The 57,671-nt window shown below is 61.9% G+C and carries 46 protein-coding genes and 2 pseudogenes; 32 read left to right on the forward strand and 16 right to left on the reverse strand.

Going from position 1 to position 57,671, the window contains the following annotated elements:
• Positions 1-395 precede the first annotated feature (395 nt).
• On the forward strand, positions 396-2,348 hold the full coding sequence (locus BN1123_RS01260; RefSeq protein ID WP_042024965.1) for a ligand-gated channel protein: 1,953 nt from the start codon (positions 396-398) through the stop codon (positions 2,346-2,348).
• Positions 2,349-2,428: 80 nt separating this feature from the next.
• Here BN1123_RS01260 and BN1123_RS01265 read toward each other — a convergent pair whose 3' ends face one another.
• Positions 2,429-3,817 carry an ATP-binding protein gene (locus BN1123_RS01265; protein ID WP_042024966.1) on the reverse strand — a complete coding sequence of 463 codons (1,389 nt, stop codon included), beginning with the start codon at positions 3,815-3,817 and terminating at the stop codon, positions 2,429-2,431.
• A gap of 4 nt (positions 3,818-3,821) precedes the next feature.
• On the reverse strand, positions 3,822-4,544 hold the full coding sequence (locus tag BN1123_RS01270; protein ID WP_042024967.1) for a response regulator: 723 nt from the start codon (positions 4,542-4,544) through the stop codon (positions 3,822-3,824).
• Positions 4,545-4,743: 199 nt separating this feature from the next.
• Between BN1123_RS01270 and BN1123_RS01275 the strand changes: the two genes are divergently transcribed.
• Positions 4,744-5,094, forward strand: coding sequence for a hypothetical protein (locus BN1123_RS01275; RefSeq protein ID WP_026456756.1), 351 nt, complete (start codon positions 4,744-4,746; stop codon positions 5,092-5,094).
• A gap of 76 nt (positions 5,095-5,170) precedes the next feature.
• Here BN1123_RS01275 and BN1123_RS01280 read toward each other — a convergent pair whose 3' ends face one another.
• A complete protein-coding gene (locus BN1123_RS01280) occupies positions 5,171-6,079 on the reverse strand; it encodes a LysR family transcriptional regulator (RefSeq protein WP_042024968.1) in 909 nt (302 codons plus the stop codon).
• A 253-nt stretch (positions 6,080-6,332) separates the two neighbouring features.
• Here BN1123_RS01280 and BN1123_RS01285 point away from each other — a divergent pair, with 253 nt between their 5' ends.
• The 9 genes and pseudogenes from BN1123_RS01285 to BN1123_RS20645 form a co-directional block, all read left to right on the forward strand.
• Positions 6,333-6,665: a hypothetical protein gene (locus BN1123_RS01285; RefSeq protein ID WP_026456758.1), complete on the forward strand. Its 333-nt coding sequence runs from the start codon at positions 6,333-6,335 to the stop codon at positions 6,663-6,665.
• Positions 6,666-6,694: 29 nt separating this feature from the next.
• Entirely contained in the window at positions 6,695-7,381 is a 687-nt protein-coding gene (locus tag BN1123_RS01290; protein WP_042024970.1) for a pirin family protein, read from the forward strand.
• Positions 7,382-7,420: 39 nt separating this feature from the next.
• A complete protein-coding gene (locus BN1123_RS01295) occupies positions 7,421-7,813 on the forward strand; it encodes a DoxX family protein (protein ID WP_042024972.1) in 393 nt (130 codons plus the stop codon).
• Positions 7,814-8,045: 232 nt separating this feature from the next.
• Positions 8,046-11,399 carry an exodeoxyribonuclease V subunit gamma gene (gene recC / locus BN1123_RS01300; protein ID WP_042024973.1) on the forward strand — a complete coding sequence of 1,118 codons (3,354 nt, stop codon included), beginning with the start codon at positions 8,046-8,048 and terminating at the stop codon, positions 11,397-11,399.
• A gap of 2 nt (positions 11,400-11,401) precedes the next feature.
• Complete coding sequence (gene recB, locus BN1123_RS01305) at positions 11,402-15,007, forward strand: exodeoxyribonuclease V subunit beta (RefSeq protein WP_042024974.1); 3,606 nt, start codon at positions 11,402-11,404, stop codon at positions 15,005-15,007.
• Complete coding sequence (recD, locus tag BN1123_RS01310) at positions 15,004-17,058, forward strand: exodeoxyribonuclease V subunit alpha (protein ID WP_042024975.1); 2,055 nt, start codon at positions 15,004-15,006, stop codon at positions 17,056-17,058. Before recB ends, recD begins: the two co-directional genes overlap by 4 nt.
• Before the next feature lie 46 nt (positions 17,059-17,104).
• Positions 17,105-17,863 carry a hypothetical protein gene (locus BN1123_RS21205; protein WP_231555596.1) on the forward strand — a complete coding sequence of 253 codons (759 nt, stop codon included), beginning with the start codon at positions 17,105-17,107 and terminating at the stop codon, positions 17,861-17,863.
• A gap of 518 nt (positions 17,864-18,381) precedes the next feature.
• Positions 18,382-18,657 (forward strand): annotated as a pseudogene (locus BN1123_RS20640) (ISAs1 family transposase); the annotation flags it as partial.
• Between the two features lie 94 nt (positions 18,658-18,751).
• A pseudogene (locus tag BN1123_RS20645) lies at positions 18,752-19,176 on the forward strand (DUF6444 domain-containing protein); the annotation flags it as partial.
• Positions 19,177-19,406: 230 nt separating this feature from the next.
• On the opposite strand, the gene BN1123_RS01320 reads toward BN1123_RS20645, so the two are convergent.
• Positions 19,407-19,805 carry a VOC family protein gene (locus tag BN1123_RS01320; protein ID WP_042024978.1) on the reverse strand — a complete coding sequence of 133 codons (399 nt, stop codon included), beginning with the start codon at positions 19,803-19,805 and terminating at the stop codon, positions 19,407-19,409.
• Positions 19,806-19,880: 75 nt separating this feature from the next.
• On the opposite strand from BN1123_RS01320, the gene BN1123_RS01325 reads away from it, so the two are divergent.
• The 4 genes from BN1123_RS01325 to BN1123_RS01340 all read left to right on the forward strand — a co-directional run bounded on the left by BN1123_RS01325 (position 19,881) and on the right by BN1123_RS01340 (position 25,371).
• Complete coding sequence (locus tag BN1123_RS01325) at positions 19,881-20,747, forward strand: helix-turn-helix transcriptional regulator (protein WP_042025165.1); 867 nt, start codon at positions 19,881-19,883, stop codon at positions 20,745-20,747.
• Positions 20,748-20,925: 178 nt separating this feature from the next.
• Positions 20,926-21,924, forward strand: a complete 999-nt coding sequence (locus tag BN1123_RS01330) for a sensor domain-containing diguanylate cyclase (RefSeq protein WP_042024979.1) — start codon at positions 20,926-20,928, stop codon at positions 21,922-21,924.
• Between the two features lie 830 nt (positions 21,925-22,754).
• Positions 22,755-24,125 carry a C4-dicarboxylate transporter DcuC gene (dcuC, locus tag BN1123_RS01335; protein ID WP_042024980.1) on the forward strand — a complete coding sequence of 457 codons (1,371 nt, stop codon included), beginning with the start codon at positions 22,755-22,757 and terminating at the stop codon, positions 24,123-24,125.
• 481 nt (positions 24,126-24,606) lie between these two features.
• Complete coding sequence (locus BN1123_RS01340; RefSeq protein WP_026457035.1) at positions 24,607-25,371, forward strand: helix-turn-helix domain-containing protein; 765 nt, start codon at positions 24,607-24,609, stop codon at positions 25,369-25,371.
• 226 nt (positions 25,372-25,597) lie between these two features.
• Here the strand turns inward: BN1123_RS01340 and BN1123_RS01345 are convergent, their stop codons facing one another.
• Complete coding sequence (locus BN1123_RS01345) at positions 25,598-26,410, reverse strand: UTRA domain-containing protein (protein WP_042024981.1); 813 nt, start codon at positions 26,408-26,410, stop codon at positions 25,598-25,600.
• Between the two features lie 198 nt (positions 26,411-26,608).
• Between BN1123_RS01345 and BN1123_RS01350 the strand changes: the two genes are divergently transcribed.
• The 6 genes from BN1123_RS01350 to BN1123_RS01375 are packed head-to-tail and all read left to right on the forward strand — an operon-like array spanning position 26,609 to position 31,874.
• Complete coding sequence (locus BN1123_RS01350; RefSeq protein WP_005306158.1) at positions 26,609-27,655, forward strand: ABC transporter substrate-binding protein; 1,047 nt, start codon at positions 26,609-26,611, stop codon at positions 27,653-27,655.
• A 10-nt stretch (positions 27,656-27,665) separates the two neighbouring features.
• Positions 27,666-28,499, forward strand: coding sequence for an alkaline phosphatase family protein (locus BN1123_RS01355; protein WP_042024984.1), 834 nt, complete (start codon positions 27,666-27,668; stop codon positions 28,497-28,499).
• Entirely contained in the window at positions 28,499-29,398 is a 900-nt protein-coding gene (locus BN1123_RS01360) for an ABC transporter permease (RefSeq protein WP_042024986.1), read from the forward strand. Before BN1123_RS01355 ends, BN1123_RS01360 begins: the two co-directional genes overlap by 1 nt.
• Entirely contained in the window at positions 29,391-30,167 is a 777-nt protein-coding gene (locus tag BN1123_RS01365; RefSeq protein WP_042024987.1) for an ABC transporter permease, read from the forward strand. The genes BN1123_RS01360 and BN1123_RS01365 overlap by 8 nt, the downstream gene beginning before the upstream one ends.
• 6 nt (positions 30,168-30,173) lie before the next feature.
• Positions 30,174-31,181 (forward strand): ABC transporter ATP-binding protein, encoded by a 1,008-nt coding sequence (locus BN1123_RS01370; RefSeq protein ID WP_017787903.1) that lies wholly within the window; start codon positions 30,174-30,176, stop codon positions 31,179-31,181.
• 39 nt (positions 31,182-31,220) lie between these two features.
• Entirely contained in the window at positions 31,221-31,874 is a 654-nt protein-coding gene (locus tag BN1123_RS01375; protein WP_042024988.1) for an HAD family hydrolase, read from the forward strand.
• Positions 31,875-31,994: 120 nt separating this feature from the next.
• Here BN1123_RS01375 and BN1123_RS01380 read toward each other — a convergent pair whose 3' ends face one another.
• The gene (locus tag BN1123_RS01380) at positions 31,995-33,596 is read right to left on the reverse strand and encodes a sensor domain-containing diguanylate cyclase (RefSeq protein WP_042024990.1); all 1,602 of its coding nucleotides are present in this window, start codon (positions 33,594-33,596) and stop codon (positions 31,995-31,997) included.
• Between the two features lie 83 nt (positions 33,597-33,679).
• Here BN1123_RS01380 and BN1123_RS01385 point away from each other — a divergent pair, with 83 nt between their 5' ends.
• Both BN1123_RS01385 and BN1123_RS01390 read left to right on the forward strand, forming a co-directional pair.
• Positions 33,680-34,099, forward strand: coding sequence for a DUF2214 family protein (locus BN1123_RS01385; RefSeq protein WP_026456877.1), 420 nt, complete (start codon positions 33,680-33,682; stop codon positions 34,097-34,099).
• Between the two features lie 92 nt (positions 34,100-34,191).
• A complete protein-coding gene (locus BN1123_RS01390) occupies positions 34,192-35,094 on the forward strand; it encodes a DMT family transporter (protein ID WP_042024991.1) in 903 nt (300 codons plus the stop codon).
• An 80-nt stretch (positions 35,095-35,174) separates the two neighbouring features.
• Here BN1123_RS01390 and BN1123_RS01395 read toward each other — a convergent pair whose 3' ends face one another.
• Entirely contained in the window at positions 35,175-36,443 is a 1,269-nt protein-coding gene (locus tag BN1123_RS01395; RefSeq protein ID WP_042024993.1) for an O-acetylhomoserine aminocarboxypropyltransferase/cysteine synthase family protein, read from the reverse strand.
• Between the two features lie 107 nt (positions 36,444-36,550).
• Entirely contained in the window at positions 36,551-36,727 is a 177-nt protein-coding gene (locus tag BN1123_RS21210; protein WP_156130297.1) for a hypothetical protein, read from the reverse strand.
• Positions 36,728-36,827: 100 nt separating this feature from the next.
• On the opposite strand from BN1123_RS21210, the gene sgrR reads away from it, so the two are divergent.
• From sgrR to BN1123_RS01415, 4 genes are all read left to right on the forward strand, one after another.
• The gene (sgrR, locus tag BN1123_RS01400; RefSeq protein ID WP_042025166.1) at positions 36,828-38,540 is read left to right on the forward strand and encodes an HTH-type transcriptional regulator SgrR; all 1,713 of its coding nucleotides are present in this window, start codon (positions 36,828-36,830) and stop codon (positions 38,538-38,540) included.
• A 147-nt stretch (positions 38,541-38,687) separates the two neighbouring features.
• A complete protein-coding gene (gene katG / locus BN1123_RS01405; protein ID WP_042024994.1) occupies positions 38,688-40,865 on the forward strand; it encodes a catalase/peroxidase HPI in 2,178 nt (725 codons plus the stop codon).
• Positions 40,866-41,055: 190 nt separating this feature from the next.
• On the forward strand, positions 41,056-41,451 hold the full coding sequence (locus BN1123_RS01410; RefSeq protein ID WP_042024995.1) for an acyl-CoA thioesterase: 396 nt from the start codon (positions 41,056-41,058) through the stop codon (positions 41,449-41,451).
• Positions 41,452-41,483: 32 nt separating this feature from the next.
• On the forward strand, positions 41,484-42,197 hold the full coding sequence (locus BN1123_RS01415; RefSeq protein ID WP_042024996.1) for a hypothetical protein: 714 nt from the start codon (positions 41,484-41,486) through the stop codon (positions 42,195-42,197).
• Between the two features lie 51 nt (positions 42,198-42,248).
• Here the strand turns inward: BN1123_RS01415 and tyrS are convergent, their stop codons facing one another.
• Entirely contained in the window at positions 42,249-43,517 is a 1,269-nt protein-coding gene (gene tyrS / locus BN1123_RS01420; protein WP_042024997.1) for a tyrosine--tRNA ligase, read from the reverse strand.
• 151 nt (positions 43,518-43,668) lie between these two features.
• Between tyrS and BN1123_RS01425 the strand changes: the two genes are divergently transcribed.
• On the forward strand, positions 43,669-44,502 hold the full coding sequence (locus BN1123_RS01425) for a helix-turn-helix transcriptional regulator (protein WP_042024998.1): 834 nt from the start codon (positions 43,669-43,671) through the stop codon (positions 44,500-44,502).
• A gap of 9 nt (positions 44,503-44,511) precedes the next feature.
• Here the strand turns inward: BN1123_RS01425 and BN1123_RS01430 are convergent, their stop codons facing one another.
• Both BN1123_RS01430 and BN1123_RS01435 read right to left on the reverse strand, forming a co-directional pair.
• Complete coding sequence (locus BN1123_RS01430; protein ID WP_042025001.1) at positions 44,512-45,288, reverse strand: substrate-binding periplasmic protein; 777 nt, start codon at positions 45,286-45,288, stop codon at positions 44,512-44,514.
• Positions 45,289-45,437: 149 nt separating this feature from the next.
• Complete coding sequence (locus tag BN1123_RS01435; protein WP_042025002.1) at positions 45,438-46,511, reverse strand: hypothetical protein; 1,074 nt, start codon at positions 46,509-46,511, stop codon at positions 45,438-45,440.
• Positions 46,512-46,733: 222 nt separating this feature from the next.
• Here BN1123_RS01435 and BN1123_RS01440 point away from each other — a divergent pair, with 222 nt between their 5' ends.
• Positions 46,734-47,051, forward strand: coding sequence for a DUF1496 domain-containing protein (locus tag BN1123_RS01440; RefSeq protein ID WP_042025004.1), 318 nt, complete (start codon positions 46,734-46,736; stop codon positions 47,049-47,051).
• Between the two features lie 294 nt (positions 47,052-47,345).
• On the opposite strand, the gene BN1123_RS01445 is transcribed toward BN1123_RS01440, so the two are convergent.
• Complete coding sequence (locus tag BN1123_RS01445) at positions 47,346-48,791, reverse strand: catalase (protein ID WP_042025006.1); 1,446 nt, start codon at positions 48,789-48,791, stop codon at positions 47,346-47,348.
• Between the two features lie 161 nt (positions 48,792-48,952).
• On the opposite strand from BN1123_RS01445, the gene BN1123_RS01450 reads away from it, so the two are divergent.
• Both BN1123_RS01450 and BN1123_RS01455 read left to right on the forward strand, forming a co-directional pair.
• Positions 48,953-49,444, forward strand: a complete 492-nt coding sequence (locus BN1123_RS01450) for a GNAT family N-acetyltransferase (protein WP_042025007.1) — start codon at positions 48,953-48,955, stop codon at positions 49,442-49,444.
• A complete protein-coding gene (locus tag BN1123_RS01455; protein ID WP_042025008.1) occupies positions 49,445-50,308 on the forward strand; it encodes an AraC family transcriptional regulator in 864 nt (287 codons plus the stop codon).
• Between the two features lie 74 nt (positions 50,309-50,382).
• Here BN1123_RS01455 and BN1123_RS01460 read toward each other — a convergent pair whose 3' ends face one another.
• From BN1123_RS01460 to pepA, 4 genes are all read right to left on the reverse strand, one after another.
• Complete coding sequence (locus tag BN1123_RS01460; protein WP_026455989.1) at positions 50,383-50,970, reverse strand: superinfection exclusion B family protein; 588 nt, start codon at positions 50,968-50,970, stop codon at positions 50,383-50,385.
• Between the two features lie 118 nt (positions 50,971-51,088).
• Positions 51,089-53,953, reverse strand: a complete 2,865-nt coding sequence (locus BN1123_RS01465; protein ID WP_042025009.1) for a valine--tRNA ligase — start codon at positions 53,951-53,953, stop codon at positions 51,089-51,091.
• Between the two features lie 69 nt (positions 53,954-54,022).
• On the reverse strand, positions 54,023-54,478 hold the full coding sequence (locus BN1123_RS01470) for a DNA polymerase III subunit chi (protein WP_042025010.1): 456 nt from the start codon (positions 54,476-54,478) through the stop codon (positions 54,023-54,025).
• A gap of 174 nt (positions 54,479-54,652) precedes the next feature.
• The gene (gene pepA, locus BN1123_RS01475; RefSeq protein WP_026455991.1) at positions 54,653-56,161 is read right to left on the reverse strand and encodes a leucyl aminopeptidase; all 1,509 of its coding nucleotides are present in this window, start codon (positions 56,159-56,161) and stop codon (positions 54,653-54,655) included.
• A gap of 172 nt (positions 56,162-56,333) precedes the next feature.
• Between pepA and lptF the strand changes: the two genes are divergently transcribed.
• Entirely contained in the window at positions 56,334-57,446 is a 1,113-nt protein-coding gene (gene lptF / locus BN1123_RS01480) for an LPS export ABC transporter permease LptF (protein ID WP_042025011.1), read from the forward strand.
• Positions 57,447-57,671 lie beyond the last annotated feature (225 nt).

Genomic DNA, 57,671 nt, shown 5'->3' on the forward strand with positions numbered 1-57,671 from the left:
CTCACTGAGCGGGGTTTTTTATTGTCTGCTATTTAGCATATGTGCAGCAGTTCCAACTGCGCTCGCCATGGCAGCCTTGGCCGGTTTACTGGCCCATTCTTGACTCACCGGATACCCCGTGCCGCTTCCGGCTGTGATTCCCCAGTTCCCTCCAGAACGTCAATAATCCATATAAAACATAATGTTATGTTTAGCTACGTATTGAGCTCACAAAACATTAAATGATAATGATTATTGTTCGATCTTCGTGGCAATGATAGTTACAATTCGGCCTGATTGATAAGTTGTTCTTCATATGAACCTTATTTATCCCCTTCCTGGCAGGAGACCGGGATGGTGTAACGACTGAAGTAAGGGAATACGCCTCTTTCCTACTTAAACGTTCAGGCCAGAAGATGATAACAGTGAAACCGAACAAGCTTGCCTTGCTGATCTGCTCCACGCTCTCCATGCAGGGCCTTGCCGCCGAGTCCGAAGTGATGGTGGTGACGGCTTCCGGATTCCAGCAGAAAATTGAAGACTCTGCTGCATCCATCTCCGTCATTACCCGTGATCAGCTGGAAAAACGCGCCTATCGCGATGTTACCGATGCGTTGAAGGATGTGCCCGGGGTAGTGATCACAGGTGGGGGCAGCAGCAGCGATATCAGCATCCGCGGCATGGGCTCGAAATACACCCTGATGCTGGTCGATGGCAAGAAGGTAGACAGCCGCGGCACCCGCCCCAACAGCGACGGTCCCGGCATCGAGCAGGGCTGGTTGCCGCCGTTGCAGGCCATCGAGCGGATTGAAGTGGTGCGCGGACCCATGTCTTCCCGTTATGGTTCGGATGCCATGGGCGGCGTTATCAACGTCATCACCCGCAAGACCACAGGCATGGCGTGGCAAGGCTCGGTTCACGCCGATTCTACCTTCCAGGAGAACAAGGATGCGGGCAACATCTTCCAGACCGATGCCTACGCCGCCGGTGCCTTGATCGATAACGTGCTTGGCCTGCGCTTCAACGGTCAGCTGGCCCATCGCGGTGAAGACAAATTCGCCCAAGGCTTTGCCGAGCAGGAAACCCGCAGTGGCACCGCCGTGCTCAGTTTCAATCCCAACGAGCAGAACCGTTTCGATCTGGAGGCCAGTCGCAGCCTACAGGATCGGGATCGCACCCCGGGCAACTCCGTCGCTGACAATGCCAAGCCCAGCCTCAACCGCTATGAGCGTACCAACTATGCACTGACGCATACCGGCCAGTATGATTTCGGCTCTTCCAGCAGTTACCTGCAGCAGGAGATCAACACCAACCCGGGCCGCCAGATGGAGTTGACCAACACCATATTGGATACCCATACCCAGTTCATTCTGGGGGATCACTATCTGAGCGTCGGTGGCCAGTATCGCTATGAAGACCTGCAGGATCAGGGCAATACCCTGAAGGTGGCGAACCCGGCCAGTGAGCTGACCCGCTGGAGCTGGGCACTGTTTGTCGAGGACGAGTGGTCGCTGACCGAGACGTTTGCCCTGACCGGCGGTGTCCGGATGGATCGGGACCAAAACTACGGCACTCACTGGAGCCCGCGTCTCTATGGGGTATGGCACCTGGATGATGCCTGGACCCTGAAGGGGGGCGTCTCTACCGGCTATCGCTCGCCGGATCTGCGCATGTCTGCGGCCAACTGGGGTCAGGTCACGGGGGGCGGCACTCTGGACGGCATGCTGGTCGGTAATCCGGACCTGAAGCCGGAGACCAGCGTGAGCGAAGAGATCGGCCTGCTGTGGGATGGCGGCCAGGGCCTCAACGCAGGTGTGACCCTGTTCAACACCGACTTCAAGAACAAGATCTCCGAGGTGCGTCGCTGTTCCAGCAAGAATGATCCCGCCTGCACCCTCAATGGTCACAGCTACGACTTCATCAGCGATCGCATCAATGTCGACAAGGCGAACATGCGCGGCGTCGAGAGCATGATGGAGTGGGCGATCAACGAGGATTGGTCGGTCAGCTCCAGCTACACCTTCACCCAGTCCGAACAGAAGAGCGGCCCGCTGGCCGGTCATGCGCTGAACCAGATGCCCCGCCACATGTTCAACGGCAGCGTTGATTGGCAGACCACAGAGGATCTTGGCCTCTGGTCCAGGGTCAACTTCCGTGGCGAAACCTCTGAATACCTGAGCCGGGTCAAGATGGCGGAAGGCACGCCCTCCTACACCTTCTTCGACATGGGTCTGGTCTACAAGGCGAACAAGCACCTGAATGTGACCGCTGGCATCTACAACCTGTTCGACAAGACGGTGGATTACGGCAGCTATGGCACTGTGCTGGATGGCCGTCGTTACAACCTCGGCGTGACCTATAACTTCTGATCCCGAGTGCAACGCAACGGGGTCGCCCTGTGAGGGGCGACCCCGTTTTTTATCTCTGTTTTCTCAATGATGGGCAAATGTTAGAGCGGCAGGCTGATCCTGGCCTCCAGCCCTCCTTGCGAGCGATTGCGCAGCGTCAGCTCCCCACCGTGCTGATGTACCAGGGTGCGAGCGATGGAGAGGCCGAGCCCCACACTGCCCGATTCGGTGTTGCGCGCCTCGTCGAGGCGCACGAAGGGCTTGAACACGTCTTCCAGATGCTCCTCATCGATCCCGGGCCCGTTGTCGCAGACCCGGATCAGCAGCTCGTCCCGGGTGCGTTCCAGCGACACCTCGGCGCTGCCGGCATATTTGATGGCGTTGCCAATGAGGTTCTGCAGCACCCGGCGCAAGGTGTTGGCCCGGCAGGCGTAGACCTGCTTGCCTTCGGCCAGACAGGTGACCGGCTGACCGGTATCGGCATAGTCGTCGCACAGGCTCTCCAGCAGGCTGACCAGATCCAGCTCCCGGGTCGCCTCCTGCTGTCCCTCTTCCCGGGCAAAGCTCAGGGTTGCGGCCAGCATCTGCTCCATCTGTTGCAGGGTCTGCTGGATCCGCTCCTTGTCCTCTCCGTCGGCCAGAAATTCGGTACGCAGCCGCAGGCTGGTGATGGGGGTGCGCAGGTCGTGGGAGATAGCCGCCAGCATCCGGGTTCTGTCCTGTACGAAGCGAGCGAGTCGGGTGTGCATCCGGTTGAAGGCCTGGATCGATTCCCGTACCTCGATGGGCCCCTCTTCTTTGAGAGGATCGATGTCCTCACCGCGACCGAGGCGATCGGCATTGGCCGCCAGCTGTTTGAGGGGGCGGGTGGCACGGCGAAACAGCAGCACCATCAGGCCAATTACCAGGCTGGCGACCAGCATCAGGTTGAGGGTGGTCTGCCAGGACCAGCTGCCCGCTTCCTTGTCCACCAGGGAGCTGAACTGCAGCCAGCCCCCCTGGGGCAGCTCGATGGAGCCGTAGAGCCGCATGTCCCGTGGTGGCGGCCCCTTGCGATCCCGCATCATGCGGGCGTGGTGCTCCCACGCCTTGCTGCGCTGGGAATCCTGCTTCAGCTCGGCGCTGATCTCGACATCGAGCCCGGCCGGATAGCTGAGGCGGGAGCGAACCAGCTGCTCGAAGCGGGGGCTGCGATTGTCCGGCCGCAAGGGTTCATTCGAGAGACGTAGCAGCAGGGTTTCGCTGCGGCTCGCCTTGAGGATCTCGTCATAGAGCGAAGGGGGGGAGAGGGAGAGCAGGCGCACCACAGAGATGATCCGCTGCATGGCGTTGCGGCTGTTGACGAAGCCGAGCGCCTCCTCCCGATCCGTGCGATAGATCTGGATGCTGAGCAGCTGGATCAGGATCAGCCCGGTCAGCGCCACTAGGATGATCTGGCCGGTCAGTCCCTTGGGCCACAAACCCGAGCCGAGTCGCTTGAAGGCGGCCATCAACTTATACCTGCGTCACATCGGCGGAGAACATATAGCCTCCACCCCAGATGGTCTTGATGAGTTCGGGATTCTTGGGATCCCGCTCCAGCTTGCGGCGCAGCCGGCTCACCAGGGTGTCGATGGCGCGATCAAACGCCACCGCCTCGCGTCCGCGGGCAAGATCCAGCAGTTGATCCCGACTCAGTACCCGTTGCGGTCGCTCCAGAAACACCTTGAGCAGATCGAACTCGGCGGTGGAGAGGCTCAGCCCCACGCCATCCTCGTCGACCAGCTCCCGGCGGTTGATATCGAGCAGCCAGCGATCAAAGCGCAGATCCCGGGTCAGGGTCTCGGGCGAGGGTTGGGTGTCGGCCTGGGTGCGGCGCATCACCGCCTTGATCCGGGCCAGCAGTTCGCGCGGGTTGAACGGCTTGGCCAGATAGTCATCGGCCCCCATCTCCAGCCCTATGATGCGGTCAGTCTCTTCGCCCATGGCGGTGAGCATGATGATGGGCATGTTGGATTTCACCCTCAGTTCGCGGCAGAGGGTCAGGCCATCTTCACCCGGCATCATCAGATCCAGCACCAGCAGATCGAACTCGCGCTCCTCCAGCAGCCGCTTCATCTCCTTGCCATCCCGGGCGCAGCTGACCCGCAGGCCATGCTGTTCCAGAAAACGCTTGAGAAGATCGCGGATCTCGCTGTGATCGTCGACGACCAGAATGTGGGTGCTGCCTTGATTCATGACTGCCTCTCTTGCTTGGGGTTGGCTCGAGTATACGGAAATCCCTTGCAGGGTTTGTGTCAAAGTGTGCCAGATCAGCAAGATGCCACACTCTGCTACAAAAAAGGGTGATACTGGCAAAGTTCAGACACCAGAGGGGTGTTTACTTGAGGACAAGGCAAGAGTGCCGAACCCGATTCATCCCGAGAGGAGATAGACCATGAAAAAGCTGACCAAAACCCTGCTGACCGCTACCCTGATCCTCGGCCTGCCGCTGGGTGCCTATGCTGCCAGTGAAGCAACTCCGACCGCTCAACCGGGTCCCATGGTGGACTGCCCGATGGATGGCAGCGGCATGATGGGTGGCAAGCACCACGGTGGTCGTCACGACCGCATGGCCCGCATGCAGAACATGACCCCGGAGCAGATCCAGGCCAACCTGCAGCAACGTTATGATCGCATCGAGGATCCGGCCAAGAAGGCCGAGTTTATCAAGAACCTCGGCGAGCGTGCCAACGGCATGGCCAAGCATGCCGAAGCGATGAAACAGTTCGCCGAGGCGAACCAGTAAGCGCCATCACCGACAGCCAGTCGTAAAGAGGGGAGCCTGAGGCTCCCCTTTCTCGTTTTTGCCAGCGCTACTGCCCCTATTGCGTCTGGAACAGTTTGGGGATCTCCCGCACCAGCCAGCTCTTGGCCTTGCCCATGGTATCGCGGCGCCAGGCCAGCACCACCTGCAGCTGATGGCGATACTCGGGGCAGATCACCTTGAGTCGTCCCGCCTTGATGTCCTCCTCGATCCAGCTTTGCGGCATGGTGCCGACCCCAATCCCCGCCAGCAGGGCATCCCGCTTCTCGCTCATGGAGCTGACGGTGAGGCGCGGCTGCTTGTCGAGCAGACGGTAGGTAAGCACCGGTTTGCGCAGCGCCGTATCGGCCACCGCGATGGCGCGGTAACGGCGCAGGGTCTCGTCCGCCAGGGGCTCGGCTTCCAGGTGGAGCGGATGATCCGGGTGGGCGACATAGAGCATCACCTCCTCCCTGAGCAGCTGGTGCTTGATGCCGGTCATCATGATGTCGGGATTGAGGGAGGAGATGAGCAGATCGGCGCGACCATCCTCCAGACACTCCCAGCTGCCCGCCAGCACCTCGGCCCGCAGCCGCAGCCGGGTATCGGTCAGCTCGGCCAGCCGTTCCACCAGGGGATAGAGCGTCTGTACCGGCACCAGGGCATCGACGGCGATGGTGATGTCGGTCTCCCAGCCACGGGCCAGGGCCCGGGTCTCGCCCACCAGATGCTCGGCTGCTTCCAAGAGCACCCGGCCCCGTTCCAGCAGCATGCGACCGGCCGGGGTGAATTTGGTTCTGTGGCCGCTGCGGTCGAACAGCATGGCGTCCAGCTCGTCTTCCAGCTTCTGTACCGTGTAGCTGAGCGCCGAGGGCACCTTGCCCAGCTCGTCGGCCGCCGCCGCAAAGCTGCCGCGACGGTCGATGGCGTCCAGCACCCGGATCGCCTCCAGGGTCAGCGCCCGTTCCTTGTTCAGTTCCTTGGCCATAGCCTGCCTTCAATTTTTTTGAATATGTTTGCCAGTTTATCTCGCTAACAAGTTAGGCCAGGCAACTTTAATATTCAATCAACGCTTAGGCAGGAACGCCAAGTGACCAAATAAAAGGTAGTTCAGTGCTGTGACAGCCCCAAAGGGCACGTCAGACGTCGGTGAAAGAACAACATACTATTTGAATGACCTCTTGCATGGATGCATTGATTCGGGCCAAAGCGGCCTTGGCAATGACATATAAAACAAGAGAGTGAACATGAAAAACGTAATCAAGATGCTGGCCGTTGCAGGCCTGATGACCGCAGGTTTTGCCCAGGCTTCCGTGCCGGCTGACTTCAACGCCACCCCGGGCGTGCTGTTTGTAAACTGGCATGCGAGTGCGGCGATGGATGGCAAGGCCAACCCCATGCTGGAGGTGCGCGATCAGTCCGGTGATCTGCTGGCTTCCGTCCACGCCAGTCTGGTCGGCACCCAGCAGGTGAAGATCCCGAGCCGCACCCAGGGCAACCTGACCGTCAGCCTGGCCGGTGACAGCAGCGAGTACCGTATTCCGTTCGGCATCGGCGGTGGCAACCCCCGCTAAGGCGAACCTTCAGAGATGAGGAGCACATCATGATGCAATTGAGAGCCGCAGAGGCGCGGGGCAAGGCCAACTTTGGCTGGCTGGATGCGCGCCACAGTTTTTCGTTCGGGCACTACTATGACCCGGAGTGGATGGGCCACTCGGTCCTGCGGGTCATCAATCAGGATCTGGTGTCGCCGGGTGGCGGTTTCGCCACCCATCCTCACGCCAACATGGAGATCCTGACTTGTGTGCTGACCGGCACCATAGAGCACAAGGACAGCCTCGGCCACGCCGAGCAGATCCCGGCCGGGGATTTCCAGTTGATGAGTGCAGGCAGCGGGATCCGCCACAGTGAGTACAACCCCTCGCAGAGCGAGCCGCTCTCCCTGCTGCAAATCTGGATCGAGCCGAACGAATACGATACGCCCCCCGGCTATCAACAGAAGAAGATAGAGGCCAGGCCCGGCATGACGCTGGTGGCGTCACCGGATGGCGAGGATGGATCTTTCAGGATCCGCCAGCAGGCCCGGGTCTGGCGCGTGCAGCTTGAGCCCGGTGAATCCCTCACCTGGGAGCTGGCTGGTCGGCACGGTTACCTGCAGATGATTTCAGGGGAGTTGACCGCCAACGGTCTGGCTGCCCGACCCGGCGACGGGGTGCTCAGTCGTGATGAATCAAGTTGGGAGCTGGTGGCAACAAGTGCCACTCAGGCCCTGTTATTTGACCTACCCTGAAGTTGCCAGCTCTGATGCGGCGTGAACGAGGAGATTGAGATGGACAAGATGAAAGATGTGGCACTGCTGGTGGGTCGCGTACTGCTGGCGCTGATGTTTGTGATGGCGGGCTGGAGCAAGATCGGTGGTTACGCCGGTACCCAGGGCTATATGGAGGCCATGGGCGTGCCCGGTTTCCTGTTGCCGCTGGTGATCCTGCTGGAGCTGGGTGGTGGCCTCGCCATCATGCTGGGCCTGTTCACCCGCAGCCTCTCGGTGCTGATGGCCGGTTTCACCCTGATGGCCGCCTTCATCTTCCACTATCAACCGGCTGATCAGATACAGATGCTGATGTTCATGAAGAACATCTCGGTCGCCGGTGGTTTCCTGGCCCTGGCGGCGGCAGGTGCAGGCGCTTTCAGCCTGGATGCCCGCCTTGGCAAGAGTTGGTAATGCCCTGACAGTTCGAGTTTTCCAATGCTTTTTGGCCGGTGCAACGGCACCGGCTTTTTTATGCCCGCCACCTACGCCTTTTTGCCATTCGTGATGACGACGTGATCGGCGGCAACAAGTGCCTTTTGCATCTTCCCCCCCGATCCCCGACAATCCCAATTCTTGTTGAAGTGGCGGGGATCCTTGAGGTTTTCCCGCGATCACACCTCTTTTGCATTGGCGGGAATTGCTCATGTTTACCCTCTACCACTCCAATCAGCTGGATCTGCTCAAAGAGCTGCTGGTGAGTCGCATCCGGCAGGCGCCCCTCTCTCACCCCTTCGAGCGGGAACAGATCCTGGTGCAGAGCCCGGGTATGGCCCAGTGGCTCAAGCTGGAGCTGGCCAAGGCCTTCGGCATTGCCGCCAATATCGACTTTCCGCTGCCCGCCAGCTTTATCTGGGAGATGTTCACCCGGGTGCTGGCGGACGTACCTCGTCAGAGCCCCTACAACAAGGGATCCATGAGCTGGCAGCTGATGACCATCTTGCCCGCCCTGCTTGACCGCCCCGCCTTTGCGCCGCTGGCTGCCTATCTGGGGAGTGGGGATGACGCGGATCCTGCCAAGGCGCCGGAGCAGGTGCGGCTGTGGCAGCTTTGCCAGAAGGTGGCGGATCTGTTCGACCAGTATCTGGTCTATCGACCAGACTGGATCGCCCGCTGGGAGCAGGGGGAGGGATTGAGTCAGGAGCTGGCCGGGGTGAGCGGCCAGGATTGGCAGCCGGAGCTCTGGCGCGAGCTGGTGGCCCGTACCCTGGCGCTGGCCCCCAGCGGCTACCACCGCGCCAACCTCTACGAGGAGTTTATCCACGAGTTGGGGTGCACAGCTGAGCTGCCGGGCAGGCTGCCCCGGCGGGTGTTCGTGTTCGGTATCTCGGCGCTGCCGCCGCGCTACGTGGAGGCGCTGCTGGCTCTCGGCAGCCGGGATGAGGTGGAGGTGCACCTCTTCGTCACCAACCCTTGCCGCTACTACTGGGGGGATCTGCTCGATCGCAAGACCCTGGCGCGCCTTCAAAACAAGCTCAAGCCCGGCACCGATCTTGACACCCTGCAGGGCCCCGCCAACCCGCTGCTCGCCTCCATGGGCAAGCTGGGGCGCGACTACCTGCATCAGTTGATGGAGCTGGAGGTCCCGCAAATCGAGGCTTTCGTCGATATCGACGACACCAGCTTGCTGCGCGCCATCCAGAAGGATGTGCTGGAGCTGGCCGAACGGGGAGCTGGCGAGTTCGAACTGGATAGCAGCCATCACAAGAGCCCGATCGATCCTGCCGATGGCTCCCTGCAGATCCACGCCTGTCACGGCCCGATGCGCGAGCTTGAGGTGCTGCACGACCGGCTGCTGGCGCTGTTCGAGCAAGACCCCACCCTCACCCCGAAAGACGTGGTGGTGATGATGCCGGATGTGAACAGCTACGGCCCCTACATCCAGGCGGTGTTCGGGGCGAGAGGCCAGATCCCCTTCGCGGTGTCGGATCGGGCGGCGAGTCAGGAGAGCCCGCTGCTGCAGAGCTTCCTCGCCCTGCTCAGACTCCCCAACGCCCGCTTGGGGGCCGGCGAGCTGCTCGCCATCCTCGAGGTGCCCGCCGTGCTGCGTCGCTTCGAGCTCGATGACGACGAATTCAACCAGCTGCGGCGCTGGGTGCAGGAGACCGGCATCCGCTGGGGGCTGGATGACGGCTACCCCGAGCGCTTCGATCTGCCGCGCCTCTGTGGCAACAGCTGGCTGTTCGGCCTGCGCCGCATGCTGCTCGGCTTTGCCATGGGGGATGGCGAACCGGTGGCGGGGATCCTGCCCTACGCCGATATCGAGGGCCAGCAGGGGTTGGCGCTCGGCAAGCTCGCCTGGTTTGTCGACTCCCTGGCGGAATTTCTGCCCCGCCTGCAACAGGCGCAGGGGCTACCCGAGTGGATCGCCTGCCTCAACGAGCTGCTGGAGCGCTTCTATCAGGCCGACGAGGATGAAGAGCGCCAGCTGCAGCTTATTCGCAGCCAGCTGGCTGACTGGCTCGCCCAGCTCGGCGAGGCCCGCTTCGAGCAGCCCATCAGTGCCGACCTGCTGCAGGATTACCTCGGCAGCGTGCTGGGGGAGTCCCGCTCCAGCCAGCGCTTCCTCGCCGGTCAGGTCAACTTCTGCACCCTGATGCCGATGCGCTCCATCCCCTTCAGGCAGGTCTGCCTGCTCGGCATGAACGACGGCGTCTACCCGCGCACCCTGGCTCCCATGGGGTTTGACCTGATGGCGGTGGCGGGCCGGCGCGGGGATCGCTCCCGTCGCGATGACGACCGCTACCTCTTCCTCGAGGCGCTGCTCAGCGCCCAGCAGGGGCTCTATATCAGCTATCAGGGCTTCAGCGCCCAGGACAACAGCGAGAAGGTGCCCTCCGTGCTGCTGGCCGAACTCATCGACTATGTGCGTCAGGGCTTCGTGCTGGCGGGGGATGAGAGCCTCGATGACGAGACCTCAGGCCGGCGGCTGCTCGAACACCTGATCGTGGAGCACCCGCTCACCCCCTACAGCCGCAGCTACTTCTATCCAGAGGCGAATTCCGGCCTCTTCACCTATGCCGCCGACTGGCTGCCGGCCCTGAACCCAGAGCGCGGGGCCGCCAACTTCCAGAGCAGCGAGTTGCCGCTGCCTCCCGAATGGGGCAAGGAGCAGGGACTGGAGCTGGCGGAGCTGCTGCGCTTCTATCGCCAGCCCGCCAAGTATTTCCTCAACCGCCGCCTCAAGGTGTGGTTCGAGCTGGACGAGGCCGAGATCGAGGATAGCGAGCCGTTCGAGCTGGACGGCCTGCAACACTACCAGCTCAAGGCGTTGCTGCTCGATGCCCATCTGGCAGAGGGAAAGAGCCCGGAGCGAAGCGATAGCGTGAGCACGCGTCGCCAGCGCTTGCAGCTCTCCGGCCTGCTGCCCCAGGGCTGGTTCGGCAGCCTGCTGCTGGATGATCTGGACGCCGAGATGGGCAAGCTGGCGGAGAGACTGCGCCCCTGGGTTGCGGCCAATGAGGCGGACAAACAGGCGGTGGAGATCGATATCTCCCTGACCCAGGGCCAGCTGCAGGGGTGGATCGACACCCAGCAGGGGCGTTTGCTGGTGGTCAAACCGGGCAGCTTCAACGGCAAGGATCTGCTGCTGGGCTGGATCCAGCACCTCTGCCTCTCATTGAGCGATGCCCCCGGCGACACCCTGCTGTTTGACGCCAAGCAGAGCCTGCGACTGCCCAGGCTCCCGGCAGACGAAGCCCGCCCCAGACTGGCGGCCCTGGTCGCCCTCTGGACCCAGGGGATGAAGCGGCCGTTGCCGTTTTTCCCGAGCACCGCCTGGGAGTGGATCAAGGGGATCGAGAAGGATCCGGAGAAACCGGAGGCCGCCGACAAGGCGGCGCTCGCCCGCTTCAACGGCGGCTACATGGTGACGGGGGAGGGGCAGGACGTCTACGTCGCCCGCTGCTTCCCGGAACTCGATGACGAGGTGCTGGCCCAGTTGCAGGCGCTGGCCCGCGAACACCTGACCCCGCTACTGACCACCATGGAGATGATGTAATCATGGCTAACCCGCTCAATACGCTGCGTTTTCCCCTCCATGGCGAGCGGCTGATCGAGGCCTCCGCCGGTACCGGCAAGACCTACACCATCGCCGGCCTCTATCTGCGCCTGCTGCTGGGTCACGGCCCGCTCATCGAAGAGGGCGAAGATGCCGGTCAGCCCAGCGCCCACGAGCGGCCGCTCTCGGTGACCGAGATCCTGGTGGTGACCTTTACCGAGGCGGCCACCGCCGAGCTGCGCGGGCGGATCCGTGGCCGCATCCACGAGGCGCGCCTCGCCTTTATGCGTGGGCAAAGCAATGATGCCCTGCTGGCCCAGCTGCTGGCGGAGGTGGAGGATCACGAACTGGCGGCCCGCCGCCTGCTGGCCGCCGAGCGGCAGATGGACGAGGCGGCCGTCTTCACCATCCACGGCTTCTGCCAGCGGATGCTGAAACAGAACGCCTTCGAGTCGGGCGCCCTCTTCGAAACCGAATTTCTCACCGACGACAGCCAGCTCAGGCTGCAGGCGGTGAGCGACTACTGGCGCGCCGAGTTCTATCCGGTGGATAAAACCCTGGCAAGCGCGGTGCGTGCGCTCTGGCCAAGCCCCGCCGCCCTGCTGCGGGAGATGAACGGCTGGCTCGACAACAGCGAGCTGGAGATGCGCCCGCCGGCGGGGGACGAGACCCTGGCCGCCCGCCATCAGGCGGCCATGGCCCGTATCGCAGCGGTGAAAGCGGCCTGGCTGGCGCAGGTGGACGAGATCCGCCGCCAGACCGATGGCCATATCAGCCGCTACACCGGCAAGAACTACGAGGGGTGGCTCGCCAAGATAGCCGACTGGGCACAGGACGAGGCGAGCGGCTACGCCATTCCCAAGGAGCTGGAGCGCTTCGGCCAGACGGTGCTGGAGGAGAACCTCAAGAAGGGGGGCGCGGTGCCGACCCTGCCGCTGTTCAGCGAGATCGACGCGCTGCTGGCGAGCCGTCCCGGCATTCGCGACCTTATCCTGCAGCGGGCCGCCGTGGTGGTGCGCAGCCGGATGCAGGCGAGCAAGCGCCAGGCCCATCAGCTCTCGTTCGACGATCTGCTCAAAGACCTCGACGGGGCGCTCGACTCCCCCCTTGGCGAGCGGCTCTGTGAGCGCATTCGCGCCACCTACCGGGTCGCCATGATCGATGAATTCCAGGATACCGACCCCCAGCAGTACCGTATCTTCCACCGGCTTTACGGCGGCCACCAGGACACGGCGCTGTTGATGATCGGTGACCCCAAGCAGGCCATCTACGGCTTTCGCGGCGCCGACATCTTCACCTACATTCAGGCGCGGCGAAATGTAAGCGCCCACTACACTCTGGGGCGCAACTGGCGCTCCAGCGGCGCTCTGGTGGCGGCGGTCAACGGTCTGTTCGAGCGGGCCAAAGATCCCTTTATCTACGAGGCGGATATCCCCTTCCTGCCGGTGGAGGCGCAGGGCAAGAGCAAGGCACTGCTGCTGGATGGCGTCATTGCGCCTGTGCTGCACTGCTGGCAGCTCACCGGCCAGCCCACCTTCAACCGGGGGGATTACCAGAGCAAGATGGCCCGCGCCACGGCGGCGGAGATCCACCGACTGCTGACCCTGGCCCGCGAGGGCAAGGCGCTGATCGGCAGTGAGCCGGTGAAAGCCGGGGATATCGCCGTGCTGGTGCGCACTGGCGCCGAGGGCAAGCTGGTGCAGCAGGAGCTGGCACGGCTCGCCATCGCCTCGGTTTATCTGTCGAACCGCGAGAGCGTGCTGGAGCAGGTGGAGGCGCGGGAGATCCTGCTGATTTTGCACGCCTGCCAGAACCCGAGCGAGGAGAGAAGTTTGCGGGCGGCGCTCGCCACCGGATTGTTCGATCTCGACGCCAAGGCCCTCGACGAGCTTGCCTCGGACGAGCGGGCCTGGGAGAGCGCGGTGCAGGAGTTTATGGAGTACCGCAAGGTCTGGCATAGACGCGGCGTGCTGGCCATGCTGCGGGCCCTGCTGCACCGGCGCAATCTTGCCTCCTCCCTGCTGGCGAGCCCCTACGGGGAGCGGCGGCTGACCAACTTCCTCCATCTGGGGGAGCTGCTCCAGCAAGTGAGCAGCGAGCTGGACGGCGAGTACGCCCTGCTGCGCTGGCTGGGGGAGGCGGTGAACCGCCAGAGCGGCCAGGATGCGGAGCAGATACTTCGCCTGGAGTCCGAGCGCAAGCTGGTGCAGATCGTCACCATCCACAAATCCAAGGGGCTGGAGTACCCGCTGGTGTTCCTGCCCTTTATCTGCAGCCACCGCAGCGCCGACACCCCGCTCTATCACGAGGCCGATGAGGCTGGCAATCGCACCATTCTCGATCTCACCGGCGCCGAGGATTCTCTCGCAGAGGCCGACAAGGAGCGCCTCGCCGAAGATCTGCGGCTGCTCTACGTGGCGCTGACCCGGGGGGTCTACGCCACCTGGCTGGGGTTGGCGCCGGTGCGCTCCGGCAACGGCAAGTCGGAGAAGACCGACCTGCACCAGACCGCCATCGGCTATCTGCTGCAAAAGGGGGAGGAGGGGGACGCGGCGACCCTGGCCACCGCCCTCAGTGCGCTTGCCCAGGATCTGCCCGGGGTGGCCGTCGGTGAGCCCTCGCTCACCCGCCCGGTCCCGCTGCCGGCCGAAGAGGAGCAACTGGGCGAGCCCCAGGTGCGCCGCTTTGGCGGCACCCTTGAGCGGGACTGGTGGATCAGCTCCTACTCCGGGCTGGCGGCGCAGGGCCACGGTCACAGCAAGGGTGTCTTGGCCAACCCCGGCTTCGATGACGAGGTAGTGACCGAGGCGGCCGTGCTGGCGGCCGAAGAGCCAGTGCAGGCGCCCCAGCCCTCCATCTTCACCTTCCCGAAGGGGGCGCGCCCCGGCACCCTGCTGCACAGCCTGTTCGAGACCATCGACTTTCAAAGTGTCGCAGGCGAGCCGCTGGCACAGCATATCGCTACCCTGCTGGCGCAGGACGGCTTCGACGAGAGCTGGGCCCAAGTGCTGCAGCAGCAGGTGGAGGCGGTGCTGGAGACCCCGCTTGAAACCGGCTTTGGCGAGCCGGTACGGCTGCGGGATCTGGCCCCCGAGCGCAAGCAGGTGGAGCTGGAGTTCTTCCTGCCCATGGGGCGGGTGACGGCACAGGCGCTGACCGCCCTCTGCCAGCAGTACGACCTGCTGTCGCGGGGCAACAAGCCCCTCAGCTTTGCCACCGTGCAGGGGATGCTCAAGGGCTTTATCGACCTGGTGTTCGAGTGGCAGGGGCGCTGGTATCTGCTCGACTACAAATCCAACCACCTCGGCATGAGCCCGACCGACTACAGCCGGCCGGCGCTGGAGCTGGCCATGGTGGAGCATCGCTACGACCTGCAATACCAGCTCTACTCCCTGGCGCTGCACCGGCTGCTCGCCCTGCGCCTGCCGGGCTACGACTTCGAGCAGCACTTTGGCGGCGTCTTCTATCTGTTCCTGCGCGGCATGCCGCAGGGGGGGATTTTCCATACTCGCCCCAGCCGTGAATTGGTGCTGGGGCTGGATCGGCTGTTTAGCGAGGGGGTTACGCCCGCCCTCGCACAAGTTTCGGATAACGGGGTAGAAGCATGAAGAGCGCAATGATGATCGAACGGCTCAAGGCCCTGGCGCTGGCGGGGCGCATCCGCCAGCTGGATCTGCAATTTGCCAAGCTGGTGGCCGACCTTGGTGGCAGTCCCGAGCTGGTGCTGGGGGCGGCGCTCGCCTGCTTCGAGTTGGGGCGTGGCCATGTCTGCCTGCCGCTGGAGATGCTCTCTGCCGGATCCTTGCGCCCGTTCGGGCTGGATCCGGATCAGGGCCGGGATCTGCTGGCCGACCTGGCGGATCCGGCGAGCTGGCCCACCCTGTTTGCGGCAAGCCCCCTGGTTGGCGGCGAGCAAGATGAAGGGGAAGCCCCGCGCTGGCCGCTGCGGCTCTGGCACGGCCGTCTCTACCTCACCCGCTACCACGATCACGAGCAGGGAGTGGCCCGTCATCTGCATGCGTTAAGCGAGAGGGCCGAATGGCCGGAGATTGCCCCGGCCCTGTCGCGCCTCTTTGCCCGCGACTACGGCCTGGTGTTCGGGGCCCTGCTCAAGGCCCGCCTCGCCCCCGACTTCTCGGCCCGCCACTTTATCGAGAAGTATCTGGACCTGGTGTTCCCGAACGAGGTGGAGTGGCCCGCCATCGAGGCCCTGCTGGCCAGCGCGCAGGCCGCAAACGACCTGAGCAAACTGGATGCACTGGTGCCCGAAGCGCTCTGCTGCAACGGCCAGAAGCTGGCGGCGGCCACCGCTGCGGCGCGCCCCTTTGCGGTGATCTCCGGCGGCCCCGGCACCGGCAAGACCACCACGGTGGCCAAGCTGCTGGCCATTCTGGTGGAGACCGGTCTGCAATCGGGCAAGGCCCCGGCGATCCGGCTGGTGGCCCCCACCGGCAAGGCGGCGGCGCGCCTGACCGAGAGTATCGGTTCTGCCCTGCAGGCCCTCGACCTGCCCCCCGAGTGGGTGGAAGCCATCCCCACCGAAGCGGGCACCTTGCACCGGCTGCTCGGGGTCATTCCGGGGCGCAGCCAGTTCCGCCACCACAAAGGCAACCCGCTGCACCTCGACCTGCTGGTGGTGGATGAAGCCTCCATGGTCGATTTGCCCATGATGGCGCGCCTGCTCGATGCGTTGCCGAGCCATGCTCGCCTCATTCTGCTCGGCGACAAGGATCAGCTCGCCTCGGTGGAGGCGGGGGCCGTGCTCGGCGATATCTGCAGCTTTATCGAGCAGGGCATCAGCCCCGCCCAGGCGGACTGGCTCTCCCGCCAGACCGGCTACCGCCTGCAGGGCACGCCTGCCGGGGCCCCGGTGCGCGACAGCCTCTGTTTGCTCTCCAAGAGCTGGCGCTTCGATCAGTACTCCGGCATCGGCCAGTTGGCGCGCGCCTGCAATGGCGGCGATGCGGCGGCGGTGGAGGCTGTCTGGGGCGCGGGCTTTGCCGATATCAGCCTGCACCCCTGGGCGGGGGAGGCCTACGACGAGTTGATTGCCCAGGGGGTGGCCGGTTACGGCAGCTATCTGAAGGCGGCCCGCGCGGGGGAAGATCCCGCAGCCGTGTTCAAGGCATTCAACGGCTTCCAGATCCTCTGCGCCCTGCGCGATGGCCCGTTCGGGGTCGAGGGGCTCAACGAGCGGCTGGAACTGGCCCTCTCACGGGCCGGGCTGATTGCCCGCGATGGCGACTGGTATGCCGGTCGCCCTGTGATGGTGGTGCGCAACGACCACGGTATTGGCCTCTACAACGGCGATATGGGGCTCTGCCTGCCCGATGAAACTGGCCGCTTGAAGGTCTGGTTCGAGCAGCCGGACGGCACCCTGCGGGCGCTCCTGCCAAGCCGGCTGCCGCCCCATGAGACGGTCTACGCCATGACCATCCATAAATCCCAGGGCTCGGAGTTTGCCCATACCGTGTTGGTGCTGCCCGACAGCCCCAGCCCGCTGCTGACCCGCGAGCTGGTCTATACCGGCATCACCCGCGCCAAGGCACGGCTCGATCTCTACGGCGATCGCGCCCTGCTGGCCCAAGCGGTGCGGAAAAAGACCGAGCGTTATTCCGGATTGGCGGAGAGGTTGGGGAATACCTCACATACATTCTGATTAACACATTGATATTTAAGTTTTAATTTTAGATAGGGGTGTAATGATGGTAAAGGAAATCTTCGATGATGAATTTACGAGAAGTCGACGTGGATTATTAATTATATTTTCCATTGGTTTTATTCATCAACTATTAGAGATTAAGTTCATCGATGCAAAAATATCAATACCTGGATTGCCTGAAATTATTGCATCACACCCTGAACGTATAGTTTATGCATATATTCTATTGGTTTTTTATGCTACTTACCGGTATGTATTAAATTCAAAGATGGAATTTTCTGAGATTTGTAGAATGGCATTTTCATGGGGGATAGAAACAACACTCGGAAGGTTTTTTTCATCTAACTATATCACTAGCGATATGTATAGAGTCAGTAATGATTCCAACTACATAAAAAATAATGTTGTAGTACTTAATGCTTATGAGGAAGATAGTGTTTCCTATATAATTGGATTTAATTTAGATTCATGTTTCTTCAAAGAATGCTGGGTAGAGTTACCACCCTCAATATCTAACCCTATGTTGCTGAATTCTCCAACCAAGGAACAATGGGGTTTTTACAATACAACGCACGAATTAGATCCTGAGGAGCAGCGCCTTGGTATTACATCATATGAAGCGTACAGGATAAAATCCAAAACCATCAAAGGATATCTTTATGCGATTCTGTTATTTTCGATAATTATTTGTCTAATTAAAAATCCAAAAGCATTTGATTATTGGACTCCTGTAGTGCTTAATATTATTCTAATGATATGGATGATGAATAGCAGCGGAGTATTATCCAGCATTCTGAAATAAACTTAATAAATTACCTTGTTTATTGGGTTTCACAGGTTTATCTCGTATGTTGGGCTTCGCAGGCTCAGCACACAACCTACCGATTGTGTAGGTTGTGGCTGAGCGTAGCGAAGCCCAACGTTTACCGCGAAATCTCTTTTTCCCTCCCCCTCATCCCCGACCCTTCTCCTGCTTTTTAATAAATGGGAGAAGGGAGCAATGCCGTTACCGCTATCCGATTACGCTTCGCTAATTGAACCTACACGACTGGCGATCATACTTCTGATGCCGCTTTATCCCCTCTCCCCTTGGGAGAGGGTTAGGGTGAGGGGGCTCGTATGTTTGGCTTCGCAGGCGCAGCCCAACGTTTACCGCGAAATCTCTTTTTCCCTGCCCCTCATCCCCGACCCTTCTCCTCCTTTTTTAATAAACGGGAGGAGGGAGCAGGGCGAGATCACGAACATTTCTTGAACAAGCGGAGTGTGATTGACCAGCAGATCGAGCTGTGATCTTATACTCCCTTTTACGGGAGTTTCGCCTTGAACCACCATGCTGCCTTTGTTCAAATTTTCTCCGACCTCAAAGACCCTCGCCAAGCGACAAAGATTGAGTATCCCTTTTTCGATGTGCTGTTTCTGACCGTTTGTGCTGTCATCGGTGGGGCAGAAGGCTGGGAAGATATCGAGATGTTTGGCGAGGCTCATCTTGAATGGCTTCAACGTAATGGTCTGTTTACTAAAGGATTGCCGGTTCACGACACCATCGCCAGGATCATCTCCCGTATCAAGCCAGAGCAGTTTCAGAACGTAACCGTTCACCGAAAGCGGGTTGACATGAAAAATGGGATGATCGTCTCTTGATCCCCATCTGCCTCTTGCATGATCCCGCTCGTGCTGCATCATCGCTGGCATGACCAAACAGCGTCCGACACCGGCGGTTAACTCTCTGACTCTCGAGCAGGCCCACAAGCTGATACATAAGCTGCTGGACCGTATTACCGAGTTGGAGGACCGCCTCAACCAGCACAGCGGCAACTCTTCCAAGCCCCCCTCCAGTGACGGGCCGGGAAGTGCTCCGCCTGCCCGGCTGCGTCCGGCTTCCGGGAAAAACGTGGCGCTCAGCCTGGCCATAAAGGCCAACGGCGGGAACACCATCCACATGATGCCCGCCTGTCCGTGGTCTCTTACTATCCGCCTGCGGATTGTCCCTGCTGTGGTGGCCAGGTGTTGACCCATGACAAGCCTTATCGGGTGCATCAGGTGTTTGACCTGCCCGAGGTGAGCTACTTTGTCACCGAGCACCAACTGTTTCGTGCCACCTGCGCCCATCTCGTATGTTGGGCTTCGCAGGCTCAGCACCAACCTACAAGTTGCGTAGGTTGTGGCTGAGCGTAGCGAAGCCCAACGTTTACCGAGAAATCTCTTTTTTCCTCCCCTTTATCCCCAGCGCTTCTCCCCATTCTTTATAAATAAACGGGAGAAGGGAGCAATGCCGTTACCATCGTCCGATTACGCTTCGCTAATCGAACTTACGAGAGGGTCAGGGTGAGGGGATCATTCAGGTATTAGATGGTCAACTCCAGCCGGTTGCTTTCCGGGTCGAGAAAGGTGCTCTCGTAATAGCCGTCGCCGGTCCAGCGGGGGCCGTCCAGGTGTTTGACCTCGGCCCCCTTGAGCAGCTTGAGGCGGGCGGTCATCTTGTCCACCGCCTCCACACTGCCGAGGGAGAAGGCGAGGTGAGCCAGCCCCTGCAGCGGGTGCGGCAGGCGCAGATCCGCCGGAAACAGGATGGGGGTGTGCATCAGCTCCAGGCTGGCGCCGTCTTCGAAACGGACAAAGTAGGAGGAAAACTGCTTGCTCGGGTTGTGGTAGCGCTCATTCGCCTGACCGCCAAATAGCTTGCAATAGAAGGTTTTGAGGGCCTCCAGATCCTGTGCCCAGATGGCGACGTGATGAATGTGCATGATGTGTCACTCCTTGGGTTGATGGCTCCATGCTATGCTCGCGCCATCCTTGCCGACATGGCTGATGCCGTCCTGATGATGTCTGAAACTGCCAACACCGAGCTTATCGATGTCTCCCCCGACTGCCGCGAGCAGATCTGCTGTGACAGCCTGCTGCCGGCCCTCGCGCAGGAGCAGGTGTGGCTGGCAGGCTATTCCCGCCTCAAGACCCGCTACCGCATCGCGCGCCGCTTTGCCGATATGCACTGCTTTTTGCTGACCTTGGGGGGCGAGGGGGAGGTACTGGTGGGCGATCGCCTCGAGCGACTTCCGGTCGGCGAGTGGGTCCTGATCCCGGCGGGCCAACCACTTTGCTATCACTTGGGTGAGGCGGTCGAGTGGGATCTGGTGTGGCTGTTGCTGCACAAGGACTCCCCCTGGGATGCCTTTGCCAGCCGCCCCCGGCTCGGCTGTACTTCCCAGCAGGCGACTTTGCTGCGCACCGTCGAGAACCTCTATGCGGAGCAGGAACGCCATCAGGATCCGCTGCTCTGTGCCCTCTTGGTGGAGCAACTCGGCTTTTACCTACGCCGCCTGCTGCAAAAGGGGGAGGGGCAGAGCCGCGGCGAGCGGCTGGCGCTGCGCCTCGAGCTGATGCTCAAGGATGCACTGGCCGAGTGCTGGGATGTAGCGCGCATGGCCGGCACTCTGCATCTCTCCGAACGCCAGCTCTACCGCCTATGCCAGCAGCACTTCGCGCTGGCCCCCATGGGGCTGTTGCAACGGTTACGGTTGCAGCGGGCGGCTCTCTTGCTGGCCAGCAGCGCCGATCCCATGAAGCGGCTGGCCCAGCAGTGCGGCTTCAAAAACGAGTACCACTTCTCCACCGCCTTCAAGCGCCAGTTTGGCCTGGCCCCCAGCCACTATCGCAACCGGCATCATCCCACCTTCAAAAAAGGATAAGAGTGAAACCCTGCGCCACACTCATGGTGACGTTTGATCAGAGGGATCTGCTTGCGGTGGCCGATCTGCCGGGTGAGCCAGAAAGCGGAGAGATCCCGGATCCTGTGCCAAGATAATTCGATGGGTTGAATAGACTTGTTCCCCGTAGGGTCATGGGGCAGAAATCAGGATGATAACTATGGTGCAGGAGAGCACGACAATCCGGATATCGGATGTCAGCGAGGCGGTAGTTCACGGCATCCTTGAGGTGATCAGCGACGGGATCTGGGACTGGAACGCCAATAGCGGGTTCGTCTATCGCAACCCCGGCTGGTACCGGATGCTGGGTTACGAGCCCCATTCGCTGGGCAACAACGTCTTCACTTGGGAGACGGTGATCCACCCCGATGACATGGAGCGGGTGATGGCCCACTTCGATGCCTGTTTGAACGGTACCTCTCCCGAATACAGGGTCGAGTACCGCTGCCGTTGCCAGGATGGATCCTTCGTCTGGATCGAGGACTACGGCCGGATCATCGCTCGCAACGAGGATGGTTCCGTGGCTCGGATGATAGGCGCTCATCGCGATATCAATGCCCAGAAGCTGCTGCTGGATCAGCTGGAACGGCGCAACCAGTCTCTGGAGCAGCTGGTGGCCGAGCGCACCGCCGAGCTGGAGCAGCTCAACGCGGCCTTGCTGCAGAAGGTGGATGAGAATCGCCAGCTGGCCGAGACCGACTCCCTGACCGGCGCCGCCAGCCGCTACCGGCTGGAGCGGGTGTTGCAACTGGAGTGCGAGCGGGCCCGCCGTTTCCATCAGGTGTTTACCGTGATCGCCATGGATGTGGATGACTTCAAGCGGATCAACGACAGCCATGGCCATGCCGCCGGGGATCAGACCCTGATCAACATAGTGGCGCTGGTGCGCAACCATATCCGCGAGATCGATTTGCTGGCGCGCTGGGGTGGCGATGAGTTTATGGTGGTGTTGCCCAACACGGGCCTGGAGGATGCCAGGAAGGTGGCGAACAAGCTGCAGGCCTTGATGGCGGTAGCCTCCATCTGTCCTCATATGTCCATCTCCATCAGTTTCGGACTGGCGGAGTACCAGCAGGGCGAGCCGCCGGAAAGCCTGATGGTGCGGGCCGATCGCTCCCTCTATCAAGCCAAGCAGCGGGGCAAGAACCGGGTCTGTTGAAGGGGGTAATGGCATATGACAAAGGGCCGGATGGCGATGCCTCCGGCCCTTTGTCATAGCGTGTGGCTCGACCTGGCGTAGGTTGCGCAGCTCTCCTGGATAACCGTCATGGATATCTTGTTGACTCTCTATGAGGGGAGGGCTTGTCGTATGGATGGTTGATAATAATGAGTCGCTGTTACTCATATATTTTAAGCGATAGCGAGTATTGTCATGATGATAAATTAATAAGTATTGGTGTTAAGGCTCAATAATAGATTTATTCACTGCGGATTATATATTAAACGGACTCTTTGCTTGAACTGACTTGCTATTTTGCGGCCTGTTTACGCGGCGACAGGTTACTCATCGTTTGTTGGCCGCTTGTTTATCAATCGTGGAGTAAGTAGATTCTTTTTACCCTGATTAACCATGGAGTACCAAGTGGATCACTTGTGGTTCTATGAAGTTTACTCCTGCATTTCAACCTTATAACCAGCATAAAGTGCTGCTTGTTTTTGTTATAACGGACTACCTGGCTGTGTGATGTTTATCTTGCTCATGAAGGGAACAGAAAGCTCGATGATCGAGACAGTGCGCCTTAATTCAGGTTGTACCCATTGAATAGGGTTATATCATAATAAGTTCGCTTATCCCCTTGCTACAGGGGATATTATTGTGATGACGATATATCTTTGACGTCTGACAGTTGACTCAATATTGGTTATTGGGAGAGTAATCACAATCCCTCATTATATTTTCAGGCTATCGTTTCCCCCGCCAAAATGGCTATTTTCAGCAACAGCAATCAGATGTGGCCAGGCCTGATCTGTGCCGCAACAGGGGGAGAAATGTCGACAATATTGATTCTGGTGGTGGTGGGGCTGGTGGCTTGCGCCATGCTCAAGCGGTTCAATCCACAGGCGACCTTGCTGACGGCGGGTCTGGTGCTGCTGGCTTATGCCCAATGGATGGGGATCACTCCCATTCTGCCTGCCGAAGAGAGCCAGGGCTTCTGGTTCTTCGATCTGTGGGAGAAGTTCGCCATGGTGACCAATTCCCGTCTTGCCTCTACCGGTTTGACTCTGGTGGCGATTGCGGGGGTGGCGACCTACCTCAACCAGATCGGCGCCTCGGCGGCCCTGGTCAAGGCCACTTCCCGTCCTATCATGGCGCTGGAGAACCCCTATGTCCTGCTGGGGATCATCCTGCTGCTGGTCTCCATCCTCTATGTCTTTATCACAGGGGCGACCTCGCTCTCCCTGCTGTTGATGGGCACCCTCTATCCCTTGTTGCGTAATGCCGGGATCAGTGCCAAGACGGCGGTGGCCACTATCGTGATCCCCACCGCCTGGGAGTTTGGCCCCGGCCAGATCAATGCGGTGATCGGAGCCAAGGCGATCAATATCGAGGTGATGCCGTTTGTGGTGAATCATCAGTTGCTGTTCCAGATCGCCCTGCTGGTGTGTATTCCCTTCGTCAACATCGCATGGCAGCGATATTGCGACCGCAAAGAGGGTTACGACACCGCCGCCGAGCGGGGCAAGTATTTGCACGAGTTGGAGGAGAAACACCATGACACTCCGGGTTATTACGCCCTGCTGCCGGTGATCCCCTTTGTCTTTCTGTTCGGCTTCTCCGAGCTGTTTGTCAGCGCCATCAAGATGACCATTCCGGTGGCCATGATGTCGACCATGACCCTCTGCATCATTATCGAGGCGCTGCGCTACCGTTCCATCAACAAGGCGTTTGCCAACTTCGAAGCCTGGCTGACCGGTACCGGCATGATCTTCGGCAGCGTGCTGACCCTGATGCTGGCGGCCGAGTTTTTCTCCGCCGGTCTCACCAATATTGGCGCCATCACCCAGCTGATTGATTTGGCCAAGTCGTTCGATCTCAACCCTATCGGGTTGTCGCTGGTTTTCTCGCTCTTCATCCTGCTGACCGCCTTTATCACAGGTTCCGGCAATGCGCCCGTGATGGCCTTCATTCCCATAGTGCCGCTGGTGTCGGGCCAGTTCGACATCAACCCTTTGCTGCTGCTGGTTCCCATCCTGTTTGCCGCCGGGATTGGCCGCACCATCTCTCCGGTGGCCGGGGTGATCATCACGGTAGCCGGCATTGCCAATCTGAGCCCGGTGGATGTGGTGAAACGTACCTTCGTGCCCATGATGGCGAGCATGGCGGTGGTGATGGTGCTGACCGCGATCCGTTATATCTGACCGCTACAACAAGGAGGCAAGCGCTTGTCATTGGCAGGCGCTTTTTTATGCACCAAACCTGCTTGGTTGGTGGGGGAGGGATTGCCTTTTTCGCCGGATGCGGGCAAAAGAAAAGAGCGGGGCTCTTGCAAGCGCCGCTCAATGCCAGGAAAGAGAAAAAACCTTGCGGTTTAAAATCAAAAAAATTTGGAAGCAAACAATCGATTTCTCAACCAGGAAGGCCTTGAATTCGATACGTTTTGATTATGCGCCTTGTTATATGCAGCACTAGTAAAATGTTTACGAGTTGAAAGATATGCGCTGCCAAGTATCAATTTTTGATACTTGCTTCCGTAACTGGTCTGGCCTTCGCCCTTCGCAGGGGCATTTTTTCTCGATGACAATTTTTCAGTGTCAATATTTGAGCCTTATGCCTTAATGTGGCTCATAAGCTGACTCGGCATAACCATGCAATCAAGCTGCAACAACAAGGAAGAGTGGCATGACCTACAGCCAGACCCTGGCCAACCAGATCCTCGATACCCTGAAAAAGAGCCTGACCGACAAGGGGATCCGCTATCAGACCCTGGCGGAGGCCATGGGGGTTTCCATCGCCACCGTCAAACGGATGATGAACAAGCCCTCCCTGCCATTCGACACCCTGCTGGAGATCTGCCATCTGGTGGGATTGTCATTCGAAGAGCTGCTGGATCGCACTCAGGATGCCCAGAGTCGGCGCGCCGTCTTCACCCAGGAGCAGGACGAGGCGTTTCACAATGAGCCCGGCCTCTACGCTTTTCTCGCCAATATCTTCTGGCGCGACAAGACCCTGATCGATCTCAAGCGGGAGTATGGCCTGACCGACGCCTCTTGCTACCTCTACCTGCGCAAGCTGGAGAAGCTCGGCATACTGCAGCTTGGCCTCGACAACAGCTACCACTTCCTCATCAGCGAGCGGATCAGCTTCGAGCAGCACAGCCGCTTCGCTCGCCAGCAGGCCCGCCAGGCGATGTCGGTGCTGGGGGACTATCTGGTGGAGAACATGCACAAGCCCAACAACTACATGGCCCTGTGTCAGCTCCATCTCAACGAGAGCGAGGCGATGGCGCTGATCGAGCGGATGAAGGAGTACTGGCATCAGGAACTCAAGCTCAATCGCCCCGCCATCGGCCATCAGGAACACAGCAAGACCTACACCATGTCGCTGCAACTGGCGGACTGCGGCTATCAGAGCTTCGACGATCTGATTCCCAATATCGACAACTGATCCTGGCGGAGCCCGCGGGAGCCGCGTCTCTTTATCTCCCTGAGTTATCCGCCTGTTCAGGCGATACCCATGACCTCATGCACGCCCGCGCTGCCTGTCTGTGTTCGCTGGCTCATCCTCGATCCGCGACCAGGATCTGTCATGGCCCCTCGAATGCAGGTGGCAGGGTGCGGGTATCGAGATGGATGCGGATCGCCACTGTACCCGCCAATGCTCTGGATATTCCCTAATCGGCGAGCCGGGTTTGCGACAGCTTGCCTGCGAGCGGCTGTAATGCTCGTGTATCGAGGTGAATGCGGATGGCATCCGGCCGCCAGTGTTCAATATCGCAATCCACCAGCGCTCCCCGCTCGTCGTAGTTGACCCGCACCAGCCGCAGCACGGCGCTCCCCTCCGCCAGATTGAGGGCGCGGGCAATGGCGCCGTGCGCCGCCGAAGGGGTGATCTCCAGACTCGCCCCCCCCTGGCCTATGCCATAGCGCTCCCGATAGAGCTCGGTGAGAGAGCTGGCCAGCGGCGCGCTGGCGATGTCGGGAAAGCGGCTGGCCAGCAGGTGGTGGCTGACGTGCAGCACGGGGCGACCGTCGATAAGGCGCAGGCGGCGGATTTCATAGAGCGGAGTGAAGGGCTCCAGCCCCATCCAGCGGCAGAGCTCGCTGCTGGCCAGCTCGCCGCCGTGGGCCAGCACCCGGGTCTCGGCGGTACGCTGCTGCTCGCCGATCCACTGGTGAAAGTGGGTGTGGATGGCAGGGTCGTAGGTGAGGCGGGGCGGTGCCACGAACCAGCCGCGCCGCTCGGCCCGGTAGATGAGGCCGTCAGCCTCGAGGCTGGAGAGCGCCTCCTTGATGGTGATGCGGGTGGTGGCGAAGCGCTCGCTCAGGGCCCGCTCGGCCGGCAGCTGCTGCCCCGCACCCAGTTGGCCGCTCCCGATATAGCGGCGCAGGGTCTGGCAAATCTGTTCACACTTGGAGGCGCGGCCATCGGCTACTGCCCGCTCGCTCAATCTCGGTTCGATCACGCTCATCTTCCTGTCGATCATCCTGGCTGCTGTGGCTGGTTCAACCTCTCGCTGGAGTAGTCCAGCCTCACTCGGATTGAGAGTTGTAACCGTGCAGGATGACAGCGCCATGACAGGGCGATTGTCATCAAACTGCCATCAAAGCGCCCCGCCACCGTCATATTTCCCCTCTAGCATCCCTCTCGAACCTTAACTGACCTAGTCCAGAGGGATGGAATGATGAAAAGCGTGATCGCAAGTGCACTGGCCCTGGTGGCCATCAGCCAACCACTGTTTGCCGCCGAGAACATCGCGGATCTCGAAAAGGCCGCCCGCGGTGAAGGCCAGCTCAGCAGCGTCGGCATGCCGGACAGCTGGGCCAACTGGAAGGATACCTGGCAGCAGCTCGGCAGCATCTACGGCATCAAGCATCAGGACACCGACATGAGCTCGGCCCAGGAGATCGCCAAGTTCGCCGCCGAGAAGGGCAACGCCACCGCCGACATCGGTGACGTGGGCGGCGCCTTCGGCCCGGTCGCGGTCAAGCAGGGGGTCACCCAGCCCTACAAACCCTCCACCTGGGCCGACATTCCGAACTGGGCCAAGGATGCGGACGGTCACTGGATGCTGGCCTATACCGGCACCATCGCCTTCCTGATCAACAAGGATCTGGTCAAGGCTGCCCCCACCAGCTGGCAATCCCTGCTGGGCGGCGACTACAAGGTGACCCTGGGTGACGTGGGTGTCGCCTCCCAGGCCAACAACGGCGTGCTGGCGGCGGCCTATGCCACCGGCGGCAGCGAGAAGAACCTCAAACCTGCGCTGGAGCTGTTCGGCAAGCTGGCCCAGCAGGGCCGTCTGTCGCTGAACGACCCCACCATCGCCAACATCGAGAAGGGCGAAGTGGAAGTGGGTGTGCTGTGGGACTTCAACGCGCTCAACTACCGCGACCAGATCGACCCCAAGAAGTTTGATGTGGTGATCCCGAGCGACGGTTCCGTCATCGCCGGCTACACCACCATCATCAACAAGTGGGCCAAGAACCCCAACGCCGCCAAGCTGGCGCGGGAATACATCCTCTCCGACGCCGGCCAGATCAACCTGGCGCGCGGCTACGCCCGCCCCATCCGCAGCAACGTGACTCTGCCGGATGACGTCAAGGCCAAGCTGCTGCCAGCCGAGCAGTACGCCAATGCCAAGCCGGTGCAGGATCACGCCGCTTGGGAGCAGAGCTCCAAGGCCCTGCCGCGCCAGTGGCAGGAAACCGTCATGATCAACATGCAGTAAGGAGCGGCCAGTGCAACACAAGGTGATAGTGGTACTTGTGGATGGCCTCTCTGCCGAGGTAGCCCATTGCATGGGCTACCTCGCGGGCATGGTGGAGGCGGGACAAGGGTTGCAGGCCACTCTGAGCTGCGCCCTGCCCTCCCTCTCCCGGCCCCTCTACGAGTGCATCCTGACCGGGACGACGCCGGTGGAGAGCGGCATCACCCACAACGGGGTGAGCCGTCTCAGCCGGCAGGAGTCCATCTTCCATCTGGCCCGGGCGGGCGGCAAACGCACCGCGGCGGCGGCCTACCACTGGATAAGCGAGCTCTACAACCAGAGCCCCTGGCAAGCAGCCCGTGATCGCTTCACCCATGACGAGCGACTGCCCATCCAGCACGGCTGTTTCTACTGGGAGGACGGCTACCCCGACAGCCATCTGCTGATGGATGGCGAGTGGCTGCGCAGCCAGTACGACCCCGATTTTCTGCTTATTCATCCCATGGGAGTGGACGATGCGGGCCACCAGTTCGGCCTCGACTCCCGTCAGTACCGCAATCAGGCGCGCCGGATGGACAGCCTCTTGGCCGACCTGCTGCCCCAGTGGCTGGCGGAGGGATACCAGGTGGTGATCACCTCGGATCACGGCATGAACAACGACTTGAGCCACGGCGGCACCCTGACCGAAGAGCGCCGGGTGCCGCTCTGGCTGTTTGGCGATGCGTTCGTGGCCCAGTGGCCGGCCGGCCCCGCCATGCAGCAGACCCAGCTCTGCGCCCTGATGGCCGACCTGCTGGGAGTTTCCCACGACAAGCCAGGCTGCCCGCCGCTGCTCAAAGCCGGCAACCTGCCGGAGGTACACTGATGATGCCCGCCACCACCGAGATCCTCGCGGATCAACCGACCGTCACCCGGCACCGGCTGCGCCGCCACTGGCTGCCCGCCCTGGTGCTGCTGCCGTTCGTTCTCCTGATGATCCTGTTCCAGCTCGCCCCCATGGTGTGGGTGCTGGTGGGCAGCTTTCAGACCCCGGACGGCTGGGGCCTCGACTACTACCGGGAGATTTTGAGCTCCCCCTTCTACCTGCAATCGTTCGGCAACTCCTTGCGCATCGCCGGCATCGCCAGTCTGGCGGGGCTCGCCATCGGCACCCTGGGGGCGGCGGCGCTGCGCCACAGCGGCGAGCGGGTAAAACGGCTGCTGCTGGCCTTTGTCACCATGACCGGCAACTTCAGCGGCGTACCGCTGGCGTTCGCCTTCATCATCATTCTCGGCATCAATGGCGCCGTGACCCTGCTGCTGAAATCCTGGGGCCTCATCGACGGCTTCAACCTCTACTCCGGCACCGGCCTCATCCTCATCTACACCTACTTCCAGATCCCGCTCGCCCTGCTGCTGCTCTACCCGGCCTTCGATGCGTTGCAGGATGAGTGGCCGCAGGCCGCCGCGTTGCTGGGGGCGAGCAAGAGCCAATATGTCTGGCACGTGGCGCTGCCGGTACTCACCCCCGCGCTGCTCGGCACCCTGATCATCCTGTTTGCCAACGCGGTGGGGGCTTATGCCTCTGCCTACGCCCTCACCACCGGCAACTTCAACCTGGTGACCATCCGGGTGGCCAGCCTGGTCTCCGGCGACATCTTCCTCGAGCCCAATCTGGCGGCGGCGCTGGCGGTGATCCTGATGGTGCTGCTGGGGGTGGTGACGGCCGCCAACCAGTGGCTGCTGAAAAAGAGCTACGTGAACAGGGGGCAATCCCATGCATGATTTGAAACCGGGTTGGCCGCGCTGGGTGCTGGGGGCTCTGGTGGCCACCCTGCTGCTGCCGCTGCTGGCCACCTTTCTCTACTCCATCTCTACCCGCTGGGGGGCCACCCTGCTGCCGGACGGCTTCACCCTCGACTGGTATCTCAAGCTCTGGGGCGACCCGCGCTTTCTGGCGGCGTTTGGCCGAAGCCTGCTGGTCTGCTTCGCCACCCTGCTGCTGGGGACCCTGGTGCTGGTGCCCACCGTGCTGGTGGTGGCCTACTACTTCCCAAAGCTGGATCCCTGGATGAACCTGTTGATCCTGCTCCCCTTCGCGGTGCCGCCGGTGGTGTCGTCGGTGGGGTTGCTGCAGATCTACGCCGACGGCGCCTTGCCCATTATCGGCACGCCGTGGATCCTGATCGGCACCTGGTTCACCGTGGTGCTCCCCTTCATGTACCGGGCGCTGGCCAACAGCCTGCAGGGGGTACCGCTCAGGGATCTGATGGATGCCGCCCACCTGCTGGGGGCGAGCAGCGGCCGCGCCTTCCTGCTGGTGGTGATCCCCTGCCTGCGCAAGGGGCTGCTGGCGGCGCTGTTTTTGTCGCTCTCCTTCCTGCTCGGCGAGTTCGTGTTTGCCAACATGCTGGTGGGCACCCGCTACGAGACCCTGCAGGTCTACCTCTACAACATGCGTTCGACCTCGGGCCACTTCACCAGCGCACTGGTGATGAGCTACTTCCTGCTGACCCTGCTGCTCACCTGGGCGGCGAACAGATTTCATAGGTGAATCAAGATGTTCCATCTAGAAGTGAATCAACTGCACAAATCCTACGGTGACACCCGGGTGTTTGAGGGGATTGAATTCGGCATCCGCAAGGGGGAGCTGGTGACCCTGCTCGGCCCCTCCGGCTGCGGCAAGTCCACCCTGCTGCGGGCGCTGGCCGGGCTCACCCCGGTGGATGGCGGTCAGGTGCGGGTGGCCGGTGAGGAGATCACCTGGCAGGAACCCCAGAAGCGGGGCATCGGCATGGTGTTCCAGAGCTATGCCCTGTTCCCCAACATGACGGTGCGGGACAACGTCGCCTTCGGCCTCAAGATGAAGCCCCAGCCGGGGCGGGATCTGGCCGCCAGCGTGCAGGAGGCGCTGGCGCTGGTGGAGCTGACCGGCTTCGAGCGCCGCTATCCGGCCGAGCTTTCCGGTGGCCAGCGCCAGCGGGTGGCCTTGGCCCGGGCCCTGGTGGTGCAACCGCGGATCCTGCTGCTGGACGAGCCGCTCTCGGCGCTGGATGCCCGCATCCGCCGCAGCCTGCGCCAGCAGATCCGCGAGATCCAGCAGCGCCTCGAGCTCACCACCATCTTCGTCACCCACGATCAGGAGGAGGCGCTCACCATGTCGGACCGGATCTTCCTGATGAACAAGGGATCCATCGTCCAGAGCGGCACGCCGGAGGAGATCTACACCCGCCCCGCCGACGCCTTCGTGGCGGGCTTTATCGGCAACTACAACCTGCTCGATGGCGAGCAGGCCAAGGCCCTGTTCGGCCAGCACTGCCGTGGCAAGCTGGCGCTGCGACCTGAATCCCTCTCCCTGCTGCCGGCCGGCGCCCGCAGCGACGAGCCGCACCTGCCGGGGGTTATCAGTGGGCAGCAGCTGCTAGGCAACGTGATCCGCTATCAGGTGAGCTGCGCGGCGGGCCTGCTGACGGTGGACTGCCTCAACCGCTCGGCCCGGGATCTGCTGCCGGTGGGCAGCGCCGTGACCCTGGCGGTGGCCCGGGATCAACTCTGTGAGGTAGCATGACGCTGCATTACATTTCCATTTTCACTGCGAGGAGCGCCCATGGCACTGGCACTGTTTGATCTGGACGAGACCCTGATTGCGGGGGATTCCGCCAGCCTCTGGCTGGAGTACATGGTGACCGAGGAGCTGGCCCCGGCCGGCATGATTGCCGAGGAGCAGGCGATGATGTCCCTCTACCATCAGGGCAAGATGGACATGCACCAGTACATGGCCTTCACCCTGCAGCCGCTGGCAGGCAAGTCGCGCCAATGGCTCGACCCGCTCTGTGCCCGCTTTGCCGAGCAGGTGCTGCGCGAGCGCATCTACCCTGAGGGGGTGGAGCGCATCGAATGGCACCGCAAGCGGGGCGACGAGCTGGTGCTCATCTCGGCCTCCGGCGAGCATCTGGTGGCCCCCATGGCGCAGATGCTGGGGATGGATCACTGCGTGGCCATCCTGCTGGATGAAGAGGCCGGCATGCTGACCGGCCAGACCCGCGGCACCCTCAGTTTTCGCGAGGGCAAGGTGGCCCGCATCAACCAGCTGTTTGCCGCAAGCGCCGACCCTTGGCGGGAGAGCCACGGCTACAGCGACTCCCACAACGATCTGCCCCTGCTGCGGGCGGTAGACCATCCCCATGCGGTCAACCCGGCGCCGGCCCTGCGCCAGCTGGCAGATGAGCTGGGCTGGCCGACCCTGGCGTGGCAGCGGTGACGCTGGTCCCCCGAATGCAACACGAGAGGCCTGCGGGCCTCTCGTTTTTTTGCGGACGTTTTGGCTGCCACTGTGAGTTGGTGTGCTTGGCAGCCAGGCGCTGAAAAACCAGTGCGGGGATCAGCTGTCGCCGGTCGGTGAGGGGGCGGAATGGTCGGCTGACGCCAGAGGAAAGCAGACCCGGTTTTTCCCCTCCCGCTTGGCGCGGTAGACCTCGTTGTCGGCCTGCTCGACCAGGGTCCTGGCCGATACGCCGGTGTGGCTGATGGCCACCCCACCGCTGAGGGTGATGCGCAGCTCGGGCTCGCGCCACTCCAGCAGCTCCACCCCGTGGCGAAAGGCTTCCAGCAGGGAGGCAAACACGTCAGTGTGTTCATCGAGGCGGAAGATAAGCACCAGCTCTTCGCCGCCATAGCGGCAGAACCAGCCCCACTCATGGAACAGGCTCAAGCCCAGCTTGCTGACCCGCCGGAGCACCACGTCACCGGTCTGGTGGCCATAGGTGTCGTTGACCCGCTTGAAGTCGTCCAGATCGAACATCACCAGTCCGATTTGCTTGCCGGCATCGAGCTGCTGCTGCAGGCATTCGTCGAAGAAGCGCCGGTTATAGAGGGTGGTCAGCTTGTCCTGATTGGCCTGGCGGCGGATCTGGGCAAAGTCCTGGCTGGCGGCAGCCATCTCCTCGTAGACGTTGGCGAGCTCCAGCATCCTGCTGTTGCTCTGGGGGCTGATATTGCCGATGCGGCTGGCCCTGATCAGCAGGGTGATCTCCCCCAGCATGCGGCGAAAGTAACGTGACCAGAGCAGGGCCAGCAGCAGATAGAGCACGAAGGCGAATCCGATCATCAGTTGTACGTTGATGGAGACGCTGTTGGTGACCTGTTGCATATGGGCGGTCGGCGCCACGCTGAGCAGGATCCAGTTCAGTCTGGGGATATGGTGGTAGGCCACCATGAGGTCGCTCGTTTCATCGAGGAAGAAGCCCTGCGGGGCCGACATGCGAACCTGCCAGCCGATCTGGGGCAGGGGTTTGAACACCAGGTTGCGGTCCGGGTGCGCCAGCACAACGCCGTCCTGGTTGAGCAGGATCTGGTAGCCCTCTTCCTGATGATCCAACCGATCCCGTTTGTTTAGCCAGTTGGCGAGGGGGGTGAGTTGGGTATCGAGAGAGAGGACGCCGACCCGCTTGCCCGCCGGATCCTGGATGGTTCTGGCCAGCGCCATGGTCAGGGTGCCCATGGTGTAGTCGTAGTAGGGATCAGTCCAGACCAGCTGATCGGGATGGCGGGAGGCCAGCTGGTACCAGGGACGGGTTCTGGGATCGAACTGGTCATCCGCCTGCCAGGACGGATAGATCAGCATCTGGCGCTGCTCCGTGCCCACATAGATGTAATCCAGCTCCATCACTGCCTGATAGGCACGCCATGACTGCAGGTAGTGTGCGCGGTTGTGGATCTGCGGCTCGCTGAAATCCTGATAATTTACCTGCTGATAAATCAGCGTAAACTGGCGTTCAAGTTCTTCGAGATAGGGTTCGATCAGGGTATGCAGGTACTGGGTGTTGCGGGCCATCAGGTTGTTCTCCTGCTCCTGGCGCAGGGTGCGCTCCATGTGCAGGTAGTAGATGCTGCCGAGCAACAGGACGGGAATGAAAAGCAGCAGCAGGCCAAGCCGCATTCGGGCAATCAAAGACCAGGTGCTCCTGGGCTTGGCTGGGGACATGACGCTATCCTTTTCGTCTCGGGTGACTCCAGCATATATGATGGCGCAGCGCACGTCTAAAGGCGGAAAATGAGAAACTTGCAATGCTGACACACCCCCTGATCCCGGTCATCCATGATGGTGCCATCGGAACCCTGATCCTGGCCCTGGCCATCGAATACCTGATCTTTCGCCGGGGTCTGACCATGGTGCGTGTGCGCCGGTTGCTGCTGGTGGACGGGATCGCCGCCCTGGCGCTGTTCAGCCTCTTCGTTACCGGTTGTCTGCTGGTGTTGGCGCAGGCCCGTACCATGGAACAGCTTCTTGCCCACCCCGAATATCTCGCCAAGGCAGCGCTGTTTCTGCTGATCGTCGCCACCCTCGACTACCCCAGCCGCCTCTTCTATCGCTGGCGGCGCTCCCTGCGCAGTGGCAAGGCGCCGATGATCTCCACCCAGCAGCACTTCCGGGTGGTCTGGATCCTCAGAAGCAACCTGTTGCTGGTGGCCCTGCTGGTCCTGTGAATAAAACCCGCGTTCCTTGCAGACAAGGGACGGGGGAGGCGAGTATCTTGGACAGGATATTCCGTAAAACGCCGATTTAAGGATGAATCGTCATGCGTTCCAATCTGATGTTGCTGATGGCTGCCACCATCTGGGGCATGGGCTTCGTTGCCCAGCGTCTGGGGATGGACCATATGGGGCCATATACCTTCAATGGCCTGCGTTTCCTGCTCGGCGCTTTCTCTCTGTTACCCCTGCTGTGGTGGCTCAAGGCCAGGCAGCCGACCGTCACTCAGGGCTCGCACCGCCAGTTGTTCGTGGGCGGCATGCTGGCCGGGCTGGTACTGTTCTGTGCCGCTTCCCTGCAGCAGGTGGGACTGCTCTATACCACGGCCGCCAAGGCGGGCTTCATCACAGGGCTCTACATCATACTGGTGCCCGTGCTGGGTCTGCTGCTCCATCACAAGACGGGGGCCAACACCTGGGTAGGGGCCCTGATCGCTGTGGCCGGCCTCTATGTGCTGAGCGTGACCGATGACTTCACCATCGGCTTTGGTGATCTGCTGCAGGTGATCGGCGCCCTGTTCTGGGCCATTCATCTGCTGGTGCTGGATCACTACGCCAGACGCGTCGCCCCCATCCGGCTGGCCGGGGTGCAGTTCGTGGTCTGCGGCCTGCTCAGTCTTGCGACCGCCTTCGTCATCGAGACGCCGACTCTGGGCGGTGCCCTGGCCGGGTGGCAGGCGCTGCTCTATGCAGGCGTGGTGTCGGTCGGTGTGGGGTACACCTTGCAGGTGCTGGGGCAGCGTGGCGCCCACCCGGCCCACGCCGCCATCATCCTCAGTCTGGAGACCGTGTTCGCCGCCGTGGGGGGCGTGCTGCTGCTTGGCGAGACCCTGGACGAGCGCGCCGTCGCCGGTTGTTCCCTGATGCTGGCGGGCATGCTGGTCTCCCAAATCCGGCTGCGCTGGTGGTGGAAATCCCGTCGCGACAAGGTGCCGGCCGATAGTCGCTGATACGGCTCGGCCAGAGAGACGAAGGCCCCGCTTGGCGGGGCCTTCTCTTTGCTGCCGGTTGAGGGAGCTACGGGGGGCGATCAGGCCTCCAGCGCCTGATCCAGATCTGCCAGTATGTCCTCGATCGCCTCGATCCCCACCGACAGCCGGATCATCTCAGGTTTGACCCCGGCCTTGGCCTGCTCCTCTTCGCTCAGCTGGCGATGGGTGGTGGAGGCGGGGTGACAGGCCAGCGACTTGGCGTCGCCGATGTTGACCAGACGCTTGAAGATCTTCAGTGCATCGTAGAAGCGCACGCCTGCCTCGTAGCCCTCTTTCAGGCCAAACGAGAGGATGGCCGAGGGGCGGCCGGCCATGTACTTCTCCGCCAGCAGGTAGTGGGGGTGACCCGGCAGACCGGCGTAGCTGACCCAGGCCACCTTGGGGTGATGCTTGAGGTGGTGGGCGACCTGCAGGGCGTTGTCCACATGGCGCTCCATGCGCAGGCTCAGGGTCTCCAGCCCCTGCAGCAGCAGGAAGGCGTTCATGGGGGCGAGTGCCGCACCTGTGTTGCGCAAGGGCACGGTGCGCACCCGACCGATGAAGGCCGCCGGGCCAAAGGCCTCGGTGTAGACCACCCCGTGGTAGGAGGGCTCGGGTTGGGTGAGCTGGGGAAAGCGGTCGGCGTGATCCGCCCAGGGGAACTTGCCCGAGTCGACCACTACACCGCCCAGCGAGTTGCCGTGACCGCCGACGTATTTGGTGAGGCTGTGGACGACGATGTCGGCACCGTGCTCGATGGGTTTGCACAAGACCGGGGTGGCGACCGTGTTGTCGACGATGAGCGGCACGCCGCGGGCGTGGGCCACCCTGGCCAGGGCGGCGATGTCGACTATGTTGCCTGCCGGATTGCCGATGCTCTCGCAATAGACCGCCTTGGTCTTGTCGTCGATGAGGGCGGCGATGGCCTCGGCGCTGTCATCCCTGGCAAAGCGCACCTCGACCCCGAAGCTCGGCAGCATGTGGGCAAACAGGGTGTAGGTACCGCCATAGAGCTGGGGCGTGGAGACGATGTTGTCGCCGGCGGCGGTCAGCGCCTGGATGGCGTAGGTGATGGCGGCGGAACCGGCCGAAACCACCAGCGCGGCTATGCCCCCTTCCAGCGCAGCCATCCGCTGCTCCAGCACATCGTTGGTGGGATTCATGATGCGGGTGTAGATGTTGCCCGGCACCGCCAGGTTGAACAGATCCGCCCCGTGCTGGGCGCTCTCGAATTCGTAGGCCACCGTCTGGTAGATGGGCACGGCCACCGCCTTGGTGGTGGGGTCGTTGGCAAAGCCGTGGTGCAGGGCCAGGGTCGCATCTTTCATCACACACTCCTTGTTGGATGTCACCATTATGGATGGATAGACGTCCAATCTATCAGTCCCGTGGCCGATGTAAACAGGCAGATCTCCCGTATCTATTCCCTGCCATGTCAGAGGCGGCGGCGATATTCCCTGTCGTCGATCTGGTTCATGTCCCACTGCATCAGGCGATTGAGCTGGCTCATGGGATCCTCGATAAACGGCAGCGGACGGGGCAGGATCCGCTTGAAGTAACGGCGTAGGTACTGCTGGATCCGGTTCGGTTTGGGGGGGATGACCTGGTTCATGATGGGGCTCCTGTGGGTTCTCTCTCATGTTCACCGGCAGTATTGAGCTAAAATGAGGAAGTAAAAACTGATGACTTATTGCAACGGGATTTCCTCTTTTATGCCGACCGGTCGCCTCTACCAGCAATTTCAACGACTCGCCCAGCAGCTTGGCTGCGATGAGCGGGAGATCAGCCTCGCCGAGGTGGCGGATCTGCTCTGCTGCACCCCGCGCAATGCCCGCCTGCTGCTGCGCCGGATGCAGGAACAGGGCTGGCTCAGCTGGTCGGCGGAGGCGGGCAGGGGACGGCGCTCCCGGCTCACCCTGCTCGACAGTCAGGAGAGTCTGACTCGCCGTCGGCTGCGGGATCTGCTCAGTCAGGGCCAACTCGCCCAGGCGGTGCGGCTGGCCGAGGATCGGCTGGATCTGCTCACCCCGCTGCTCATCGAACAGCTCGGTCAGGCCACCCGGGAGGGGCGCCAGATCCTGCGGGTGCCCTACTACCGGCCGCTGCCCCAGCTGCTGCCCACCGGCCCCATGCGCCGCTCCGAGGTGCACCTCAGTCGCCAGATCTTCAACGGCCTCACCCGGCGAAATGAGGAAAATGGGGAAATCGAGGGGGATCTGGCCCACCACTGGGAGTGCCTCGGCCCCTGCCATTGGCGCTTCTACTTGAGGCCGGCGGTGCGTTTTCACCACGGCCGCGAGCTGGCGGTGGAGGACGCGATGGAGAGCCTGCTCGCCTTGCGGGATCGCCCGCTGTTCACCCATCTGGCGCGACTGGAGAGCCCCTGGCCGCGCACCCTGGATCTGCACCTCGACAGCCCGGATCCCCTGCTGCCCCACCTGCTGGCCGAGCCGGTGGCCGTCATATTGCCGCGCGAGCTCAAGGGGGAGGCGGGGTTTGCCCTGCAGCCGGTGGGCACGGGCCCTTACAAGGTGGCTGCCAACGATCCCCTGCACCTGTGTCTGGAGGCGTTCGACGACTACTTCGGGTTGCGTGCCCTGCTCGACGAGATCGACATCTGGATGCTGCCCGAGCTGGCGGAGCGGCTGGAGAGCCACCTGCAGCTGGGGCGCGACAGCCCGGAGCTTGGCACCATGCACGGCGAGTCCGAGCTCGAGTCCGGCTGCTACTTCCTGTTGCAGGACGACAGATCCGGATCCCTGCAGGATCCTGCCCTGCGCCAGTGGCTGGCACAGCTGCTCAACCCCATCGCCCTGATGGCCCGGGTCGCCCCCGAACTGCAACGGGGCTGGACCAGCGCGCTGGGGCTTCTACCTCACTGGCGCGAGGCGCAGCCCTCGCCTCTGCCCGCGCCGTCGCGGCGACCGACGCGGCTGGTGCTGGCCTACTTTAACCAGCACCTGGAGTTCAACGAGTGTGCCAACGCCATGAGCAGCCTGCTGGCCGAGCAGGGTATCGAGCTCGAGGTGCGTACCCTGGATTACGGCCGCTGGGTGAGCGGGGCAGATGAAGACGTGGATCTCTGGCTCGGTACCCTCAACCTGGAGCATGAACATGCCTTCGCCCCCTACGCCTGGCTGCAGGGCACGCCGCTGCTGCGCAGGGTATGGGCCGGCCAGCAGGACTTGTGGCAGGGGTTGACCCAGTGGCGTACCCGCGGCGAGGAGCCAGGCCCGCGCGCTCTGCTGGCCGAGGTGCAACGCCAGGGTTGGTTCGTGCCGCTGTTTCACCACTGGCTGGAGCTGGAGAGCCGGGTCGGGGTGCACGGAGTTCGGATGACGGCGCTCGGCTGGTTCGATTTTCGCAGCGCCTGGCTGCGGCCCGAGCTGGCAGGGCCGCCGGAGGAGGAAAATCCTCGTCAGTAGCCAGCCCGTTGGCTGCTGACAGACGGAGTCGCACTATCGCTCTGCCTGCCCCGAAATGGAGAAAATCGGCTGTAGGCGCACAGAATATGCAATAACCCTGTGCCATGCTGTTTCAGGTTATTGACCATAAAGTAAATGAGGACAGCGATGAGCAAACATCCAGCAAGTGCCCCCGGAAAATGCCCGGTCATGCACGGTGGCTCCACCTCGGTCGAGACCTCCGGCATGGCATGGTGGCCGAAGAGTCTTAACCTCGACATCCTCCATCAGCATGACAGCAAGACCAATCCCCTCGGGGCCGGTTTCAACTATCGGGAGGCCCTGAAGCAGCTCGACATGGCCGAGCTCAAACGGGACGTGACGGCCCTGATGACCGACAGCCAGGATTGGTGGCCCGCCGACTGGGGCCATTATGGCGGCCTGATGATCCGCATGGCCTGGCACTCAGCCGGTACCTATCGCATCGCAGACGGTCGTGGCGGTGGCGGCACCGGCAACCAGCGCTTTGCCCCGCTCAACTCCTGGCCTGACAACGCCAACCTCGACAAGGCCCGGCGCCTGCTGTGGCCCATCAAGAAAAAATACGGCAACAAGATCAGTTGGGCCGATCTGATGATCCTGGCGGGCACCGTGGCCTATGAGTCCATGGGGCTCAAGACCTTCGGTTTCGCCTTCGGCCGCGAGGATATCTGGCATCCGGAAAAAGACATCTACTGGGGCTCCGAGCGGGAGTGGCTGGCGCCGAGCAGCAAGCCGGGCGGTCGCTACTCCGGCGAGCGGGATCTGGAAAACCCGCTGGCGGCGGTGATGATGGGGCTTATCTACGTCAACCCGGAAGGGGTGGATGGCCAGCCTGATCCGCTGAAAACTGCGCAGGATATGCGGGTCACCTTCGCCCGTATGGCCATGAACGACGAGGAGACAGTGGCCCTGACCGCCGGTGGGCACACAGTCGGCAAGGCCCATGGCAACGGGGATGCCAAACGCCTTGGCCCCGAGCCTGAAGGGGCCGCCCTTGAGGAGCAGGGACTGGGCTGGATGAACCACAGCAGTCGCGGTATCGGCCGCGATACGGTGACCAGCGGCATCGAAGGGGCCTGGACCACCCACCCGACCAAGTGGGACAACGGCTACTTCGAACTCCTGTTCAAGTACGACTGGTGGCTGCAAAAATCCCCGGCCGGCGCCCATCAGTGGGAGCCCATCAACATCGCCGAAGAGGACATGCCGGTGGATGTGGAGGATCCCTCGATCCGCTGCAAGCCGATGATGACGGATGCCGACATGGCGCTGAAGTTCGATCCCGAATATCGCAAGATAGCCGAGCGTTTCCGCGCCGATCCGGCCGCCTTCTCCGACGCCTTCGCCCGCGCCTGGTTCAAGCTGACCCACAGGGACATGGGGCCGAAGAGCCGTTATGTGGGGCCCTATGTGCCGGCCGAAGATCTGATTTGGCAGGATCCGGTCCCCGCTGGTCGCAGCGACTATGACGTGGCCGCGGTCAAGGCCAGGATCGCCGCCAGTGGTCTCACTATCGGCGAGCTGGTGACCACCGCCTGGGACAGCGCCCGCACCTTCCGCGGTTCCGACAAGCGGGGCGGGGCCAATGGCGCCCGCATCCGGCTGGCACCGCAGAAGGATTGGCCGGGCAACGAACCGGAGCGGCTGGCCAGGGTGCTGGGCGTCTATGACAAGCTGGCCGCAGAATGCGGGGTGAGCGTCGCCGATCTGATCGTGCTCGGGGGCAACCTGGGCATAGAGCAGGCTGCCCAGGCGGCGGGGGTGACGGTGAACGTGCCCTTCTCGCCAGGCCGGGGCGATGCCAGCCAGGATCAAACCGATGTGGACTCCTTCGCCGTGCTGGAGCCCCTGGCCGACGGTTTCCGTAACTGGCTGAAGCAGGACTATGTGGTCACGCCGGAAGAGCTGTTGCTGGATCGCGCCCAGTTGATGGGGCTGACGGCCCACGAGATGACGGTGCTGGTGGGCGGGATGCGAGTGCTGGGCACCAACCATGGCGGCACCCTGCACGGGGTCTTCACCCACAGGGCGGGCGCCCTGACCACCGACTTCTTCGTCAACCTGACCGACATGGCCTACCAGTGGGTGCCGGCCGGCAACAACCTCTATGAGCTGCGGGAGCGCAGCAGCGGCCAGCTGAAGTGGACGGCCACCCGGGTGGATCTGGTGTTTGGCTCCAACTCGGTGCTGCGGGCCTACGCCGAGGTCTACGCCCAGGACGACAGCAAGGAGAAGTTCGTCTGTGACTTCGTCAGAGCCTGGAACAAGGTGATGAACGCGGATCGCTTCGATCTGCTGGACTGAGTTCCCTGAAACCAAGCCCCGCATGGCCTGCCGTGCGGGGCTTTTTGGTGCCCGGCCGGCCAGGTTGCGACACGCCATGGCGGTGACGAGCACCGCGGCATGTACCTGTCCTTTTGGGTCTCTCATCGGGTAACATCTTGATCCATCAATGATGGCGAGTCGCCAATCCCTGCTGACAAGGAGTCACCCCATGCTGGAAATGCAAATCCACCCCCGTTTTCAGGAGACAGATGCCCTCGGACACATCAACAATACGGTGCCGGCGGTCTGGTTCGAATCGGCGCGGGATCCCCTGTTCCGGATCTTCTCCCCCGAGCTGGACGTGCACAACTGGTACTTGATCATCGCGGGCTACACGGTGCAGTTCAAACGGGAGCTGTTCTACGGTCAGCCGGTCCTGATCAAAACCGGGGTGCGCCGCATCGGTTCAAGCTCCTTCACGCTCTGGCAGGAAGCCTGGCAGGGAGGCGAGCTGGCCGTCACCGCCGAGACGACCCTGATCCATTTCGATTACCAAACCCGCCAGTCCCTGCCCCTGAGCGAGACCCATCGCGAGGGGCTGCGAGCCTGGCTGATAGAGAGTTAACCCTGGCCTTGATGGCCAATGACAGGACACTTATGCGCAATACCGTGATCGCCCTGAGCCTCGGCTTGGGGCTGGGACTCTGTTCCCTTTCTGCCGTGGCAAGTCCCCTTGAAGAGCAGTTCACCCTGATGGAGAAGGGGGCCGATAGTGCCCTAGATACCCGGCTACTGAGTTACGACGGCGTCGACATCCAGGCCTGGATCGACGGCACCCCCGTCATCATCGCCGTGCCCATCATGAACGAGCAGGGCAAGCAGGAGGGGGAGAGCCGTTACTACTTCAAGGGGGGCAAGCTGTTCGGTGTGAAGGAGCCTGCCGCCCGGTTCGGTTTCGATGACGGGGGCAAGCTGGTCCAGTGGCTGGACGAGAAGGGTCAGCCCGCCGAGTTCGTCAGCAAGATGAGCATGCAGCAGCGCGAGAGCTGGCTCACCAAACGGGCTGCCGAGCTGGCTGGGCTGTTCGCACCCAGCCCGGCGGAGCGCAAGGCGGCCAGCGGCGGTGTCAAGCTCAAGGGGGCCGATCTTGCCCACTGGCTCTGCAGTGGCAAGCTGATGGTACTGGCCGGGGGCGACAAGGTGATCTTCGAGCAGGATAAGCTCAAGGTCGGCGAGCAGGGGATCGCGGGGGAGGTCTCCCTGCGCCAGGAGAAGGGGTGGCAGGATCTTGGCCTCCAGTGTGAGGTACAGGGCACCCAGGTGACTCGCCTCACCTGGCGGCCGCTACCTGGGGCCAACAAGCCGCAATGAGAAAACAGCAAGGGGGCCATGTCGGCCCCCTTGTCGTATCAGTCAGTTGGCTCAATCCAGCCACTCCACCAGATGGTACTGCTTCTTGCCCCGGCGCAGCAGCAGGTAGCGGCCAAACAGGTGATCGCCCCGGCCCAGCTGTTCATCCTGCCGGATTTCGCCGTTGAGGCTGATGGCTCCCGCCGCCAGCAGCTCGCGGGCGATGCGCTTCGAGCTGACCAGGCCGCAGGCCACCAGCAGGCTTGCCAGGTCTGTCTCCCCCTCGATACGGCTGCTCGGCATGCCATCCTGCGCCAGCTGGGCCAGGTCGCTCTCCCCGAGGCGGGCCACATCGCCACAAAACAGCAGCTCGCTGATGCGCCGCGCCGCCGCCAGCGCCTCCTTGCCGTGGACCAGTTCGGTCAGCTCGTCCGCCAGCACCTGCTGCGCCTGCTTGCGTCCCTGCCGTGTGGCATCCTCCGCCTCCAGCTCGTCGATGGCAGCTAGGGGCAGGAAGCTGTAGTAGCGCAGGAAGCGGTAGACATCCTCGTCCGCGGTGCCGAGCCAGAACTGGTAGAAGGCATAGGGAGAGGTGAGCGCCGGATCGAGCCAGACGGCCCCGCTCTCGGTCTTGCCGAACTTGGTGCCATCGGCCTTGGTGATGAGGGGCAGGGTCATGCCGTAGACCTGGGCCTGATGGAGGCGGCGGGTGAGATCCATGCCGCTGGTGATGTTGCCCCACTGATCGTTGCCGCCGATCTGCAGGGTGCAGCCGAGGCGCTGGTGCAGCACGGCAAAGTCCTGGGACTGCAGCAGGGCGTAGGAGAACTCGGTGAAGGAGATGCCCTGATCCGGGCGGGCCAGCCGCTGGCGTACCGATTCCCGCGCCAGCATGGCGTTGACCGAGAAGTGCTTGCCGATGTCGCGCAGGAAGTCGAGGGCCGACATCTGCCCCATCCAGTCGGCGTTGTTGACCAGCATGGGGGCAGCCAGTCCGTCGCTGGCCGGTAGCAAAGCCTTGATCTGGGCCGACAGGCTGGCCACCCAGCCCTGCACGGTTTCGGCACTGTTGAGGGTTCGTTCGGTTGCCTTGAAACTGGGATCGCCGATAAGGCCGGTGGCGCCGCCCACCAGGGCCACCGGGGTGTGGCCAGCCAGCTGGAAGCGGCGCAGCATCAGCAGCGGCACCAGGTGGCCGATATGCAGGCTGCCGGCGGTGGGATCGAACCCGCAATAGACGGTGCGCGGCTCGGCCAGGTGGGAGGCCAGCGCCTCCGGGTCGGAATTCTGGGCGATAAGCCCGCGCCGGGTCAGCTCGTCAAGCAGATGGGGGTTGATCATGGGTGCTCCAACAACAGGGGAAAAGCCCTTATCCTCACTGTTAGGGGGGCCTCGCCGCCATGTCCCCCAGGGGACAGTTTTGCCACTGGCGTGCTAGCATCACAGGGGTATGACGGGGTGCCCTCTTCCCCGCAGCGGGAGCGACAACACCATGACCGGCAGCCACTCATCCAGCACCAACCCATCGCTTATTCCCCACCTGACCGAGGTGGTCGAGGCCCTGCACGGCAGTGCCTTTCCGGCGGCCCTGGTGCGTCTCATCCGCCAGCAGGTGGCCTTCGATTGCGCGCTCTTGTTGGGAGTCGGCCAGCGCCCGGTTTACCTCTATGACAACCTGAGCCATCAGCGGGCCCTGCTGTTTGATCGCTACCTCACCAGCCACTTCAGTCAGGATCCCTTTATGCAGGCGTTGAAGGCGGGCCTGGGGGCCGGGGTCTGGACCCTGGCCCAGGTGTCACAGGGCAGGCTGGATCCCGACTATCGCCAGCATTTCTACCAGGCTACCGGCTGGCAGGAGGAGGTGGGGCTGATCCTGCCGGTGCGCGAGGAGCTGACCCTGGTGCTGTTTCTGGGGCGCCTCGGCAAGCGCCAGAGCCTTGAGGCGGCAGAGCTGGCCAGGCTGGAGGAGCTGTTCCCCCTGGTGCACTCACTTTGCCGCCAGCACTGGCAGCAGGCACAACCGCGGCTGGCGGAGGGGACCGCCCTGCCGGACAGCGCCCTTATCAAGAGGGCGGTGGAGCAGGGGATGGCGAGCGTGGGAGGGGATCTGCTCACCCGCCGGGAGCGGCAGGTGGCCGGGTTATTGCTGCAGGGGCTGGATACCGACGCGATTGCTGCCGAGCTCGGGATTGGCAGCGGCACGGTGAAGAATCACCGCAAGCACCTTTATGGCAAGTTGCGCCTCGGTTCGCGCGCCGAGCTGTTCCATTTCTTCCTGAATCACCTGATCACGGCGCCACAGACTCCCGCCGGAGCGAGAGAGTAATGGCTGCGTTTATTTTATGCGCAGCAGAGGGGACTGGGATTTGGGCAGAGTACTGGCCTGCTGGTAACGGGCCAGCAACTGCTGGAACTCGCGGCTCTGGCGCACCTTGTCCAGTGCCTGCTGCAGGCGGGCGACCTGTCGTTTGTCGGCCAGCGGATTGAAGGCAAAGCAGTTGTCCTGCTCTTCCAGTATGGCGACAGTGACGAAGTCTTCGTTGGGAAAGCCCAGCTCTCTGACCTGATGGCGCAACATCACCTCGTTGCCCGCCACCAGATCGGTGCGTGCCATGATGAGCTGGCGCACCACCTGATCCATCCGCTCGACTGCCATCATGTTGCCCGGGGCCAGTCCCCGGTTCAGCAACAGCTGTTCCCCCACGTCGGCTTGCATGACGCCGATCCGCAGCGGGGCGAGATCCTCCCGGCTGGCGACTTTGGGGGCATTCTGTTTGCGGCCCATCAGGGAGACTCGTGAATTGCTGATGGGGCAGACCCAGAGAAAGTGGGGATCCCGCTCCCGGGTGCGCGCCGTACTGAACAACACGGCATCCGGTTGCTGGGTCAGCAGGTACCAGCCACGAGCCCAGGGCAGAAAGTGGATGGGCTGCTCCGGCTCACCCATCTCGCGCCACATCAGGCGCAGCAGCTCGACGGCCATGCCGATGGATTTGCCGTCCTTGTCCTGGCCATTGAGCGGCATGTTCTGCTCGGAATAGTAGATAAGCGCCGGCGCCGGGAGGGCAATCAGCAGAGAGAGCAAGGCGAGAGCCGCGAGCAGGTGGCGCATGGTGCACTCCTTCCATCGAGTGTGCCTGAGACTATCTAACAGTCTATGTGCCCTTTGCCATAACGTCACAAGCCGGTGATGGATATCCTGCGTCACCGGGCCAATCCAATAGAGCGGAAAAAAACAGGCCACCTTGCGGTGGCCTGTTGTCATTTGAACAGAGCTTCCAGTTCGGCTTCGGCCTGGGTCCGGGCTTCGGTTTGCGCCTCGTCGCTCAGGGGGGCGGTCGCGCTGCTGACCGCTTTGGCCGCCTCCTGGCTGACGGTGGCTGCCGCACTGCTGGTGGCTTGCTTGGCCTGAGTCGTCACCGCCTTGGTGGCCTCCTGGCTGACGGTGGCTGCCGCACTGCTGGTGGCTTGCTTGGCCTGAGTCGTCACCGCTTTGGCGGCCTCTTGGTTGACGGTGACTGCCGAGCTGCTGGTGGTTTGCTTGGCTTGAGTCGTGATCGCCTTGGTGGCCTCCTGGCTGACGGTGGCTGCCGCGCTGCCGGTGGCTTGCTTGGCCTGGGTCGTCACCGCCTTGGTGGCTTCCTGGCTGACGGTGGCTGCCGCGCTGCCGGTGACTTGTTTGGCTTGGGTCGTGACCGCCTTGGTGGCCGCCTGGCTGGTGGAGGTCGCCACGCTGTTGACGCCCTGTTTGGCGGTATCGGCGATGGTCTTGCCAGCCTGCTGGCTCAGGGCATCGGTGACGCTGCCTTGGGTCCCATTCACGACGGTGCCGAGGATGGCATTGCTGCCCGCACCACTCAGGGTGGCGGCTGCCTGGGTGATGGGATTGCTCTGCCAGCTTTGCATTGCGCTTGGCCAGACGGGAGCCGTGGCCGCCAGATTCTCACCGAAGGTCTGGGTAGAGCCATCCCCTTTTTGCAGCAGCACGGACATCTGGTTGGTTTGCGAGTTCCACACCATGCCGGCCTGCTTGGCGATGTCCGGCACCGGGGCGTAGCGGGAGATCACGTAGAACAGGGGGCCCTCCTGCTGCAGCTCGTTGGCGGTCTTGAGCAGCTGCATGGTGGTGTCGTAGTTGGGGCCGAGGATGGCGGTCATCCGATCCTTGATCAGCGGTTGTTCGAACAGATTGACTTCATTGGGGTCGAAGCCGACCAGTGGCTTGAGCAGGGCCCACATCAGCTGGCTGGTGGGGCTCATCATCAACAGGGGGGCAACGCAGGCAGACAACATCAGGCTCAGGCAGGCCGCCTTGAGCAACGGCATGATACGCATCGGGATAATATCCAATAACGATTTGATAAATAAGGTTATATTTTGTCTTGAAACGACAAATTCACCGGGAGTGTGCAGCTGGCCGCGAGATGCTGCCGGCGGGCGCTGGCAGGCTACCATATTGGTTCCGGAATACCAGCAGGTCGTCTATTTATCAGTCAAGTAAACCCGGGGAGTGGTCGCTTTCTGAAAAGAGCTTCAACAGAAAACAGGATGACCCCTATGAGATACCTCTTGCCCTGCCTGCTGGCGCTTCTCTGGCAGGCCCCTGCGCAGGCCTCGTTGAAGACGACGGTCGTGGGTGATTCGGCTGGCACCGAGCTGGTGTTGCCGCTGAACGCCTTGTCGGAGCGTATCTGCTGGTACCAGGATCAGAAATATTCTCAGGGGGCGCGCATCCGGCAGGGAGATACCTGGCTGGAGTGCGGGCCGCAAAACGAGCTGGAGAGCAATGGCCCCCTGATCTGGCGCTCCCCGGTGGAGGCTAGTGCCGAGCCGGCGAGGGACAAAAACCGTCAGACAATTACCGTCGGCCAGTGAGCTTTTCTTGATCCAGCTAAAGACACAGACGTGATCCATATCGCATAATGCACCTCCTTTCATCTCATGGCTGGAACCTAAGAAATGGCTCGTCGCTCTTCCAATGCACAACGTCGTCGCAGTAGCTGGTGGTACAAACGCCTGTTGGCCAGAGAGCGGGAAGAACGGGAAGCACGTTCCGTCCGGGATTGATGCAGCATTGAAAAACGGAGCCTCGGCTCCGTTTTTTGTGCATGACAACTGTCGATGGTACAAACGGGGGCCCTCGGGCCCCCGTATTTATTGGTTAATTGCTTAGCGCTGCAGGGCGGCCAGGGCCAGCTCGACCCGCTTGGCGTACTCGGGGTCGGCCTGCTCGAAGTGGCTGAGCTGGGCCGCGACGATGGCGTCGTCCTCCACATTGACCAGGGAGCGGGCCAGGTTGGCGGCCAGGCGCGCGCGCTGCCCTTCATCCATCAGGCGGAACAGTGCCCCCGGCTGGCTGTAGTAATCGCTGTCGTAGTCGCGAAAATCGTAGTGCAGCGCCGCCCCTTCCAGGCTCAGGGCCGGCTCGTGCTGGCCGCTCGGGGTCTGGGTGCCGAAGCGGTTCGGCTGGTAGTTGGGGTTGGCGCCACCGTTGCCATCGCTGCGCATGGCGCCATCACGGTGTGCGGTGTGGAACGGGCAGCGCGGGGCGTTGACCGGCAGCAGGCCGTGGTTGACCCCGAGGCGGTAGCGCTGGGTATCGCCGTAGGAGAACAGCCGCCCCTGCAGCATGCGATCCGGCGAGAAGCCGATGCCGGGCACCACATTGGCCGGGGTGAAGGCGGCCTGCTCCACATGGGCGAAGTAGTTGTCCGGGTTCTGGTTGAGTTCCAGCACGCCGACCGGGATCAGCGGGTAGTCGCCGTGGGGCCACACCTTGGTGAGATCGAACGGGTGCACCTTGCTGGTGTGGGCCTCGGCCTCCGGCATCACCTGCACATAGACCTTCCAGCGCGGGAAGTCGCCACGCTCGATGGCGTTGTAAAGGTCGGCCTGGCTGGTTTCCCGATCCTGACCGACGGCGGTGGCGGCCTCTTCATCGGTGTAGAAGCTGTGGCCCTGCTCGGTCTTGAAGTGGAACTTGACCCAGAAGCGCTCGTTCGCGTCGTTGATGAAGCTGAAGGTGTGGCTGCCGTAGCCGTTCATCTCGCGCAGGCTCTTGGGGATGCCGCGGTCGCTGAACAGGATGGTGACCTGGTGCAGGGATTCCGGGTGACGGGACCAGAAGTCCCAGGCGGCGGTGGCGCTGCGCAGGTTGGTGCGTGGGTCGCGCTTCTGGGTGTGGATGAAGTCGGGGAATTTCAGCGGATCGCGGATAAAGAAGACCGGGGTGTTGTTACCCACCAGATCCCAGTTGCCCTGCTCGGTGTAGAACTTGAGGGCGAAGCCGCGCACGTCGCGTTCGGCGTCGGCGGCCCCCTTCTCGCCCGCCACGGTGGAGAAGCGCAGGAACACCGGGGTCTGCTTGCCGATGGCGTTGAACAGGTCGGCCTTGCTGAACTGGCTGATGTCGTGGGTCACGGTGAAGGTGCCGTAGGCGCCCGAGCCCTTGGCATGCACCACCCGCTCCGGGATGCGCTCGCGATCGAAATGGGCCAGTTTCTCCAGCAACCAGACATCCTGCAGCAGGACGGGGCCGCGCGGGCCGGCGGTGAGGCTGTTGTTGTTGTCGACGACGGGGGCGCCGTTGGCGCTGTGCAGGGTCTTGTCGGTCATGATGCTTCTCCTCGTTGATATGGGGTCCAGCCTACGGATCACGAGACAAAGGCGCCAATGGGCCTTTCCTCACCTTTTGATAGGCATTGCAAATGGGTGTGGCAGGGGGTGACCGGACCCTTGTGATGCTGCATGATGAAGCTTTCGAGAAGGAGCCTCAGATGCATATCACCATCCGCCATGCCGAACCGGCCGACGCCCCCGCCCTGCGGGATCTCTACGCCATGCCCAATGCCCAGGCGGGCACCCTGCAACTGCCCTATCCGACCCTGGGGGTCTGGCAGAAGCGGTTGGAGAGCGGCAGCGTGGTGGCGCTGGTAGCGGAGGTCGATGGCCTGCTGGTAGGGAATATTTCACTCCATATCGAGCCCAACCCCAGGCGCAAGCATGTTGCCTCTATCGGCATGGGGGTAAGGGATGATTGGGCCGGCAAGGGGGTAGGCTCGGCTCTGCTGGCGGCGGCGCTGGAGATGGCCGACAACTGGCTCAACCTGCACCGCATCGAGCTCACCGTCTATACCGACAATCAGGCGGCGCAAACGCTCTATCGCAAGTTCGGTTTTGTGGAAGAGGGGCTGGCCCGTGGTTACGCCTTTCGCCAGGGCGAGTATGTGGATGCCCTCTACATGGCGCGGATCAGGGAGGCGGGCTGAGTGGTTGTCGACTATCGGGCCAGATTGCGGCCGGTGATCCGGGCGCTGGAGCAGGATCCCGACCTTTCCATCGAGGCGTTGGCGAGCCGCGCCTGCCTCTCCTTCTACCACTTCCACCGGGTGTTTACCGCCGTGGCTGGCGAGACGCCAGGGGAGATGTGCCGGCGCCTGCGCATGCAGCGGGCGGCCTGGCAGCTCTGTTACACCGACGCCAGCGTCACCGCCATTGCCCTCGGGGCGGGGCTTGCCAGCTCCCAGGCGTTTGCCAAGGCGTTTCGTCGCCACTACGGCTGCACTCCGGGGGAGTTTCGCCGCGACAAGCGCAAGAATGGACACCTGGAGAGCAAGGAGGGACACGCATGGGATGACCTGCTCCCTTATGCTGAAGGCCAGACATCAGCAAGGAGCAACACCATGAAAACTGTCGAGATGGATGCCCGTACCCTGGCCTATATCCGGGTAACCGGTCCCTATGGCGAAGGATATGACGCCGTCTGCGGCCGGCTGCACCAGTGGGCGGCCGTGCGTGGCCTGGAGGGCGGGGAGTGGATCTTCATCTACCACGACAACCCGGAGGTGACGCCGCCGGCCCAGTGCCGCACCGACATCGGCATCACGGTACCGGCCGAGGTGTGCGGCGAAGGGGAGGTGGAGACCCAGCTCATCCCCGCCGGACGCTATGCCCAGTCCCGCTACCTCATCACGGATCGCAGCCAGTACGGGCCGCGCTGGCAGGAGCACATCGGCGACATAGTCGCGGCCGGGCTGGAGTTTGGCGACGGCCCCTGCTTCGAGCTCTACCACAGCGTGAGCAACGATCCGCTGCAGGATGACGTGAGCTTCTGCTCCAGCCTCAAGGGGTAAGCCACAGGGCTGATAAAAGACGGATAAAACAGAGCCGGACAGTGTCCGGCTCTCTTCTTTTCGGGAAGCGGCGTTTAGCGCTGGAAGCTCTTCTGGGCGAACTTGGGACGGGCATTCATGATCTGCTCCACCTGCTCCTCGCTCATCTTGCCGCGGGAGAGGCCCAGCACCTTGTAGGTGAGCAGCGGCCGGGCTGGCAGGGCGATCATCAGGGCACGGATCTGGTTCTCGTCATCCTTCTCCCGCAGCGGTCTGCCATAGGCGTAGGTGAGCACGCCGGCATCCATCAGATTTTTGACGGCAGGTTCGGTGATCGGCAGGTTTATGACGCTTTTACGCTGCAGCACGAACTCCCGCAGCACCGCCTTCTCGTTGAAGTCGAGAAAGCCGATCATCTGGGCCAGCTGATCCTGCTGGCGGCGTGATTGCCACTCCTCGCAGCCCCACTCCCAGGCGATGAGGAATCCCTGGCTACAGAAGTAGGAGATGGCGATCAGCATGCCGACCCCCAGCCAGGCCGCGTGATCCGTGGCCCACTGGCTGACGGCGCCGTTCATCAGAGCGGCCGGAAACAGCAATATGATGCTGCAGCAGAGCAGTAACCAGACCATCAGCCAGTTAAGGCGGTTCAGTTGATAGAAATGTTGGATCCACCGTTTCATCGCTCATCCTTCCCAAACTGTTGTGGATAGTGAGCAACACTCAGCAAAGGGTGTGCCAATGCAGCACAAATAAAAAAGCCCCCTTGGCAGGGGGCTTTTCGGGACCGGACGGGTCGACTTACAGGGCGGCGATTTCGGCCTGCTGGGCTTCCAGCTTGGTCAGCTGGAGACGGTAATCTTCCAGCTTCTCGCGCTCCTTGGCGATGACCGCTTCCGGCGCCTTGGCGACGAAGGCCTCGTTGCCGAGCTTGCCTTCGATGCGGCCGCACTCACCGACCAGCTTGGCGACTTCTTTGGCAAGACGGGCCAGTTCGGCATCCTTGTCGATGAGACCGGCCATCGGGATCAGCAGCTCGGTGGCACCGATCAGCTTCTTCACCGACAGGGGCGCGGCTTCACCTTCGCCAAGCACGCGGATGGATTCCAGACGGGCCAGGGACTTGAGGAAGGCCTCGTTGTCAGCGGCGCGCTCAGCATCCTTGGCATCGCACTTGAGCAGCACGTTGAGGGGCACGCTCGGCGCCACATTCATCTCGGCGCGGATGTTGCGGATGCTGACGATGAACTCCTTCACCCACTCCTGATCTGCCATCGCGGCGTCGTCCACCTTGGCGGCGTCGAACTCCGGGAAGGCCTGCATCATGATGGTGTCGGCGTGCACGCCGGCCAGCGGGGCCACCGACTTCCAGATGGTCTCGGTGATGAACGGAATGATCGGGTGCGCCAGACGCAGCAGGGTTTCCAGCACAGTCACCAGGGTGTGGCGGGCAGCGCGCTGCTCGGCCTCGGAACCCTTGGTCAGCACCGGCTTGGTCAGCTCCAGATACCAGTCACAGAACTGGTTCCAGATAAATTCGTACAGCACGCCGGCCGCGATATCGAAGCGGTAGGTATCGAGTGCGGTACGGAAATCGCGGATGGCCACCTGCAACTGGGACTGGATCCAGCGATCCGCCAGGCTGAACTGCATCTCGCCACCATTACCTTGCGAAGAGAAGCCGCAATCCTGATCTTCGGTGTTCATCAGCACATAGCGGGAGGCGTTCCACAGCTTGTTGCAGAAGTTGTTGTAGCCATCCAGGCGCTTCATGTCCCAGTTGATGTCACGACCGGTAGAGGCGAGCGCCGCCAGGGTGAAGCGCAGGGCGTCGGTGCCGTGGGCGCCGATCCCTTCCGGGAACTGCTTGGCGGTGCGCTTGGCGATCTTCTCGGCCATCTGTGGCTGCATCATGTTGCCGGTGCGCTTCTCCAGCAAATCTTCCAGGCTGATGCCGTCGATCATGTCGAGGGGGTCCAGCACGTTGCCCTTGGACTTGGACATCTTCTGGCCTTCTTCGTCACGAATGAGGCCGGTGATGTAGACGGTCTTGAACGGCACTTGTGGCTGGCCGTTTTCGTCCTTGATGAAGTGCATGGTCATCATGATCATCCGGGCGATCCAGAAGAAGATGATGTCAAAGCCGCTCATCAGCACGTCGGTCGGGTGGAAGGTCTTGAGCGCTTCTGTATTGTTCGGCCAGCCCAGGGTGGAGAAGGTCCACAGGGCGGAGCTGAACCAGGTATCGAGCACGTCTTCGTCCTGACGCAGTACGGTCACGGACGGGATGTTGTGCTTGGTACGCACTTCCTCTTCGCTGCGGCCCACATAGACGTTGCCGGCGTCGTCATACCATGCCGGGATGCGGTGACCCCACCACAGCTGGCGGGAGACGCACCAGTCTTGAATGTCGCGCATCCAGGAGAAGTACATGTTCTCGTATTGCTTGGGCACGAACTGGATGCGACCGTCTTCGACGGCTTCGATGGCGGTCTTGGCCATGGGGGCCACGCGTACGTACCACTGGTCGGTCAGCATCGGTTCGATGGGCACGCCACCGCGATCGCCATAAGGCTGCTGCAGCACGTGATCCTTGATCTCGTCCAGCAGACCCAGCTCTTCCAGCTTGGCCAGGATCGCCTTGCGGGCAGCGAAGCGCTCCAGACCGGCGAACTCGGCCGGCAGGGCGGCGTCGTAGGCAGTGCAGGGGTTGCCGTTGGTATCGACCACTTCGGCCTCGGCGCGCACATGGGCGTCCAGGGTGAAGATGTTGATCATCGGCAGGCTGTGGCGCTTGCCGACTTCGTTATCGTTGAAGTCGTGGGCCGGGGTGATCTTCACGCAACCGGTGCCCTTCTCCATGTCGGCGTGCTCATCGGCGACGATGGGGATCAGACGGTTCACCAGCGGCAGCAGGATGTGCTGGCCGATCAGGGCCTTGTAACGGGGATCTTCCGGGTTCACGGCCACCGCGGTATCGCCCAGCATGGTCTCCGGACGGGTAGTGGCAACGATCAGGTAATCCTTGCCCTCGGCGGTCTTGGCGCCGTTGGCCAGCGGGTAGCGCAGGTGCCACATGTGGCCCTTGATCTCGCGGTTTTCCACTTCCAGATCGGAGATGGCGGTGTTGAGCTTGGGATCCCAGTTCACCAGGCGCTTGCCGCGGTACATCAGGCCATCTTCGTAGAGACGGACGAACACTTCCTGCACGGCGGCGGAGAGCCCCTCATCCATGGTGAAGCGCTCGCGCTCCCAGTCCACGGAGTCGCCGAGACGGCGCATCTGGCGGGTGATGGTGCCACCGGACTCTTCCTTCCACTGCCAAATCTTGTCGATGAAGGCATCACGGCCGTAATCGTGACGGGTTTTGCCCTCTTCGGCGGCGATCTTGCGCTCAACCACCATCTGGGTAGCGATACCGGCGTGGTCGGTACCCGCCTGCCACAGGGTGTTCTTGCCCTGCATGCGGTTGTAGCGGATCAGGGTGTCCATCAGGGTCTGCTGGAAGGCGTGACCCATGTGCAGGCTGCCGGTGACGTTCGGCGGCGGGATCATGATGCAGAAGGAGTCTTTGCTGGTATCACCGTGGGGCTTGAAGTAGCCCTGAGATTCCCAGTGCTGGTAGAGCGCCTGTTCGATGGCGTTGTGATTAAAAGTCTTTTCCATGGTCTCGCCGTATTCTGGATGGATGGATGGATTCTGGTGTTGATTCGTCGTGGATCACAGGCGGCGCAGTCAGGGCTGCGCCGGATCCGGTGCGGCAAGGACGGGCTGATCCCTCATCTCGAGGGTATGGCCCGCTTGGCGATAGTGCTTGTAGCGCTCGCGGGCTTGCTGCTTTTGCGTTTCGTCAGTGGGGACAAAATCTACCACTTGAGCGAAGTGTCCTGCAAACAAAGGTGTTTCTCTGGCCAGATTGACGAGGCGGGCGTAGCGCCGCTTCGGCGGCTGGTGGCCTATCTCCACCGGTGCCTGGCCGCTCTCGCCCTGCAGCTGGTGCGGCACGAAGCGATCCGGCGGCAGCTGCCACAGCAGTTCGTCCAGGCGCAGGGCCTGGGCCTCGTCATCGCAGAACAGGTAGAGGTGGCCCGTGCTCCAGGAGTCGGCCGCCAGTTGGCAGACGAATCGCTCGACGGCACTGCCCCGCTCGTCATCCTGTTCGCTCATCAGGTAAAAAGTCACTTGGCTCATCAGGTGGATCCCGTTTTGCGGTGACGGAAAATTGACCGTCGCCGAGGCTGACAGGGTATTGTCCTGTCGGCGGCTCACTGACACAAGAATGAAACAAGGAAGAGGCGAGCCTCTTCCTTGTGGTTCGGGGTAACGCCAACCCCATTGATGCACGCATCAGATGGGGCAGGAGAGTTACTCTTTCTCTTCGATATCCACGCCGGCCCGGTTCAGCAGGAACTGGGTCAGCAGGGGTACCGGACGACCGGTGGAACCCTTCTCCTTGCCACTCTTCCAGGCGGTCCCGGCGATATCCAGGTGGGCCCAGTTGTACTTCTTGGTGAAGCGCGACAGGAAGGCGGCGGCGGTGATGGTGCCAGCCGGACGACCGCCGATGTTGGCCATGTCGGCAAACGGGCTGTCGATCTGCTCCTGATACTCGTCGAACAGGGGCAGGCGCCAGGCACGGTCACCGGCTTGTTCGGAGGCGTTGAGCAGCTCGTGGGCCAGCGGGTTGTGGTTGGCCAGCAGACCCGAGGTGTGGTGACCCAGGGCGATGACGCAGGCACCGGTCAGGGTCGCCACGTCGATCACGGTATCCGGCTCGAAGCGATCGACATAGGTGAGGGCATCGCACAGTACCAGACGGCCTTCCGCATCTGTGTTGAGCACTTCGATGGTCTGACCGGACATGGAGGTGAGGATGTCACCCGGACGATAGGCGTTGCCACCCGGCATATTCTCGCAGCCTGCCAGCACGCCGATGACGTTGATGGGCAGCTGCAGCTGGGCCAGGGCGTGCATGGTACCGAGCACGGAGGCGGCGCCGCCCATGTCGTACTTCATCTCGTCCATGCCGTCCGCCGGCTTGATGGAGATGCCGCCGGAGTCAAACGTCAGTCCCTTGCCCACCAGCACGATGGGCTTGGCATCCGGATGGCCCTTGTATTCGATGATGGCCATCATGGCTTCGTTTTCGGAGCCGCGGGCCACCGCCAGGTAGGAGTTCATGCCGAGCTCGGCCATCTCCTGCTCGCCCACCACCTTGGTGGTGATGTTGTCGAAGGCATCGGCCAGACGACGGGCCTGGGAGGCCAGATAGGCCGGGTTGCAGACGTTGGGCGGCATGTTGGCCACGTCGCGGCAGACCCGCACCCCTTTCGCCACGGCCAGACCGTGGGCGATGGCTTTTTCGCCTATGGTCAGCTCGCGACGGGTCGGCACGTTGAACACCAGCTTGCGTAGCGGGCGACGGGGTTCGGCCTTGTTGGTCTTGAACTGATCGAAGCTGTAGAGGCCCGCCTTGGTGGTTTCCACCGCCTGGCGCACCTTCCAATAGGTATCCCGACCCTTGACGTGCAGCTCGGTCAGGAAGCAGACCGCTTCCATGGAGCCGGTTTCGTTCAGGGTGGTGATGGTCTTGTTGATGATCTGCTTGTACTGGCGCTCGTCGAGCTCGCGTTCTTTACCACAGCCCACCAGCAGCACACGTTCGCTGAGCACGCCCGGAACTTGATGCAGCAGCAGCATTTGACCCGGTTTCCCTTCCAGGTCACCACGGCGCAGCAGCGAGCTGATGTAGCCATCGCTGATCTTGTCCAGTTGTTCGGCAACCGGAGAGAGACGACGGGGTTCGAAGACGCCGACGACGACGCAGGCACTGCGTTGCTTCTCAGGACTGCCACTCTTTACACTGAACTCCATGGAATCTCCTACATCCTAAAGACAAAAGGCACCTTTTATTGAATAATGCGGTGCTTGTTGGGGTATCAGAGGCGGAGCGAACAGCCACTGGCTCCGCAGTTCAAACTGGTAAAAATCCAGTATACGGCCCTATTTTTCAGGCATTCGACTAAAAACACAAGTTTACTTGGGAATGACTGTGATCGTTTTCCGATATTTGTTCAGGGAAACCCTGAAAACCCAGCTGGCAGTGTTATTCGTATTGCTGCTTATCTTTGTCAGCCAACAATTCATCAAGATCATTGGCGATGCCGCCGATGGTGAGGTGCCGACGCGCCTGGTCTCCACCCTGCTGCTGCTCAACCTGCCGAACATGGCCTTGTTGATGCTGCCAATCAGCCTGTTTTTAGCCATCTTGTTTGCCCACGGTCGTCTGTACGCAGAAAGCGAGATGACAGTGATGCATGCGGTGGGTTTCAGCCACCGTTTCGTGATGCGCAGCGCCATGTTGCTGGCCCTGCTGACCGCCGCCGTGGCCGCCTTCAATACCGGTTGGGTAGCCCCGCTGGCCAAGGAGCGGGAATACCAGGTGATCGACGAATTCAAGGCTGATCCCGGGGTCTCCTTCCTGCAGGCCGGTCGTTTCATGGAGCTCGACAAGGGGCGGCTGGTTGCCTACATCCAGGATTTGAACGAAAACGGCTCCAAGTTGCAGAAAGTCTTCGTGTTGCAGCGGGCTGAGGGGAACAAGCCTCCTTCAGTTGTCGTTGCGGACGAAGGTGTAGTGAGCGTTGATGATGACGGGCTGCAATGGCTGACTCTGAAGGATGGTTCCCGTTACGAGGGGCACTTCTCCGGCAAGCAGTTCCAGATCTCCGATTTTCGCGAGTATGGGCTGGTCGTCCGTCAGCAGGAGATGGAACACTCCAATCGCAAGGCGGCCGCCAAGGCGACCGTGGAGCTGTTGGGGACCCAGGACAACAGCCTGATGGCGGAGCTGCAGTGGCGCATCTCGCTGCCCCTCTCCATTCCGGTGCTGACCCTGCTGGTAGTGCCGCTGGCCAGGGTCAACCCGCGTCAGGGGCGCTATGCCAAGTTGTTGCCGGCCATCCTGCTCTATCTCTCCTATTTCCTGCTGCTCAGTGCCGCCCGTTCGGCCATCGACAGCGGCCGTCTGCCCCACTGGCCCGGGATGTTCCTGGTGCCGCTCGCCTACCTGCTGTTCATCGGCCTGCCTCTCAACCTGCAGGGCACCAGCTGGTGGAACCGGGTAAAGGGTCAGTATTTCAAAAGAAAATCAGCATGATGCTGCAACATAGGAACTTCTGCTGATGTTTGGCATTCTCGACAGACATGGCGACCGGATCACTTTGATGTCGCACCCGCTCTATGCGCCTGTATTTGAGGGAAAAATCAGCATGATGCTGCAACAGGGGAGTCTCTGCTGATGTTTGGTATTCTCGACAGACATGGCGACCGGATCACTTTGATGTCGCACCCGCTCTATGCGCCTGTATTTGAGGGAAAAATC

The organism is Aeromonas enteropelogenes (genome assembly GCF_000819845.1).
GTDB classification, from domain to species: Bacteria; Pseudomonadota; Gammaproteobacteria; order Enterobacterales; family Aeromonadaceae; genus Aeromonas; species Aeromonas enteropelogenes.

What these genes read in the sequence shown, in the direction of transcription:
- BN1123_RS01260 (WP_042024965.1), top strand. Translation starts at nt 396, where the DNA reads ATGATAACAGTGAAACCGAACAAGCTTGCCTTGCTGATCTGCTCCACG.
- BN1123_RS01265 (WP_042024966.1), bottom strand. Translation starts at nt 3,817, where the DNA reads ATGGCCGCCTTCAAGCGACTCGGCTCGGGTTTGTGGCCCAAGGGACTG.
- BN1123_RS01270 (WP_042024967.1), bottom strand. Translation starts at nt 4,544, where the DNA reads ATGAATCAAGGCAGCACCCACATTCTGGTCGTCGACGATCACAGCGAG.
- BN1123_RS01275 (WP_026456756.1), top strand. Translation starts at nt 4,744, where the DNA reads ATGAAAAAGCTGACCAAAACCCTGCTGACCGCTACCCTGATCCTCGGC.
- BN1123_RS01280 (WP_042024968.1), bottom strand. Translation starts at nt 6,079, where the DNA reads ATGGCCAAGGAACTGAACAAGGAACGGGCGCTGACCCTGGAGGCGATC.
- BN1123_RS01290 (WP_042024970.1), top strand. Translation starts at nt 6,695, where the DNA reads ATGATGCAATTGAGAGCCGCAGAGGCGCGGGGCAAGGCCAACTTTGGC.
- BN1123_RS01295 (WP_042024972.1), top strand. Translation starts at nt 7,421, where the DNA reads ATGGACAAGATGAAAGATGTGGCACTGCTGGTGGGTCGCGTACTGCTG.
- recC (WP_042024973.1), top strand. Translation starts at nt 8,046, where the DNA reads ATGTTTACCCTCTACCACTCCAATCAGCTGGATCTGCTCAAAGAGCTG.
- recB (WP_042024974.1), top strand. Translation starts at nt 11,402, where the DNA reads ATGGCTAACCCGCTCAATACGCTGCGTTTTCCCCTCCATGGCGAGCGG.
- recD (WP_042024975.1), top strand. Translation starts at nt 15,004, where the DNA reads ATGAAGAGCGCAATGATGATCGAACGGCTCAAGGCCCTGGCGCTGGCG.
- BN1123_RS21205 (WP_231555596.1), top strand. Translation starts at nt 17,105, where the DNA reads ATGGTAAAGGAAATCTTCGATGATGAATTTACGAGAAGTCGACGTGGA.
- BN1123_RS01320 (WP_042024978.1), bottom strand. Translation starts at nt 19,805, where the DNA reads ATGCACATTCATCACGTCGCCATCTGGGCACAGGATCTGGAGGCCCTC.
- BN1123_RS01325 (WP_042025165.1), top strand. Translation starts at nt 19,881, where the DNA reads ATGATGTCTGAAACTGCCAACACCGAGCTTATCGATGTCTCCCCCGAC.
- BN1123_RS01330 (WP_042024979.1), top strand. Translation starts at nt 20,926, where the DNA reads ATGGTGCAGGAGAGCACGACAATCCGGATATCGGATGTCAGCGAGGCG.
- dcuC (WP_042024980.1), top strand. Translation starts at nt 22,755, where the DNA reads ATGTCGACAATATTGATTCTGGTGGTGGTGGGGCTGGTGGCTTGCGCC.
- BN1123_RS01340 (WP_026457035.1), top strand. Translation starts at nt 24,607, where the DNA reads ATGACCTACAGCCAGACCCTGGCCAACCAGATCCTCGATACCCTGAAA.
- BN1123_RS01345 (WP_042024981.1), bottom strand. Translation starts at nt 26,410, where the DNA reads ATGATCGACAGGAAGATGAGCGTGATCGAACCGAGATTGAGCGAGCGG.
- BN1123_RS01350 (WP_005306158.1), top strand. Translation starts at nt 26,609, where the DNA reads ATGAAAAGCGTGATCGCAAGTGCACTGGCCCTGGTGGCCATCAGCCAA.
- BN1123_RS01360 (WP_042024986.1), top strand. Translation starts at nt 28,499, where the DNA reads ATGATGCCCGCCACCACCGAGATCCTCGCGGATCAACCGACCGTCACC.
- BN1123_RS01365 (WP_042024987.1), top strand. Translation starts at nt 29,391, where the DNA reads ATGCATGATTTGAAACCGGGTTGGCCGCGCTGGGTGCTGGGGGCTCTG.
- BN1123_RS01370 (WP_017787903.1), top strand. Translation starts at nt 30,174, where the DNA reads ATGTTCCATCTAGAAGTGAATCAACTGCACAAATCCTACGGTGACACC.
- BN1123_RS01375 (WP_042024988.1), top strand. Translation starts at nt 31,221, where the DNA reads ATGGCACTGGCACTGTTTGATCTGGACGAGACCCTGATTGCGGGGGAT.
- BN1123_RS01380 (WP_042024990.1), bottom strand. Translation starts at nt 33,596, where the DNA reads ATGTCCCCAGCCAAGCCCAGGAGCACCTGGTCTTTGATTGCCCGAATG.
- BN1123_RS01385 (WP_026456877.1), top strand. Translation starts at nt 33,680, where the DNA reads ATGCTGACACACCCCCTGATCCCGGTCATCCATGATGGTGCCATCGGA.
- BN1123_RS01390 (WP_042024991.1), top strand. Translation starts at nt 34,192, where the DNA reads ATGCGTTCCAATCTGATGTTGCTGATGGCTGCCACCATCTGGGGCATG.
- BN1123_RS01395 (WP_042024993.1), bottom strand. Translation starts at nt 36,443, where the DNA reads ATGAAAGATGCGACCCTGGCCCTGCACCACGGCTTTGCCAACGACCCC.
- BN1123_RS21210 (WP_156130297.1), bottom strand. Translation starts at nt 36,727, where the DNA reads ATGAACCAGGTCATCCCCCCCAAACCGAACCGGATCCAGCAGTACCTA.
- sgrR (WP_042025166.1), top strand. Translation starts at nt 36,828, where the DNA reads ATGCCGACCGGTCGCCTCTACCAGCAATTTCAACGACTCGCCCAGCAG.
- katG (WP_042024994.1), top strand. Translation starts at nt 38,688, where the DNA reads ATGAGCAAACATCCAGCAAGTGCCCCCGGAAAATGCCCGGTCATGCAC.
- BN1123_RS01410 (WP_042024995.1), top strand. Translation starts at nt 41,056, where the DNA reads ATGCTGGAAATGCAAATCCACCCCCGTTTTCAGGAGACAGATGCCCTC.
- BN1123_RS01415 (WP_042024996.1), top strand. Translation starts at nt 41,484, where the DNA reads ATGCGCAATACCGTGATCGCCCTGAGCCTCGGCTTGGGGCTGGGACTC.
- tyrS (WP_042024997.1), bottom strand. Translation starts at nt 43,517, where the DNA reads ATGATCAACCCCCATCTGCTTGACGAGCTGACCCGGCGCGGGCTTATC.
- BN1123_RS01425 (WP_042024998.1), top strand. Translation starts at nt 43,669, where the DNA reads ATGACCGGCAGCCACTCATCCAGCACCAACCCATCGCTTATTCCCCAC.
- BN1123_RS01430 (WP_042025001.1), bottom strand. Translation starts at nt 45,288, where the DNA reads ATGCGCCACCTGCTCGCGGCTCTCGCCTTGCTCTCTCTGCTGATTGCC.
- BN1123_RS01435 (WP_042025002.1), bottom strand. Translation starts at nt 46,511, where the DNA reads ATGCGTATCATGCCGTTGCTCAAGGCGGCCTGCCTGAGCCTGATGTTG.
- BN1123_RS01440 (WP_042025004.1), top strand. Translation starts at nt 46,734, where the DNA reads ATGAGATACCTCTTGCCCTGCCTGCTGGCGCTTCTCTGGCAGGCCCCT.
- BN1123_RS01445 (WP_042025006.1), bottom strand. Translation starts at nt 48,791, where the DNA reads ATGACCGACAAGACCCTGCACAGCGCCAACGGCGCCCCCGTCGTCGAC.
- BN1123_RS01450 (WP_042025007.1), top strand. Translation starts at nt 48,953, where the DNA reads ATGCATATCACCATCCGCCATGCCGAACCGGCCGACGCCCCCGCCCTG.
- BN1123_RS01460 (WP_026455989.1), bottom strand. Translation starts at nt 50,970, where the DNA reads ATGAAACGGTGGATCCAACATTTCTATCAACTGAACCGCCTTAACTGG.
- BN1123_RS01465 (WP_042025009.1), bottom strand. Translation starts at nt 53,953, where the DNA reads ATGGAAAAGACTTTTAATCACAACGCCATCGAACAGGCGCTCTACCAG.
- BN1123_RS01470 (WP_042025010.1), bottom strand. Translation starts at nt 54,478, where the DNA reads ATGAGCCAAGTGACTTTTTACCTGATGAGCGAACAGGATGACGAGCGG.
- pepA (WP_026455991.1), bottom strand. Translation starts at nt 56,161, where the DNA reads ATGGAGTTCAGTGTAAAGAGTGGCAGTCCTGAGAAGCAACGCAGTGCC.
- lptF (WP_042025011.1), top strand. Translation starts at nt 56,334, where the DNA reads ATGACTGTGATCGTTTTCCGATATTTGTTCAGGGAAACCCTGAAAACC.